Here is a 55,287-nt window from a genome sequence, read left to right on the forward strand (position 1 = left end):
CTTGACCACCGGCTTTGCCTTTGTCGGTCTGTCCTTTTTCATCTTCGTCTACGACAGCGTGCCAGCGCGGATGACCGTCTTTACGATCGCCCAAGTGCTGCCCATGGCGATGGGCCTGAAGCTGTTGCTGACCCCGCACGAAGGGCGCATCAATCCGGGCGCCCGGCTGGCCGGCGTCGTCACCATTATCATCATGACCATTCTCGCGGTTCGGTTGACCGGCGCGGTCACCGGCATGGGGCCCGGCTTCTCCTACATGCATTTCACCCCGGCGCAGTCGGTCGTCATCCTGGTGCTGGTGTTCCTGTCGATGTCGCTGAATTTCGGCTTCCTGCTGATGGCGATGGACCGGCTGCGCAACGAGGTCGCGGATCTGGCGCTGCTCGACGACCTTACCGGCGTCGGCAATCGCCGCTATCTGGTGCAGCGGCTCACGGAAGAATGCGCGCGCTCCGAACGCAGCGGTCAGCCCTTCGCGCTGTTGGTGATCGATCTCGACGGCTTCAAGGGCATCAACGATACCTATGGTCACGCCGCGGGCGACGCCTGCCTGCAGCACTTCACCCTGATGGCGCAAACCCGGCTGCGGCCCGGCGACATGCTGGCACGCACCGGCGGCGACGAATTCTGCATCGTGTTGCCGTCCTCGACGCTGCGCGAGGGCGCGATGATCGCGCGCCGCGTGCTGGAGGTCTGCCGCGCGGACGCCGAACAATGCACCGGCAACGACATTCCGATCGCAGTCTCGATCGGCGTCGCACAATGGACCCGCGAGATGGGCGGCTTCCCCGATCGCCTGATCGCCGCCGCCGACCACGCGCTGTACGACGTCAAGAAGGCCGGCCGCAACGGCTTTGCTGTCTACGATCCGGCGCCGCCGCTGGTGCCCGAGGCCGAAGCGGCAGCGGACGTGGCCCTCCGCAAGCAGGCCTGAGGCGTGCTACTAAAGGTTCGTCACTGGACCTCGGTCATGAATTTTCGGGTCATGAATTTTCGCCTCGTCGCGGCGGCACTGTTCGCTCTCTCGCTTCCTGCTTGCGCCTGCGCGCAATCGCCCGACCTCGCCGCGATCGCGCGTTCGTCGGGCACGCCGGATATTCCCGGCTTGAAGATGGTCTGGCTGGCGCCATGGGGCGATCTCGCAAAGGCCCATCCGTGGCGCAACATCATCGTGCATCAGACCGAGGGGCCGGCGGGCTCCGCGCGCGGCGGCGCGCTGGCGCAGTCGAAGAACCCGACGCGGCGCGGCGTCATGGTCTGGGTCGAAACCGACGGCACGGTGTACTGGGCGGTCGGCGAACATCTCGTTCCGACGCATGGCGACGGCGCCAACCGCAACGACAACAAGTATATCGACAATGGATCGACCTATCGTCAGGTGATCGGCAGCAATTCGGTCGGCGTCGAATTCGCCGGCAATTTTCCTGATGTGACGCGGGGCCCGACGGATGCGCAGATCGCGGCGTGGCGAATCCTGGTAAAGGTGCTGCGCGCGCGTTACGGCATTCCGCTCGACCGCGTCTATGCGCACAACTGGATCGACTTCAAGGACGCGCGCTATTGCGAAGGCTGCGCCCTGGCCAAGATGGCGCGGGATTGGGCCGAGTAGATCGCCGCTGTCATCGTCCGGCTTGACCTTGCGATCCAATATTCCAGAGACCGTAGTTATTGCACGCCGTCTCACGACCGCCGCAGCGTACTGGGTCCCCCGCTTTCGCGGAGGACGACAGCGGAGTCGGTGGAGAACAGCGTCCACAAGACAAAAAGCCGGCGTTGCCGCCGGCTTTCGTTACTTGATACCTCTGCCGCGATTAGTGCGCGGCTTCGAGTTCGGCTTCGGCTTCCTGCCGGGCAATCGTGCCCTTGACGGCCGACTGCACCTTTTCGAAAGCGCGCACCTCGATCTGCCGCACGCGTTCGCGCGAGACCCCGAATTCGGCGGCGAGGTCTTCCAGCGTCATCGGCTCTTCCGCCAGGCGCCGCGCCTCGAAGATGCGGCGTTCGCGCGGGTTGAGCACGCCGATGGCGCCGTTCAACGCCCGACGGCGATGATCGAACTCCTCGTGCTCAGCCATCACGGCTTCCTGGTTGGGCGAGTTGTCGACCAGCCAGTCCTGCCATTCGCCGGCTTCGCCGTCGTCGCGGATCGGCGCGTTGAGCGACGCGTCGCCGCCGAGACGGCGGTTCATGTCGATCACGTCCTGATCCGTCACGCCGAGACGCTTGGCGATCAGCTTTACCTGATCGGGGTGGAGATCACCCTCGTCCAGCGCGGAGATCTTGCTCTTCGCCTTGCGCAGGTTGAAGAAGAGCTTCTTCTGGTTCGCGGTGGTTCCCATTTTCACGAGCGACCACGAACGCAGAATGTACTCTTGAATCGAGGCCTTGATCCACCACATGGCGTAGGTGGCGAGACGAAAACCCTTCTCGGGCTCGAACCGCTTGACCGCCTGCATCAGGCCGACATTGCCCTCTGAGACGACCTCAGAGATCGGCAAGCCGTAGCCGCGATAGCCCATGGCGATCTTGGCCACGAGCCGGAGATGGCTGGTGACAAGGTGATGCGCCGCGTCGCGATCGTCATGCTCGCGCCAGCGTTTGGCGAGCATGTATTCCTGCTGGGGTTCCAGCATCGGAAATTTGCGGATCTCGGCGAGGTATCTAGACAGACCGGATTCTCCATTGAGAACCGGCAAGGTAGCTGTACGGGCCATTTGAGCGCCCTCCAGTGGTTCAGGCCCCCGACAGCGGCGGGCCCGGCAGGTGATCGCTGTGTTAAAGCCAATCACGCTGCGATGTTCCGCGTTGGATATTCAACGCATATGCAACATAGCAAAAAACGAACAAATAGGGAAGGAATGCTGACGTCACGTCCCCGTGTGGCAGCTATAACCAATTGGTATGTCTTAAGTTTCCTGAAAAGCCTGCGTCATAGGGCCGCTTCCAGGGCGCCTTGCAGAAGGATGAGATCCTCCGGCAGGGGCGCCTCCCAATGCAAAAGTTCTCCCGTTCGGGGGTGTTCCAGGGCAAGCAGATAAGCGTGCAGCGCCTGCCGGCCGAGGGCGGCTAGCGCCGCCTGGCCCTCGGGGCCGAGGTGGCGGGCCTTGGTCTTGAAATGCGGGCCATAGACCGCATCGCCCATCAGGGGGTGGCCGACATGGGCGAGATGCACCCGGATCTGATGGGTCCGTCCGGTCTCGAGCTGGCAAGCGAGGAGGGAAGCGACCGGCTTGCCGTCGCGCCCCTGGTAGGCTGCTTGCAATACCCAGTGGGTGACGGCCTCGCGACCGCTTTGGCGCACCGCCATTTTTTCGCGCGCATAGGGGTGCCGGTCGATTGGGGCTGCGACCGTGCCGCGCTGGCGGTTGGGTACGCCCCAGATGAAGGCCATGTAGCCGCGCTGCATCGGACCGGTGCGGCCGTGATCGGCGAATTGCGCGGTCAGCGATTGATGGGCGTGGTCGTTCTTGGCGACCACCATCAGGCCGGTGGTGTCCTTATCTAACCGGTGCACGATGCCCGGCCGCCGTACGCCGCCGATGCCGGAAAGGCTGGCGCCGCAATGCGCGATCAAGGCATTTACCAGCGTGCCGCTCTCGTGGCCGGCGGCCGGATGCACGACCAGCCCCTTCGGCTTGTCGATGACGATGATGTCGTCGTCCTCATAGACGATATCGAGCGCGATATCTTCGCCCAGAGGCTCCGGCGGCGCGGCCTCGGGGACATCGATTGTGATCGTATCGCCAGCCGCGACATGATAAGCGGGGTCGCGGATGGGGGTGCCCTTGGCGGTAACGGAACCGGCCAGGATCAGCGCTTTCAGCCGCGAGCGCGACAGTTCCGGGCGAAGCACCGCGAGCACGCGATCGAGGCGGGGCGATCCCTCGTCGCCGCCGACAATAACCTCCAGCCTTTGCCCGCCGTTCGATAATCCCTGTTCCAAGCTAGAGCCTTGCATGACCGATACCGTTGCGCCCGAACCGACCCCCGAGCAGGCCGCGCTGATCGCGCGTGTCAGGCGGATGATGCTGATCGCGGGCCTGACCTCGGCGCTCGCGGTGGCCGTGGTCCTGATCGCCGTCGGGTACCGCCTTTACCGCGGCGAGGGAAGCCCCACCCCTGGCACGACGGACATCACTGAAACCCTGCCCGGGGGCGCCCGCATCGTCGCGACGGCGGTGGCCGGCGAGCGGCTGGTGCTGACGCTGGATATAAGCGGGGTGATCGAAATCCGCACTTTTGACGCGAAGACCCTGAAACCCGCAGGAAAGCTCAGATTCGTCAGCGAACCCTGAGGCAGGGCGGATCGGGTGTGCACCGGGTCGGCCCGAGGACCCGAAGCAACAGGGTTAACCACCCGTGCGAAGGCTTCAGACTTGCCTTGCCGACCGCACATTTCGAGGCTATTCCCTGAAGCACACGCTCCCTTCGTCTAGCGGTTAGGACGCGGCCCTCTCAAGGCTGAAACAGGGGTTCGATTCCCCTAGGGAGCGCCAGCGGGCTCCGTCGGCGCGACGGGTTAGTTTGGCCCACATGTTCAGGCCTCGAACGGACAACTTTTACTGAGCGTCGTGTGCTCGAACTTCGTCCTCAATCTGAGAAACGAACTCATCTAACTGCGCCTCTTCAAACACCTCAGGGCTGTTGGGCGCTTGGCTCAGTATCTTCTTAGCCACCTCGTAGGCAGCATTCAGGCGGGGATCAGATGGCGCCCCTACGAAGAAATGTGGCTTGAAAGCTTCTGTCTTACCGTCCGCAACGACGGCGGCTAGGTGCCCGAGCCATTCCCGAGCCTTTCCCTTAATACTATCTGCCTCGGCTAGGTCGAAGGAGACCGGTTCATAAACGTGCCACTGTCCGTTTTTCCAAGCGTGCTTGAACGTGACGTCATCCAACGATCCGGTGATTACCTTTTCGTGCAGCTTCGCCGCCAAGTTTCGCTCTTCTAGCTTGGCGAGCACGGGGCGCCATATCTCGTCGTCCGTTCGACGGTGCGACGACTTGTGGTCATACCGAGCGACAAACTGATTGTAGAGACGATCAAAGGTCTCCTGAGTGTTCCCAGTAACGCCGCCCCCAACGGGGGACCACTGTAGCGAACTGTCATCGTGGGGTACCGCTTCTTTGGCGATCGCCAGCACGGAGTCATGCGACTTGAATAGACCCGCCGTGGACTTGCGCTTGGCGATCTTTTGAAAACCACGTCTGACGCTCGACATGGCCGAATTGAACGCGGCGCGGTCCAAATCGGGGAAGACGCCACGAAGGCGCCCCATCGTGTTTCTGGTCTTCGCGATAACCCGACCTTCGGAGGGAACGTACATGACAACGCCGACGTTGATAAACTCAGCCGTCAGCACGTCGTGAACGTAGCGAAGGATCACGAAGCTGTATTGCTGCTTGTCCTTCATGAGAGCACCCTTCGAATTTCCGTTATACACGCGTCGATGTTGTCTCGAGCATCTCGAATGAGCGTCAACGCGGATTCTAGGTCGGCCGTTACGTGAGCCCACTCATATGGAATTGCTGCTCGATACTCGCCCAGCCGATTATCGGCAAGGGCACTCCAACGCTGCCGAATTGGAGCAAAATCCAAAGCAGAACGCTTCAAATCGGCCAGAAAAATATGACTTCCTTTTCTCTCCAACCAGTTAAGCCCTCCCGGCACCCAGGGAGGTCTCCACCCTAGTACAACTCGATGGGCGAAGGCCAGTTCATGGTCGATAATCCGGATATCCTCGCCCCGGACAAGGCAATTTGGGTTAGTGGTACGACGATCCGGGTTTTGGATAATTGCGTCAAAGGCGAACACGGCGGTGGCCGTGTCGTACATCGCCTCCTTGATCCTTGTTTCCGGGGTCCAGGCCGAAAAGCCACCCGTCGTCAGCGTTGAGCCGAAGGCTATGGGGCTACTTGCCGCCACCCGCGCCCGCAAGGACGGGTCCGGGACGATATCACTCCAGCCAGCCGGGATTTCGATGAGCATAGGTTCGGGCACTGGCAAACCGAGGTCGCCGGCCAAACAAGCCCCGACAATCTCCCGCGCCAAATGGATTTCGCGCTGGTCGCAGAAGTCAGAAAACTTGGCAACGACGGAGACAACCGACCCGTCCGGCTTCTCGCAATTGACCATCAGTGGGCATGTACGGCCGGCGCCCATCTGACGCACGTACTCTAGGGCTACTACTCTTCCCAGCATAGAATCCCCCCGACCTGATCTTGCCGATAGCCGCGGGAGGAGTCCATCCAGGATGGATCATTGGTTGTGCGGCTCGCCGGGCGGAGTTCATGCTTGTCGAGAGCCCAAATCCCGGACTGGTTGAGATACAACGAAATCCCCGGTCCCTAGGGAGCGCCAAACCGAAGGGATCTCTCATCCCGACGGCTGAGATGTTTTTGGATGCCTCGTATTGCTCCAGGCTCCCTATTTAGGAAACAATAGTCGAACGATGGCGTCTCTGGTTGCGGCTATTTCTGTTCGGACTAATTGATACTCCTCCGAAATCTGATCTTGGCTTTTATTTGCTAGGAAAAAGAGCTTCGATGATGCGGACTCAACGAGTTTGGCGAGATCGGAATCTGCCTCGATTCCGTTCGATGTAATCCAGCGATCGATAGCTTTGCGCGACAAACCCAAGAGAGGTTCAGCTTTCCAATCTACATAGTTTATAGCGCGCAGGATTGCACGCTGCGCCGCTATTCGATCGTTAAATTCGCTGGTCATGGCTCTTAACTTCCTCCAGAAGGCGCTCCATCCAGGCTTGAATGCGTGGAAGCTCCTTCATCGCCGCGTCTGCTTCTGATTTGTTGATCTGCGGGCCGATTGCCCGCGTGCAAAGGATTCGTGATCGTTCAAGTATTTCGAACGCGGTCTGCGGTATCGAGAGGCTATGGTTACCTATCTTAATGGCCGACCTACGTGAGAAGTCAGCTTGATCAAGTAGGCCCAAAGAGAAGCAAGTTGCGAAATTTCGAATTGCTAGGAAGATCATCGAAAGATCAAAGGTCGTTGTCGTTGTGGTCGTCTCGGCAGATTGTCGAGCCTCCATGAACAGAGCTAAAAATTTCTGACAATCCTGTACGACCCTTTGGTACGGCGCCGGCGCTGCAAGCGATTTCGAGAAGTCGGATTGATCAGATGTGAATAACAGCTTCGACTCAGAAGCGAGATGCCAAGCGAAAGGATCGCCTTCGCGCCATATTTCTCGAATGCGGCGATACGAGTAAATCGAGTAGTCATTCGGATTGAGCCGTTCGTCGTATTGATCGACGATCGCAAGAAGGTCGATGTCCGACGTGCGCGATACGTCGCCACGACACACCGAGCCGAAAGCGTAAATATGCATCGTCAGCGCCGGTTGAAGCGTTTGATGATGATAGACAGAAAAAATCCAACGAGGACAAGGCGTACGACGGTGACAAAGGCTAAGTAGAAGTGCGGATAATCTTCTGGCGCCCAAGTCCCAAAGAAAATCGCGAATGATTTAACTGTGCTGGTCCAGTAACTTCCGATCCTTCCTGGGTCGCCGCTGTGATAGATGGTGTCGTAGGTGGCCATCGCGGCCAAAACGATTGCAACAAATCGAAAGAGGCGCCATACGTTTTCGCCGTTGCCCCAGATAAAGTCTAAGACTCTGAAGAGCAGCCACTCTAAAATGATCGTCAGTCTCGCCCATCCAGCATAGTGTTTTCGGTAATAAGCTTCGTTTGACCATGCGGCTTTCCACAAATGGGTTGCGGTCGCATCCAGTTCCACGTTCATTGCTTTGTTGGCAGAAGCCGCATCGCCGAGTTGTTGAAAGTTAGTGCGTAGTGTTCGCGCGAACCGGAGTTTTAGGTTTTCAAAGCCCGGGCATTCAGTATCCAGAATTGCCGGTTCGACCTGCGTTTTCTCGAAATAGACGTAGTCGAATTTGCACCCGGAGAATTTGCTTCCGGCAAGATTTGTGTTTGTGAATCGGCAGCCGGTAAAATCGCAAGAGTCAAAGTGACAGTCTCTCAGATAACTATGCTCGAAGAACGAATATCTAAAGTTCACCTTTGAACGAGTCTGGTGAACAGATAATTGGTATACTTTCCTTCGTTGACATCGGCGTTAAATTTCTTGTCCACGGAAATGGTCTTCCCGCTTTCAGTCAGCATTTCTTCCATGGGAGTTCCGGCAAACATAATCGGTTAAGCGCAGTAGTTGCAGTTTAGGCGTATGCTCGCCGCTTCCCAAGCTCTTTCTTTGCGTGTTCGCACTACGATTGCACATCATTTCATCCATCGCAGAAACTTCCGCGCTTCACCCAACAACGCCCGTATCCGCCTTCGCTCGGCGATCGCATCTCTGGTGAACAGGCCGTGCGTGCGCGCGTTCTGGTTTGCCTTTGGCTCGCCGGATCCCTGTGCACCGCCGGCGAGCGGCACGCGCCGCCGCAACGGGTTTTGGCGCCACAACGCGGGCTCGCCAGCATCGGGCCGGTATTTCTGATGTGATCGCTCATGCCTGCGCTTCCCGCTTGGCGGCAGCGGAATCGCGCCGTCGTCTGCAGCCCGACGTCTTCGGCGCCCCCGCGGATGCCGGGCTCTTGTCGGCAACGTCACGCAGCATGCGCGCGTGATCGTTGCCGACAATGGCCTTGCCGCCATCCCCGACACGTTCTGCACGGTGATGGCGGGCTCGCCATGGCTCCGGTAGCGGTTGAGCGCCTCGATCTGCGCACGAAACGCGCGGGCGAGCCTGTCCAATGCGCGGGCGGCCCTGTCGTGCTGGGCGAGATCGTCCGCATTCGCGAGGTGTATGACGGCGGCCTAGCTCACCGCTGTTTGCTTCTTGGAGATGTTGCCATTCCAAGGAACACGAGCAATGCCTGATTGAGGCGCAAGACATCCTCATCGTCCAGGCGCCCGACGCGCGTCCCGATCCTGGATTTCGGAACGGTGGTTATCTTGTCCACCATGAGACGGCAAGGCGCGCGTAATCCGTTGCGCTCATTCGGTACGACAGGGAGCCGGAACAGTGGTGCATCGGTCTCGTCCGTCGTGAACGCGCAGATCGTGATGGAAGCGGTTGCGTCGAAACTGTCGTCCTGAACGATGACGACGAGCCTCGCCTCGCCTGCATACCCCTTGCCGCCGGCGACGGTCCAGATGTCGCCGCGCTTCATTCATCTCAATCCACGTCATCGTTGAATGCAGAGACGGAATCGATAAACGCCTGATCGTCGCGGCCATGAGAACTGGCGGCAACGGCAAGCGACTGACGATGCGCAGCCGACCGGAACGCCGGCGCACGTACGTCGGGACCCAAATCTGGATCGGGCGCAGTCCTTGCCTGCGCAGCCTTTCACGATGCCCGTACCTTCACGCGGGAAGGCTCGCCCGGGAAGACCTTGGCTTCGATGCCGACGCCATGACAAATTCCCTGAATGGTTACATGTAACCCATACGTGATTGCGCGGAATCTGCGAAGCCATCTTTTGCGAACCCCAATCACTTCATCTCCTCCAGCAGCTTCCGCGCGTCACCCAACAGCGCCCGTATCTGCCTTCGCTCGGCGATCGCATCCCTGGTGAACAGGCCGTGCTTGCGCGCGTTCTGGTTTGCCTTTGGCGCGCCGGATCCCTGTGCGCCGCCGTGCATGCGGCAGCGCTTCCTGCCGTGCACGGCCGGTGAGCGGCACGCGCCGCCGGAACGGGTTTTGGCGCCACAACGTGGGCTCGCCAGCATCGGGCCGGCCTTTCTGATGTGATCGCTCATGCCTGTGCTTCCCGCTTGGCGTCAGCGGAAGCGGGCCCTCGCCTGGAGCCTGCGGCCTTCGGGGCCTTCCGCGACGCGGAGGCCGGGCTTTTGTCCGATACGATGACACTCGCATGCTGCGTGACGTTGCCGACAATGGCCTTGCCGCCATCCCCGACCGACACGTTCTGCACGGTGATGGCGGGCTCGCCATGGCTGCGGTAGCGGTTGAGCGCCTCGATCTGGGCAGGAAACGTACGGGTGAGCCTGCCCAATGCGCGCGCGGCGCTGTCGTGCCGGGCGAGGTCTTCCGCATTCGCGAGGTGATGGGCACATCGCATCGCCATCACATGAACAGAAACCATCTGCGCCACCAGCATGGCCTCGACAGAATCCCTCGGCTTGATGCTCTTCACCATCGAAATCATGAAAGAGACGTTGACCTCGTCGGGAATCCCGCCGCTCACGCTGGCCCTGACCAATTGCCGGAGGATGCCATCCATCGATTCGCGGTCGGCTGCCCCCAGCGCGTTCGCCATGAGCTGTTCGCCGAGCTCTTGATCTGGATGGTCGATGGAGAATCCGTGCGACAGAAGCTTTATCCGCGGCGCTGCGGCAGCTTTGGTCTGGTCTGTTGTGGCGATCGCTGCTGGCACAGCGAGGTCCGGAGCGGTGTTCATGTCGAGATTCCCTGGCGCGCGCGCTTGCCGCGCGCGCGGTTCGGCCACGCGCAGGCGATCGCTCGCCGCGGCGGTCCGGTGCTTCAATTGTGGGTGAGGACTTTTGGGCTGCAATCGCAACGGACGCGCCCGCTATTGCGGGGCGACGGGCGCATACAAGATTTCGGAATACTGCAAGGATGCCCCTGATTTGCCCGACGCGTCAAGTTGCTTTGTCGAATGCCGGCGGCCGCCTGCTACTTTGCATGGGGTTGTTGTCGATATTTTGGGAGCGCGCCGACGGGTGATGGATTTCGCAAAAGTTCAACCCGTCCTGCGCGCTCCTATTCTCAGTCGTCATTCTCGATCCTATGTATCTATCGACAAGCACCAGCCCGGCGGTAACCGCGACATTGTTCGCGGGGACCAGCGATGCTGGTGAAACCAACGACCAGGGAGTTGATCGATGAGGTCCTTTCTGCTGCTTACGGCCGGTGGTCCATTGCTGGTCCTCACGTCCCACGAAACGCTGCGCGATCCGAAGTTCCTGAGCAGGCTCAAGGCCAAGGGTATCGGCAAGTTTGTCGCCTTCGACGTGCCGCTTGATCTCGCGAAGGCGCGCTATGGCGGACATTTCCACGCGGTCGAGAGCGATTTGCACGAAACAGACGATCTGAGGATACTCGATTTCAATGGCCAGCGGATCTATCAACTGTTTCGTTTCGACGAACTCGGTGCCGCGATATTGCAAGAACAAGCCTGAGGCACGTTTGATCGCGCAAGATATGAATGAGGCGCTAGTCTAGCTCGCGCACACGATCGGCTCATTCCCGCTCCATGATCTCGGCGATCGCCTTGATGCGGCTTCTGGCGTATTTCGGCAGGCCGGCGCTCAACGAATCGCCGCTGTTGAAGGAGCTGTTGCCCATGAGCAGTTGCGCCGGCACGAGGTTTCGCAGCATGGGTGTATTGCTGTATTCCTTTTGCTTGTTCAGTACGTCGTTCCTGACCGCAATCACGATGTAGACCGTCGCGATGGCGGCTTCCCGCTCGGTCGGATGCTGTTGCAGAACCGCAAGCAGCTTGCCGAACTGGATGACCTGGTTGACCCAAAAGATGTTCTGCTCGAGCCCGCTGGCGACTGTGGAGTCGAGCCCGGTCAGGCTCGGCAACTCGGCAAGGTGCGGCTGCGCGACCAGCATGATCTCACTCTGGAACTCGATGAAATCCGGAATCGGCTTTTTGCTCTCCTCGCGCAGCTTGTTGGCAAGCTGAATCCCTGCCGGAATTTTGCCTTCGAACATGTACCGGGACTGCACGCAGATTGCGTTGGCGTCCTCGCACCAGCGGCGATTCGGCGGACGGTTGTGCGCGGCACCCGCGTCCTTGTTGGGAACAGCATCGCTCGCCGTGATCGGCCGGTGCTTGACTGCCGGATCGATCTGCTCGAGGAACGCGACATTCGCATACCGCGACAGATCCAATGCCGCTGCCGGTTTTGGAAGTCGAAACCGCGCCTCCGCCTGGTAGACCGAGAGCTTCAGCTTCGTTTGTTGCTTGAGCGTGGGCTCAACGAAGCTCGGGAAGAGCGAGAGGAAGCGCCGCTGAACCGGGCGTGAGCGGGCCCAATCGTCGAAAGGAATGAGCCCGGTCGAGGAATCGGCGAGCTTGTCGTTGCGTTGGTCGGCGAAGATGACCGTGCGCGGCTTGATCTGTGCGATCGGAACGCTGGCGGCTGCGGGCACGTCCTCCACCTGGAATTCCTGCGCGGCCGCGCTCGTGCAAGTGGCCACGCAGGCGGCGATGAGGACAGCGGCACGGTGGAGGCTCATGTCAATGCTCAATTCAGCCGCCGCCAGAAATAATCGGAATCGACTCGGAGCGGCGGTCGCGGGAGGCGGTCCTCGTCATCGGGATATTCGCGCCAGGAGGGATATCCGCGCGGACCAAGACGCCAGGTTGGGAATGGAAAGGGCAGCCGGTTATCGCCGTAAAGGCGATTGCCGTCGGACCACTGCTGGAATGGCCCGTCGTCTTCGTCAGAACCGCCGCGATAGGCGTAGCTCTCTGCACGCGAGACAATGCGAAATTGCGAATCGTCGATTCTGCCCGCCGGATCCCTCTTGAAGTACTCGGTGAAAGCGCGCCCGGAGCCGGCCGGTACAGGATCGCCGGTATAAGGATCGATCGACAGAGTAGCGAGCTGGCGCATGGCTTCGCGTGAAGGGCCGTTCAACGCCGTTTTGGGAGCGTGCAGCTCCCAGGCTGCCTGCATGATCGGCTCGAACATCGGCAGCGCCACTTTCCCCCCGGTCTGGCCGCGCCCTAGGGTGCGGCGCTCGCCGTCGCTGTTGTCGTAGCCGACCCAGATGGCGACGGTGACGTCATTTGTGAAACCGACGAACCAGGCATCGGCCGAATTATCAGTGGTACCAGTCTTGCCGCCGACATAGGGCGAGAGATGCTTCACCGCGCGCGCGGTTCCGCGCGCGAGCACGCCCTGCAGCATTGATTTCAACTGGTAAAACGATGCGCGGTCGGCGGAGCCGATCCAGTCCACCGCATGCGGATCGTGCCGGTAGATTGGCCGGCCGTCCTGTTCGATCGTTTCGATCGCATGGGGCTTGGGCCGTGCGCCTTCGTTGGCGATCGCCGCATAGAACGCCGCAAGGTCGATGAGCCGCACAGTTTGGGCACCGAGCACGAACGGATAGTAGCGCATGCAGTCCTTGTAGAGCTGCGCTTCCATCGCGAGCTCGCAGACTCGGTCGAGGCCTCGCTCGGCGCTGTCGTCGAGGCCGGTCGCGAGCAGTTGTGCGGTGGCGAGATTCCGGGAGTTTTCCAGCGCTCGCCGCAGTGTAATGGCGCCCGAAGCGCCGCCGTCGTAGTTCTTCGGCGACCAGAAACCGCGCTGGCGCGCGTAGCCCGTCGCGCCGATCGGTGCCAACGTAATGGGTTCGTCCATCACCAGCGTGTTGGGCTGCAATCCCTTCCGAAGGGCGGCGAGGTAGGTCAGCGGCTTCAGGGTCGAGCCGGGTTGCCGCAGGCTCTGGACGACGCGGTTGAGCTGGCTTGCCGGATACGAAAAGCCGCCCGCCATCGCGAGAATGCGGCCGGTTTCGTTCCCGAGTACGAGCGCCGCTCCCTGCACGGTCGGTCGAATCCGCAGATCGGCACGCGCCGCTTGCTTACCCTTGGCTTCGCGCACATGCACATAGACCACATCGTACGGCTTGAGACCGCGCCCGATCGCGGCGCTCCAGGTGTTCAGCGGCAGGATGCTTCCGTCGGTCAGACCGACGTTGATCGCATGGCTGCGCTTGCCACGTGTATTTTCCAGGACGACCGCCGATTGCCAGTGAACGTCATAGAGAGGCAGCCGCGTGTTCTTCAGCGCCACCAGCCAAGCTGGCTCCGTGCTCCTCAGGTCAGCCGCCCTCAGACGGACAGCATCGGAAATGTTCGCCTCGGGTCCCTCAAATTTGTAACGACCGGTGTTCAGCTCGTATCGCGCCAGCCCCTCCTGCAATGTCGCTTCGACTACGCGCTGCAAGGCTGAGTTGACGGTCGAGCGCACCGTGTAGGAGGAATTGGTGAGATTATCGAGGCCTGCGACCGCCTTTGCCTCGCGGGCTATGTGATCGACGAAGTGAAAGCCGAAGTCCCGCCGCGTCGGCCGGTACTCGACGAGCTGCGGTAGTACTGCTTGCGCCGCGGCGGCGTCGATCATGGCGTCGTCCTGCATGCGGCCCAGCACGTAGGCAAGGCGCTCGCGCGCGCGCTCAGGGTGGTGGTCGGGATTGAAGTAGTTCGGTCCCTTGGCGAGCCCGGCGAGTAGCGCGCCCTCGACCGCGGAGAGCGCCTTGGCCGGTTTGCCGAAATAGCTGCGCGCCGCCATCTCGATACCCCACGCTCCGCGACCGAGATAAATCGAGTTGAGATAGAGCTCGAGGATCTCCTCCTTGGTCAGGGCCCGCTCCATCCGCGACGCAACGATCATCTCACGCAATTTTCTTTCGTAAGTGACGTCGTTGCCCACCAGCAGGTTCTTGGCGACCTGCTGCGTAATGGTCGAGCCACCCTGCGGCCGACCCGGCTTCGTGAAGTTGCTGATGAAGGCGCGGACCAGTCCGCGCTCGTCAAGGCCGCTGTGTTGGAAGAAGCGCTTGTCCTCGGCGGCGATGAATGCGTTGCGCACCGCTTCCGGGATATCCGCAAGCTTGACCCAGATGCGGCGATTGTTCGGCGCGTAAATCTCGGCAACGCGCTCGCTCTTGTTATCGAGAATTACGCTCGTGCCGGGAAGCCTGAGCTGTTTAAGCTGCTCGGCGTCGGGCAGATCCCTGGCCGCGCTGTTGTAGAAAGCGATGACCTGACCGAGATCGACCGGAGATCCCTCCACTTTTTCGACTTTGCAGAACTCCCGGTAGGCCACGTGGAGGTCGGCCAGATTCAGTCCTTTGAGCGCCTTGATCTCGCCGCTCAACGCTTCCTTGTCATCCATGGCGGTGGCAATCAGATCGTCCAGGTTGATGTCTTCGATGTCGAAAGCCTTGCGCATGTGAGCGCAGCCGGCACTCAAAAGCTGCGCCACCTCGGAGCGGTCGCGCACCGCATCGAACTCCGTCTTGACCCCATCCGGCCGGGTAGTGACCTGGCTGAAGGCAAGCGCCGTGGCGAAGATCTTGATAAGAATCGAGTCCATGACCTGCCGACGATCGAAAGCACCGCCTCCGTAAGGTCCTTCTTTGTAGGACGGTATTAAACAAGGCTGTTTTGAGGAAAAAGTTCCCGCTAGCTCGCTTTGGCCGCGGTGAGATGCCGGTCATTCAGCGGGAAGACAATGGGGCTCTCTGGTACGCCGGTGCATGGCGATGCGAATGTCGGGATTAGACCTTCGAGCTACCTCGACAGCATCCGGTCGGGCCAAACCCTTGCCGCCGACGGCTTCGCCAACGAAGAGATCATCTACGGCTGAGCGCAGCCGTGCGATGGCGCGCCCGCCGCTTCTCCGGCCATGCGGAACCAACGCTGTGCCCAATGCGTTTTAGAAGCACAGCATTGGCAGTGCACTCATGATTGCCCTTTTCCCGGTCGTGCTTGCCGCGGCGCTGCTCAGCGCCACGATCGCCACGATGCCTGCGGATGCTGCTCCTCGAAAAAAGAAGGCCGCCGTCCCACCTGCAGCTAGCGTCGCTCAGCCGCCCACGGACAGATTTTTGGCTTGCGACGTTCGGGTGCGAGACTATCTTCGCGAAGGCGGAGCCGTGCTACGGGTCACCAAGATCGAAGTGGATGATGCCCGACTGCAGTTGAACATTCATCATGAGTACGGCGAGGCGGGTAAGTCGTCTCGAAAATATCTGCGCGGCGACAGTGAAGAGGAAATGCGCAAAAATCTGCGCGGAATATTGGATGAGTTCGCGGCGGCTGCGAAGGCCGCAGCGGCTGGCCGCGCGTGGTATGTGATCGCTGCTCGCAAGGTCATGCCGGACCTCCGCGACGGTTCGGGCGAGAACACGAGCCCGTGGACGGCCATTGTCCTCGCGGATTTCAACGGAAAATGCAGACCCATCACGTTCTATCAGTCTGTCGACCGAAGCAAGCTCGATCCTGAAGTAAGCAAGAAATTGGATGAGTGAAGTCGTGATCCTCCGCCGCTAAGGTCGTCTGCAGGTCGCGAGATGCGCCGATATTCCGAAAGTAAGCCCATCGGCCGTGAGATAGCGAGCGAAGACTGTTTCCGCCTCTGCCAGGATGCGATCGATCTGCGGCTCTGGCAGCACAATTCCCATGACGGGCAGCCACCCCCTGAGCTCCGCCTCTACGAATTCGCGTATGTTGGGGAAGCGTGCTGTGCCGTTACAGGTCGTGAGATCTACCACGCCGGCTCCGGCGCTCTTGAACAACACGGCGAGCCCCTGCCTGTCACCCAGCACAAACGGTGCGCGAAGCGCGTCACCGGCGGGCTTTCCGGCGACGTGATCCAGCAGGTCCACGAGGGCAGCGAATGCGGGGGCGTGCTCGATGACATCCCAAACTGCGACCGCGCACCTGCCGCCAGGCACCATCACGCGCAGCATCTCCCGGACCGCTTTGTCGCGATCCGAAAAAAACATCAGGCCGAATTGGCACACAACGACATCAAACGAACGGTCAGGAAACGGCAGCGCCTCGGCCGCTCCATCGCGCCAGTCGATGCCGGGCGCGAGGCCTCGCGCCACGGCCAGCATTCCTGCGTTGGGATCGAGTCCGGCGACACGACCTGAGCTTTCGGTCCGCCTTGCCGCCTCGCGCGCCAGAACTCCGGTGCCGCAGGCAATGTCCAGAACGCGATCGCCGCTCTCAATCCTGGCAGCATCTGCCACCATCGGCGCCCATTGCTGAAAGAGTGCCGGAACGAACAGTGCCTCGTAGGCCCTCGCTGCGTCGATCAAGGTTTGCGAAACAGGTGAGGTCATCGTGTCACCTCGCGCAAAAGCAAACTGGTGAAACGCTTCATGGTCGGGCAAGCTGATGCCTTGATCCGGGAGCCTTTTACAACCCGGTATCGGGTTCGCTTGCGACCAAGCTTCGACATCCTCGCGGAAGTTGTTCGACATCCTCGCGGAAGTTGTTCGACATCCTCGCGGAAGTCGAAGGGATCGGCAAGCACGATGGCGTGATCGAGCCTCGGAGGGTTCCGCTCCCGGTCGCCGGCTTTCCCTGTAAGGGCACCGTGGCAGTCGGCTAAGCCGCGCGTCCGGCAGCGATCGCTTTCAACTTTTCGGACGTCAACCTCTCTCCGCCGATCGCCCAGTCGCCGCTGGCAACCTCGTCGATCTTGACCCATGTGACGCCACGCATGTCTCGCCCTCCACGGCGGCTGGACAGGCTGTCGCGCATCTCGATGGGGCTTCGCGCCACATGGTCACGGGAATAGGTGGACGAGCCCGATGCTCATGCCCAGCAGGAGGAGCAGCGACAGCGTGACGGCGGCGGTGACCCTTCCGCCCACGGTCGAGAGCACGCGCACGTCAACGCCAAGGCCAAGCGCAGCCATCGAGAGGACGGTCAGGACAGCCGCCGTCTTCGTCACCGGTGCGACCACAAGATCCGGCACGAGCTGGAGCGAGCGCATTGCCGCGAGTACCAGAAAGCCGATGATAAACCAGGGCACCAGCTTGAATGGGCTGACGGCTGCGACCTTCGTTTGATCGGCGTGGAGCTTGCGGCGGCGCGCCGCAACCAGCGAGAGGGCAACCACGATCGGCCCCAGCATCAGCACGCGCACAAGCTTGACCAGCGTGCCAATTTGCGTGCTGATGATGCCCGCGGGCACGGTCGCCGCCAAAACCTGCGGAACGGCATAGACGGTGAGGCCCGCCAGGATGCCGTATTGTGTCGCCGAAAGGCCCAGCAACGGGATCAGGAGCGGCAAGCCCAGCACCATCAACACGCCGAGAATGGCGGTGAAGGAGATCGACGAGGCGACATCGTCGCTATTGGCTCCGATCACCGGCGCGACGGCGGCGATTGCCGAGTTGCCGCAGATCGAATTGCCGCAGGCGATCAGGATCGACATTTTCGTAGGAAGCCCGAGCATGCGGCTGAGGCCGAAGCTCACCGCGAGCATCACCGCGACGGTGGCGACGATTGCGCCGATCAAGAGATAGCCGGAGGCCGCGATCGCGCCAAAGCTGACGGACGCACCGAGCAGCATGACCGCGACCTCGAGCAGTTGCTTGGCGCTGAAGGCTATGCCGGAACGCCAGCGTTGGGATGGTTGCCAGACGGTGCGAATCGCCATTCCGAGCAGGATCGCGATGACCAGTGCCTCGACGTAAGGATGGACGAAGACGTGCTCTTCGAGGCGTTGCGCGCCCAGCGAAACGGCGGTGATGATGCCGCAAAGCGCGACCCCTGGAATGAGGGCCGTGCCGCGGCCGAGCATGCCGGGTCGTGGCTTTGCGTCGTCAGAACTGCTTTGGGGTGGCGGCACGTATCCTCCTTGGAGAATAATTTATGCGCCGGACTGCGCGGGCTCGCTAGTACATTTTCGGATTGTGCCCATACAGAGAAGTTATATCCTCAACCTGCATTTGCAGGCGTCGGCATGGCCATCGTTCCGGTGGCGACCAACGACGATCAGATCAACTCGCAGTTCAAGGTAATCCTGCCGCGGTCGCGCTCGAACAGATAATTGGATTGAGACGTCGGGGCAACCCAACCCGTACAGCACATGCCGGCAAGATATTAAAGCGAGGCGAGCAAGCCCTGCGCCCACGCGACGGCGCGCTCGAAGCTGAGATCGCCCGGTTCGAAATAGACCGCGCGCGCCAGCACGATGACGCCGACAAGCCCCCAAAACAGGCCGATGCCGGCCGACTTCAGCCATTTGGACGCGCCGACGGGCGCAGTCAAAGGATCGACCGCCGGGACCGGCTCTCCAAAGGGATCGAATGCGGGCTGGCTCATGGTAGCTTCCGTTTCGCTGAAGCTAATGTCGCCAATAGCTGCGCGGAAGCAAGGGTAGAGGAATGCCTTTTGTGGCAGCGGCGTGGAAGCTCGTTTTCCGCTGCAGCCCCGGGTTAGGGTTTTCTTCTACCGCCCTCAGCCCGCGAGAAATCCGCCATCAACGGCGACAACCGTGCCGGTCGCATATTGCGACGCCGGCATGCAGAGAAATGCAACCGCGCCGGCGATGTCCTCCGGCTGTCCCCACCTTTTGAACGCCGTACGATCGGCAATGCGCTGGTAGTGCGCGCGATCGGATCGTCCTGCTGCATTGATCGCCGTCTCGATGTAGCCCGGCGCGACCGCGTTGACGCGGATGCCTTCTTCCGCCCAGGCCAGTGCCAGCGCCTTGGTCAGCATGACGACGCCGCCCTTGCTGGCGCAGTAGGCGGGAATGCGCGGCAGCGCGAGCGTTGCGTTCATCGATGCAATGTTCACGATCGAGCCTTTGGTGCCGGCAAGCGCGGCCCGAAAGGCCATGCAGGTGCGGAACGTGCCGACGAGGTTGACATCGAGCACCTTTGTAAAGGTCTCGATCTCAAATTCCTTGTCGCGCGCCAATATGCCGGCGCAGTTGACCAGCGCATCGACGCGTGCCTGTCGGCCTGCAAACGATGCGACTGCTTCATCATTGGTGATATCCAGGGGAGCCAACTGCAATCCCGGCCGGGGCCGTAGCACGGTGCGCGCGATATCGGCCTCGTCGACGCCGGTGGCGGTTACCGTCGCGCCGAGATCGTAGAACAGATTGGCAATGGCAGCGCCGATGTCGCCCGCGCCGCCAATCACCACGGCGTGGAATCCCGGAGCCAGCGCGAAGGGTGCGTTCATCGGATTGTTCCTTGGGATTGTTCCTAGCTATTTGGATGATCGCGTCGGCGATGCAGTGGACTCCCGGACGATCAGCGAATAGTCGACTTCGTGATGCATGATGGTCTGCTCGCCCGCGAGGTGACGCACGAGATACTCGCCGGCGCGCTGCCAGGTATCTCCGGTCGGTACATGGATGGTCGTGAGGCTGGGGCGCAAATGCCGGCTCCAGTCGAGATCGTCGAATCCAACCACCGACAGATCGTCGGGCACCGAAAATCCGCTGCGTTCGGCCTCCAGCAGCACGCCATAGGCGATAACGTCATTGCCGCAGACCACCGCCGTCGGCCGGTCCTTGAGGCCAAGCAGGTAGCGGGCGGCTTCGCGCGCATCGTCCAGCGTATAGGGCACCTCGACATGCCATTGCGGGGGCATCTTGATGCCGTGTTCGGCCATCGCGCGGCGAAAGCCGGCGACGCGGGCGCTCGCCCGATCGTTGTTGCGCTGGAGTGCGGAGACGATTCCGATTCGCCGATGGCCGAGTTCGATCACATGCAAGGCTGCACGGTGCGCAGCGGCTTCATTGTCGGTGCCGACACAGGGATAGGGCCGGTCGGGACGATAGATGCCGACATTGATGAAGGGCACGGAATAGTCGGCAAGCATCTTGCGCAAGCCGTCGTGATGGCAGTCGCCGCGCAGCACGAGGCCGTCGACGCCGCGGCTGACGAGGTTGCGCGCCTGCTCCAGTTCAGCGTCGAGGTCGTAACCGCTCGTAGTCAGGAACAGCATGTAGCCGACGGAAGAGAGATATTTCTGCAGGGAGGCGATGCCGCGCGCGAACATGGTGTTGTCGATAGTCGGGACGATCGCGCCGAGCGTGCGCGAGCGGCGTGACGCCAGCTCACGTGCCGGCGCGTGCGGAATATAGCCGACCGTCTCGACGGCGCGCGCGATCCGCGCCCGCAGCGGCGCGCTTACCGAGTCAGGGTTGTTGAGGGCGCGGGATACCGAGGCGGTCGACACGCCGGCCTCGGCCGCCACCGCGCGAATTCCCTGCTTTGCGGATCTTTCCATCACCACGTCGATCGATCGAATGTAACGTTACAAGCGCAAGGATGGCGGATGGCCGATGGGAAGTCCATCGGTATTTTCCTTACAAATTGTATTTTGCGCAAACTTGACAGCCAATTTCATCGGCCTAGTATGTAACCGTTTTCAAGAAATTCGGTTGAGCCGGAAAACGAGGGCGTCAGCCCCATCAGGGAGGAGACCAATGAAAGCCAAAGCCTTTGCGGCGCGCCTTGCGCTTGCTCTTGTCGCGGCCGGTAATGCTGCCTCGGTGGCCTGCGCCGCTGATTTCGACTGGAAGAAATTCCAGGGCAAGACCGTTACTTTCCTCGCCAATAACAATCCGGTGGCGCAGGCGCTGCTGGCGCACAAGGCCGACTTCGAGAAGCTCACTGGTATCACGCTGAAGGTCGACGGCTATCAGGAGCAGCAGATGCGCCAGCGCCTGGTGACCGTGATGAACGCACGCAGCGACGAGGTCGACGTGTTCATGTCCTTGCCGTCGCGCGAAGGCCCACAATTTGCTGCTGCCGGCTGGTACGCCGATCTGACGCCCATGACCAAGGGCGCGGTTGCCGGCGACTACGACTATGCAGGCCTCAGCCAGGCGCTATTGAAGGCGGGGACCTTCGACGGCAAACTCACCAGCATGCCGATGAATATCGAAGGGCCGATCCTCTATTATCGGACTGACATTCTGAAGAAATGCGGCGTCGAACCGCCCGCGACCATCAAGGACATCGAGCCGGCGGCGAAGAAGCTGAAGGCGTGCGACGCCAGTATCACGCCATTCGTCTCGCGCGGCCTCAAGCCTGCGATCGCCTATACCTTCAGCAACATGCTGCACAACATCGGCGGCAACTACATCGCCAACGGCAAATCCAACCTCTGCTCGGCCAAGGGCAAGGAAGCCCTCGAGACCTACAGCGGCCTGCTCAGGGATTACGGACCGCCCGGCGTCGTCAATTACAGCTTCCAGCAGATCTCGGCGCTCTATCGCAGCGGCCGCGCGGCGATGTCGTTCGAATCCTCGAACGAACTGCGCACCGTGATGGATGGCGGCGAGCGGCTGAAGGACACTGCGCTTGTGCCGTTCCCGGCCGGCGATGCGGGCCAGGTCCCGACAGCGATCGGCTGGGGTTTGGCCGTCTCCGCCCACAGTAAGCAGCCCGAGGCCGCTTGGTATTTCGTACAATGGGCAACGAGCCCGGAGATTCAAAAGCGCATGGCGCTGCAGGGGATTGCGCCGCCGCGCTCTGCAGTTGCCAACGATCCCGCGTATCGCAAGTGGATTGAGGAAGAGCCGGTGCGCAAGCAGTGGCAGGCCGCCCTCGATGTCCTGGCTGCGAAAGGCTCGTCTGAGGTCGGTTATCCAATTGTTGCCAATCCGGAGTCGCGCGAATTCATTGGTCAGGCCGTGCAGGATCTGATCCTCAAGCAAAAGACCGTCGATCAGGCCTGCGCCGACGCCGACAAGGGGCTCGATGCCCTGATCGCACAGAAATAGCGCATGAGGCGTCGACGGCATTTGCTGCGGTCGACGCCTTTCCGTTCCAGATTTAATCCGGGAAAAATGCAGGCATGTCCAAGGCTGCCGCCACATTTGCTGAAGATCGGCAGAGGTTAGAGCTGGCCGCACTTTCGGCGCCGGCGGTGATCTTCACCGTTGCGATGATTGCATTCCCGGTCGTCTATACGGTCTGGCTCGGGCTGCACAGCTTTTCCTCCACCGGCAAGCAGTCGTTTGTTGGGCTAGCGAACTATTCAAGGCTGCTCGCCGATGCCGAATTCTGGCACGGACTATGGGTGACGATTGCGCTCTATGTCCTCTCGCTGGTGCTGCAACTCGTGCTCGGTGTGTGGCTGGCGCTGGTTCTTTTTCACGCCAAACGCCTTCCGGGCATCGTACGCTCGCTCTTCATCTCCCCATTCATGATGCCGCCGGTGGTCGCCGGCATGATGTGGCTGGTCATCCTCGATCCGTCACTCGGCGCAGCCAACTACATCCTGCAATCCCTAGGGTTGCCGCCGTCGGAGTGGCTGGCATCGCCGGTCTGGGTGATCCCGACGGTTGCGCTTATCGACACCTGGCAATGGACGCCCTATGTCGCGCTGATCGTGCTCGGCGGTCTGCAGTCGCTTCCGCCGAGCGTTTACGAGGCGGCGCAAATCGATGGCGCCTCGGCGTTCAAGACGTTCCAGCGCATCACGTTGCCGCTGCTGTTGCCGACGATCGTCACAGCAACGATCCTGCGCAGCGTCGATCTGCTGCGCTTCTTCGACATCATCTACATCACGACCCAGGGTGGCCCCGGCAATGCGTCGAACACGCTCAACATCTACGGCTTCCGGGTCGGCTTCGAGTTCTTCAACATTGGCTATGCGAGCGCGCTGATGTTGACGTTGACCGCGATCGTGTTCGGCGCGGTGCTGGCATTCAACCGCCTGCGTGGCGCAGTGGCCTGGTGAGGTGAAGCCATGACCGACGCACCGATCACCGATGCCTGGATCCGCCGCCTCAACCTGCTTCAGCTCGTGGTCGCCGGCATCATCGTGCTGACGCCGACGCTCTGGATGGTGCTGTCCTCGCTGAAGCCGTCATTCGAGGTGACCGCCTATCCGCCGACCCTGATATTCGCGCCGACGCTCGAGAACTATGCGCAGCTCACAAAAACGACGCCCTTCCTGAGCTACGCGATCAACAGCCTGATCGTCACCATCGGCTCAACCGCCCTCGGCCTGCTGTTCGGAATTCCCGCGGCGTTTGCCGTATCGTGGACGCGCATTTCATGGCCGGCGATACTGACGCTGGCGGCACGTATGGCGCCCGGAACGCTGTTCCTGCTGCCGTGGTACGTGATGTTCCGCCAGGTCGGCATGATCGGTTCCTACACCGCGCTCATCCTGAGCCATGCCGTCATCACGCTTCCGATCGTCATATGGGTGCTGTTACCGTCGTTCGACGGCATCCCGCGCAGCGTCTTTGAAGCAGCGCAAGTCGATGGCTGCAGCGTCACGCGCATTCTCTGGCGGATTGCGCTGCCGCTGGTGGCCTCCGGCGTCGCGGTGGCATCCATCCTGGCCTTCGTGTTTTCCTGGAACTACTTCCTGTTTGCGCTGGTGCTCTCGAACGGCGACAGCAAGACGCTGATTGCAGCCGCATTCAATTTCATCGGTGAGGGATCGACGCAATGGGGCGCGTTGATGGCCGCCGCGACACTGATCGCGCTGCCGCCGCTGATTCTGGCCGCGCTGGTTCAGCGCTGGCTGGTATCCGGACTGACGCTTGGCGCGGTGAAAGGCTAGGGATTTTGGATGAACGTCGTTCCGCTACCGAATTCGATCATGCAGGCCGCCGTGTTCCACGGCGGCGACCGCATCACCATCGAGCGCATCGCAATGCCGGAGGTGGCGATCGGTGAGGTGCTGGTGCGAGTCTCGCGAACCGCGCTGTGCGGCTCCGATCTGAAGCTCTGGCACAAGGGCGCCGAGTTTACCGCCGGCCATGAGATCTTCGGTGTGGTCGAGCAGCCCGGCCATCCGATGCACGGCAAACGTTGCGCCGTCTACATCCCGCTGCATTGCGACCGCTGTGCGGCCTGCCAACGCGGCGATACGCAGATGTGCCTTGAGATATCGAGCCTGATTGGCTGGAACAGGCCGGGCGGTTATGCCGAATACGTGCCGGTGCCGGAAAATTGCCTGCTGCCGGTACCTGACGACATCGAAGACAGCCTGGCGCCGCTTTTGCTCGACGTGATCGGCACGTCAGGTCATGCCGTGCGTTTCGTCTGCCGTATTGTGCCGCCGCAAGAGGAGGGGCCGGTTCTGGTGATGGGCGCCGGGCCTGTTGGGCTCGGCGTGGTACTGGCGCTCCGCAGTCTCGGCTATCGCGACATTCATGTCGCCGATCCCAATGCGGCGCGCCTCAAGATCGCGCAGTCCTTCGGCGCAAGGGCGCACCCGGTCGGTGATACGTCGAGGCGCTTCGCGCTGATCATGGAATGTTCGGGCGCGCACGCGGCCCGTAATCTCGGCATCGAGCTCGTCTTGCCGCGCGGAGCACTGGTGCTGGTCGGTGAGAACGCCGCGCCCTGGACGATCGAGGAAGGCAAGGTATTCCGGCGCAAGGACTTCTACATGATTCGCACGTTCTACTTCCCGATCAGCGATTTCGAGCCCAACCTGGCCTTGCTGCGCCAGTTCAAGGAGGAATATCGCGTCCTGGTCGACGGCGAATTCGGGCTCTCGGCACTGCCGGAGAATTTTGCGCGATTCGCCCAGGGTGAACTGATCAAGCCCGTGCTGGCGCTGGGCTAGCGGTCATGGCCTCGATCTCGATCCGCAATATCGTCAAACGTTACGGCAGCTTTACCGTCATTCCCGATCTCAATCTCGAGATTGCGGACCACGAGTTTGTCGTCTTCGTCGGCCCGTCCGGATGCGGCAAGTCGACCTTGCTGCGGATCATCGCCGGTCTTGAGCCGATCAGCTCCGGCGAGCTCTATATCGGCGACAATCGTGTTAACGGCGTTCCTGCCGCCCAGCGCGATATCGCCATGGTGTTCCAGGACTACGCGCTCTATCCGCACATGCGCGTCTACGAGAACATGTCCTTTGCGCTCGAGCTGCGCGGTACGCCGAAGGCCGAGATCGATGCGCGGGTCAAGCGCGCTGCGGCCTTGCTGCACATCGAGCCCTATCTCGACCGCAAGCCGAAGGAATTGTCTGGCGGCCAGCGGCAACGTGTGGCGATGGGGCGCGCGATCGTGCGCAATCCAAAGGCCTTTCTATTCGACGAGCCGTTATCCAACCTCGACGCCAAACTGCGCGGGCAGGTGCGCGCCGAAATCAAGGCGCTGTCGCAACAGCTCAAGACCACGATGGTCTTTGTCACGCACGACCAGATCGAAGCCATGACCATGGCTGACCGCATCGTGGTGATGCAGAGTGGCACGGTTCAGCAATATGACACGCCGGAAGCGGTCTATGAGCGACCGTCCAACCAGTTCGTCGCGGGCTTCATTGGTTCGCCGGCGATGAATTTCTTTCCGGTCGAACTACGGGGAGAGCAGATCGTCTTTTCGCAGGATGGCACTGACGTGCCGCTCGACGCGAAGAGCCGCGATCTCTTGCGCAAAGCCGGCCATGGCGTATTCGGAATCCGTCCTGAGCATTTTTCGGTGACGGCAGATGCTGCCGGAGCCGTGGCGGTGACGGTGAGGCTGGTCGAGCCGCTTGGCTCGGACACGCTGATTCATTTCGATCTGGCCGGCGCGTCGGCGATCGCGCGGGTCGATCCCTCGCTGCGGCCGAAGGTCGGCGATCGTCTTAACCTGCGTCCGCAGCCCGGCAGGGCGCATCTGTTCGACGGCAGCAATGGCCAGGTGCTGCGGTGAACGAGCGCGCCAATCCCGCGTCGCGGACGAGGTTGGCCGACATGGCCTCCAAAGCAAAGCGCGCGCGCGTGATCTGCCTCGGCCTCTCGGCGCTTGATCAGATCTGGCGCGTCGACCAAAGATTTTCAGGCGAAAGCGAAAAGATCAGGAGTCTCGACTATTCCACACTGGGCGGCGGCATGGCCGCAAACGCTGCGGTCGCCATCGCGCGCCTCGGCGGCTCCGCTGCTTTCTGGGGCCGTGGCGGCGATGACGCCGCCGGGCATGAGATGCGGTCAGCGCTATCAGCCGAAGGCATTGATGTTGCGAATTTCAAATTGTTTCCCGAAGGCCGCTCGTCGGTTTCTGGCGTGATCGTCGACAAGTCCGGTGAACGGCAGATCGTAAATTTTCGAGGGTCGTATCCCGAGCGAGCCGATTGGCTGCCGCTTGATGCCGTTGCGGGCGCTTCCGCCGTGCTTGCCGATCCGCGCTGGCCGGAGGGAGCTGTTGCGCTGTTCGGCAAGGCGCGCGCATTGGGTATTCCGACCGTCCTCGACGGCGATGTCGCCGAAGCCGCCATATTCGAGCGCCTGCTTCCGCTCACCGATCACGCGGTATTCTCCGAACCCGCACTGGCAGCCTTCATGGGGTCGGCCGACGGCGCGTCGCTGGCCAAAATTGCGCGCTTCAATTGCCGCATCGTCGCGGTCACCCGCGGACACGAAGGGGTGAGTTGGTACGAAAATGGCAGCCTGCAAAAGCAGGCCGCATTCCGCGTCAGGGTCGTGGACACGACGGGTGCGGGCGACGTCTTTCACGGTGCCTACGCCTTTGCGGTCGGTATGGGTCTCGCCGTGCGCGATGCGATGAAGTTCGCTGCCGCCACGGCGGCGTTGAAATGTGAGCATTCGGGCGGACGCGCCGGAATTCCCTCGATCGAAAATTGTCTTGCATTCATGAGGATGAACCAATGAGAACAATTGGAAAGAACCGCGGGCTTGCGCGTCTGGCCGATGCGGATGGGAACTTTCGCATGGTCGCGCTCGACCAGCGGCCGCCGCTGTTTGATGCCATCGCCCAGGCCAAAGGCATCACCAGGGACCAGGTCGAGTATGCCGATGTAACTGCGGCCAAGCGGCTTCTGGTGGAGACGCTGGCGCCACACTGCAGCTCGATGCTGTTTGATCCGAATTTTGCGGTGCCTGCGGCCATCGACCTATTGCCGGCTCGCTGCGGCCTCATCATGACGCTCGAGGAGCACCGCGTCGAGGAAACTCCGGGTGGCCGCAAGTCGCGGGCCATCACCGATTGGAGCGTGGAGAAGATCCGCGCGATCGGCGGCGATGCGGTGAAGGTGCTCGCCTGGTACCGGCCAGATGCAGATCCTGCCGTCAACGAACATCAGAAGCGCTTCGTGCGGTCGGTCGGCGAGGACTGCGCCCATCACGACATCCCTTATGTGCTCGAGCTGCTGGTATACCCCTTCCTCGGGAGCGCCAACCACACCGCCGACTATGTGGAATCGCCGGGCAAGCTGCCGAAGCTTGTCATCGACAGCGTGCAGGAGTTTGCGAAGCCCGAATACGGCGTCGATCTGCTGAAGCTCGAAAGTCCGCTTGCGGCCAACAGCCTGCCGCCCCGCGATGGAAGCGCTGCGTCCAAAGCTGCGCAGAAGGAGTTCGAGGCGATCGGCGACATCTGTCGCCAACGCAACATCCCCTGGGTGCTGCTGTCAGGCGGTGCGGCACCGGAAAAATTCGAGCGCGTGCTGGACTTCGCCTACGCCGCCGGCGCCGGTGGCTTTCTGGCCGGCCGCACGATTTGGCTGGATGCCGTGCGCAGCCATTTCCCTGATCGCGCCGCAGTCGCCGCCAGCCTTCGCAAGGACGGGGTCGGCGTGCTCGAACGGCTCAACACGCTGACCAAGGCCAAGGCAAAGGCCTGGACAGCGCGCTTTCCCGCCTTCAGCGAAATCAGGCAGGAAGGTGATTTCGCGCGAGCGTATTGATTTTCCGAGGCCTGACATGACGTCGCAACCATTCACCGTCCGTAGCGTGCAGGCCTTCTGCTATCGTTACCCATTGTCGACGCCGGTTGTTACCTCCTTCGGCAAGATGCTTGACAGGCCGGCAGTATTCGTTCGTGTGGAAGACGCTGACGGCAATGCCGGCTGGGGCGAGATTTGGTCAAACTTTCCATCGGTCGGAGCCGAACATCGAACGCGACTCGTCAACGAGGTGCTGGCGCCCGCGACATGCGGACGCACGGTCGGCGCCCCCCAGGAAATCTTTGAGGCCCTCTCACAGGGCACCGCCGTGCTGGCGCTGCAATCCGGCGAGCCCGGTCCGTTCGCGCAGGCGATAGCCGGAATTGATCTTGCAATTTGGGATCTGTTCGCGCGGCGGCGGAGGCTGCCACTGTGGCGGTTGCTTGGTGGCAACGGCAAGACGATAAGGGTCTATGCCAGCGGAATTAACCCGACCGGTTCGCGGCAAGTGGCGGAAGCGGCCATCAAGCGTGGGCATCGCGCACTGAAACTGAAGATCGGCTTTGAACTGGCGACGGATCGCGCCAATCTGGCGTCGCTACGCGATCTGGTGGGCGACGGCGTGCTCGCAGCGGATGCCAATCAGGGCTGGTCGTTGGCCCGTGCGCTGGAGATTGCGCCGCATCTGCGCGAGTTCGATCTAGCCTGGCTGGAAGAGCCGATCCGTGCCGATCGGCCGTGGCGGGAATGGCAAGAGTTGCGTGAAAATGTCGGCATCCCGCTGGCGGCCGGAGAGAACATCGCGAGCCGCGCGGGGTTTGAGCAAGCGCTCGGTGACAACGTATTGCGCGTCGTGCAGCCCGACATCGCCAAATGGGGTGGCCTGACCATGTGCGCAGGTGTCGCGCGCGACATCCTGGCGTCGGGAAAGACCTTCTGCCCGCACTATCTCGGCGGCGGAATTGGTCTGCTCGCATCGGCGCATCTGCTTGCCGGGATCGGTGGCGATGGTCTGCTGGAAGTCGATTCAAACGACAATGTGCTGCGCGACCGACTTTGCGGACCGCTCATCGACGTGACGAACGGAACCGTGACTCTGGGCGAAGAGCCGGGATCGGGAATCGAGCCCGATCTGAGCCTGATCGAGCAGTACCGGACCGCTTGATCCGACGGGTGCGCTCCGTTGTCACTATCCTCGGAATGACTTACGCCGGTAACTTCGCTGCCCACTTCTTCGCCCAAACACCAAGAGGAACAAGGAGGGCATAAAGTTCATGTCCGGTCGGTGTAGCGCGATAACCCTCGTGCGAATGCTCGACCAAGCCTGCTTCACGCAGTTCTTTCAGACGCGAATTAAGAACGGTAGGCGAGATCGATTCGCAACGTTCTTGCAGTTCCCGGAATGTACAAGGTCCGCCTTTGCTGAGGTTCCACAGAACGCCCAATGTCCAGCGTCGCCCCAACAGGTCCAGGAGCGCCATGACAGGGACGCCTGTCCGCGAGCCTCGGACAGGTCTCCCGGGTTTTGGTGTCTGGCTCATAGGCATTCTCGCTACTAAATAGGTAGCGTCCCCTCTGTCAAGCGTTAGGGATGTCATTACTCCATCGCGAGTACACAGCATCATTGCGCTCGCCGCAGCACTCTGCGCTTCCTTGTGTTGGCGGTCGGCTCCGCGGCGTTCATCTGCCTGGCCTCTACTCCTGCAACCGCCAGGGCTTTCACCAGCGGCACGTAGCGCCCGACGACGTCTGAGCGGTCGAGCGCTGAGGTGAAATAGGTCATGCCGACAGTAACGAGCACGCGGCGGTTGACGATGACGGGGAGCGCGATCGTGTTCGACGAGCGCGGTTCGACCATCGGGTCGCGTTCGGCAAAACCTTGCTTGCGGATCGTGGCCAGCAAAACCAATGCCCGCTTTCGTTCGGTGGCGAGCTTGTCTTCGGCCTCCTGCGAGCGGGCCAGCATGTCGAGCAGCATCGATCGCTCGCTGACCGGACAGAACGCCAGATAGGCGCGCCCCAGCGCCCGCCCGAGCAGGCTGAGTTGCATGTTGAGCGTACCATGAAAGGGAGAGACCGGGCTGTCGGGAATGGTGCTGAAGCGGACCACGACTGAACTCCGGTCGAGGACGGCGATGGCGATCGGCCAGTGATATTGCCGCGTGAAGGCGAGCGCCCACGGGCGCGCAGCCTCCACCACCAGGTCGCCTCCAAAGTCGCGCCGGCGCTCGCAACCGGCTGCACGGTCGTCCTGAAACCCAGCCAGATCGCGCCGCTCAGCGCGATGCTGTTCGCCGAGATCGTCGACGCCGCCAGCGTGCCGGCGGGCGTCTTCAATCTCGTCAACGGCGACGGTCCCACGGTGGGCGAGGCGATCGCCGTCCATCCCGATCAACATGGTGTCGTTCACCGGATCGACGGCGGCCAACGTCAGAGTGGCCAAGCTTGCGGCGGATACGGTCAAGCGCGTCGCGCAGGAACTGGGCGGCAAGTCCGCCAACATCACCGATGCCGATCTGAAGGCGGCTGTGATCCAGGGCGTTCACGCCTGTTACACGAACGCCGGCCAGAACTGCCAATCTCCCACGCGCATGCTGATTCCGCGCGCGCAGCGGGATGCGGCATTCGAGGCTGCGCGCCAGGCGGTCGACAGTATTCGTCTGGGAGACCCGCTCGACCCTGCATCCACGATGGGACCGCTGGTGAGCCAGGCGCAATTTCAGAAAGTTCAGGATCTTATTCAGTCCGGCGTTGATGAGGGGGCGACGCTGGTGGCGGGCGGAACGGGTCGGCCTGCCGAAATCAACCGCGGCTACTATGTTCGTCCGACCGTCTTCGGTGACGTGACGCCGCAGATGAAGATTGCACGTGAGGAGATCTTCGGCCCGGTGCTGTCGATCATGAGTTATGATAGCGAGGAGGAGGCGATCGAAATCGCCAATGACACGCCGTTCGGCTTGGCGGGCTTCGTGCAGTCCAGGGACGTGGACCGCGCCCGCGCCGTCGCCAACCGCATCCGCGCGGAGCGCGTTTACCTCAACGGTGCTCCGTTCGACCGCAGCCTGCCGTTTGGCGGCTACAAGCCCCTGAGGGATCGAGCCTTTCGTTTGACCGTGGCGTCCATGGCTGGCATCTCACCCAAGCTAGATGGAAATCGACCCGATGCTGGCTCCGCCGCAGACGTAAAGCGTCTGCCCGGTGATGAAGTCGGCATCCGGTGAACTGAAGAAACTGACCGCGCGGGCGACATCGGTGGATTTGCCGAGTCGGCCGAGCGGAATCGACTGTGCCAGCTTCTTGGCGCGTTCGGATTCCGGCGACATCACGCTCTCGAACATCTCGGTATCGCCGATCGGGCCCGGCGCGACGACATTGACGGTGCTTCCGAAGGGAGCAAGCTCAAGTGCCCAGGTCCGCGCCATGCCGATGATGCCCGCCTTGGTGGCCGAATAGACGTGCGCGTGGCGGCGCCGAGCGCGGCGCGGGAGGACGAAAGCACGATGCGGCCGAAGCGGGCTTTCTTCATGTTGGGTAGCGCCGCCTGCGCCAGCGCAATCCCGGCGCCGAAATGGAGTTGCGCCAAGGCGCCGACGTCTTCGTCGTCCACCTCTTCCAGAGGCTTAGGCCGAATAGCGCCGGCATTGTGCACGACATGGTTGATCGCAAAACTCGCGGCGATTTCTGTCGCCACCTGGCGCGTTGCCATCGCATCGAGCAGGTCGACCTCGCGCGAGGAGAGTTTTGGATGGCTCCAGTCCGGCTTGCGCCGCGACAGCGAGATCACGTCATATCCCTCGGCGAGCAGGCCGCGCGCGATCGCAGCGCCAATGCCGGTATTACCGCCGCTCACGATCGCCGTGTGGTGGACCACGTTCATCCTCCCTCACATGAAGAGCTGGATGTTGCCGAAGGCAGCATCGCAATTGATCAGGTCGACACGCCTGAGCTTGATCTTCAGCCTGCCGTTCTCGACGCTGAGATGATGCGTGGCCCAGGCCGCATAGAGTGTCTGCTCGTCCATGCGGGTCTCGATGTGATGCATCGGGGTCCAGGTGACATAGTTGTTGGCGGCAGGATTCCGCGAATCCACCTGCGGCGTCTGCAGCACGTGATGGCAGCGGCTTGTCGGCTTCTGGCTGAACGTCCGCGCGCCCTTGAGCCGTTCGACCCGGATCGAGAGCAAGAGCTTGTCCTCATACATCAGCGAGCAGGTCAGCCGCGGATCGGTTTGATCCCATTCCAGCGGCGTCCAGTAGAAAGCGTCGTCGGCGTAGAGATCGAGCCATTCGTCGAAACGCTGCTGATCGATCAGCCGCGCCTCGCGAACCATGAAATCGATCATTTCCTGATCGGTGGGAACCGCATTTTTCAGTTGAGCCTCAGCGACCATGCTCATGTTACATCCCCATCGTCATGAACTTGGTCCACGCACGGTACTGGTGACGCATCGGCCACTCGCTGGTGCCGTTGACTGCTACGTTGGTCTGCCCGGCTTCGTCGGGGCTGTAGAGACGCTGGAGGTTTACCCATTCATTGCCGTTCGAGTGCAGGCCCTCCTGCGCGCGTTCATACATTTCGAGATCATCATGGCCGACGATCGAGGTCGGCCGGTTGTACATCAGCGTGCGCTCGAGCAGCATGTCGGGCGCATCGACGAGTTGGAACGTCCAGGATTCGACCAGCGTCTTGTTAGCCGCGATCGGCTTGAAGTGCCGCAATAACTGGATCGGCCCCTTGATCATGATGTTGGGGAAATAGACCGTGTTGTGCCGGTTCTCGCCGAGGATCGCCTTGGCGCGTTCTTCGCCATAGGCCGCTTTCATCTTGTCGAAATAGCCGGGCACTGCCGAATAGTCGGAATGGATCGAGTGGTGCACGCCGGTGTGGCCGTGGCCGTTGTCCCAGATCCGGATGCCCATGTTCTCGAAGAATTCGTAGGGGCTCATGAAGGGAGCGATGATCTCGACCGCCATCGGCTTCTTGGTGACGGGCGGCGCTTTCTTCCAGACCTCGACCACCGTCCCGGCGGAGGACTCATGCGCGACCATCGGATGGCAAGTGTCGGTCTGGTTTTCCACGCGCATCTTCCAATTGCAATTGTGCATATAGCGCAGCACGCCGCCGGCGACCTTGAGCTGGCCGGCCGGCGAGCGGTCGATCATGTTATCGAAGCTCGATAGGCTTTCGCCGAAGAACTCCTCGAAATCTAGGCCGCCGTCATTGATCTTGGCGAACACGAAGCCGCGGTAGTTGCGGACATGGCGGACCGGAGCCATGCCGCTCGCCGCATGGCTCTGTTCGAAGCCGGTGTTCTCGTAGCCCTTCTTCAAGGGGATAGCGAGCAGCGAGCCGTCGGTCCCGAAACTCCAGGCATGATAGGGGCAGCGGAAGAATTTTCCGGCATTGCCGCAGGTCTCGGATGTGATGCGCGTGCCCTTATGCGGCAGCGGTTGTGCAGCACCTTTACCGTCCCGTCAGTGTGGCGGACCGATCACCGTTGTCTGGCAGATGCCGCAAATCGCCACGCTTGCAGTCATGCATTGGGTCTTCGCTGGCCTCGATCAGCACGTCGAGGATGGTCTTGTTGGCGGGAATCTCATAGACACGTCCGCTACTCTTGAGTTCGACCTCGAAGGCGACCGGGTCGTACGCGATGCGGACGGCCACTATCGCTTCATCGACCGAATGAAAGGTTCGATCCGCCGGCGCGGCGAGAATGTTTCGTCCTGGGAGGTGGAGCAGGTGCTGCTCAAGCATCAGGCAATCGCTGCCTGCGCGATCTATCCGCTGCCGTCCGAACTCGGCGAGGACGAGGTTGCGGCGGCCGTCCAGCTTGAACCTGGCCAGGCGCTTGATCCTGTCGAGATCATCAGCCACTGCGAGGGCAAGATGGCCTATTTCGCGATTCCGCGTTTTGTCCGCATCGTCACCGAGATGCAGTTGACCGAGAACGGCAAAATACGCAAGGTCGCGCTGCGCGAGGCTGGGAAGACTCCGGACACCTGGGACCGCGATGCCGTCGGATACAAGTTGCGCCCTTAAGGTCAGGCGCGGGCTTGGTCCGTCGCGGCGTTCTTCAGATCGGTTGTCCCGAAGGAACTCCCAATGCGCGTATTGGCTTGCACGATTCTGACGCTCGGAGCGGTCTTGTCGCCCGCGCTCGCATGCGCCCAGACCTATGATCCAAACTACCCGGTTTGCCTGCAGATCTATGCCATCGGCGGCGGCCATATCGACTGCAGCTTTGCTTCGCTGGGGCAGTGCGCCGCGTCCGCGTCGGGCCGCGCGGCCCAATGTTTGAACAATCCGTACTTTGCGCAAGGCGTCAGGAAACCGCCCCGGCAGCGCGGCGTTTACTAAAGGTGGCATCGGATTGCGTTGCAGACTTGACGCCCGATTTTGCCCAAGCCAACGCTTGCACCTATAATCCGGCGAAACCGCCATTCCGTGAGGTCATGTGACTGCCCCCAATCCCGCTGCCGGCAAACCGCTCGATTCCGCCTCACTCGTCAACGTACCGCGGTTGATAACGGCCTATTTTGCATCGAAACCGGATCCGTCCGATCCCACCCAACGCGTTGCGTTCGGCACCTCAGGCCATCGCGGGACATCGTTGAAGAACTCGTTCAATGAAAATCATATCCTGGCAACGACACAGGCGATCTGCGACTATCGCCGCGAGACCGGACTGACTGGTCCGCTATTCATCGGCATCGATACCCATGCGCTGGCCGAGCCGGCGCTGGCGAGCGCGGTAGAGGTGTTTGCCGCCAACGGGGTCGACATCATGATTGACGACGGCGGCGGCTATACGCCGACGCCCGTCATCTCGCATGCAATCCTGACTTACAACAAGGGGCGAACGAGTGGACTTGCCGATGGCGTTGTCATCACGCCCTCGCACAATCCGCCAGACGATGGCGGGTACAAATATAACCCGCCGCATGGCGGCCCGGCCGATACCGACGTAACGGCCAAGGTTGAGAAGGCTGCCAATACCTACATCGAAGCCGACATGAAGGGCGTTGCGCGGATGCCGTATGAGCGCGCCCGCAAGGCACCATCGACGCATCTGCACGACTATATCCGTCCCTATGTCGCCGATCTCGGTAATGCCGTGGATATGGCGCTGATCAAATCATCCGGCGTGAGAATCGGAATCGATCCGCTGGGCGGCGCCGCCGTTCACTACTGGCAGCCGCTGATCGAGCATTACGGGATCAACGCAACTGTCGTAAACGACGCCGTCGACCCGACGTTTCGTTTTATGACGGCGGACTGGGATGGAAAGATCCGGATGGATTGTTCCTCTCCGTTCGCGATGGCAGGTCTGATCCAGATGCGCGACAGATTTGACGTTGCCTTCGCCAACGATACCGACGCCGATCGGCACGGCATCGTGACCCGCACCGGCGGGCTGATGAATCCGAACCATTTTCTCGCGACGGCGATCGCGTACCTGTTCGCGCATCGGCCGCAATGGAGCAGCAAGGCCGCGATCGGCAAGACCATCGTCTCCAGTTCGATCATCGACCGTGTCGCGAAAAAGCTGAACCGAAAGCTGGTCGAAACCCCGGTCGGTTTCAAATGGTTCGTCGAAGGCCTTGGCACGGGCGGCTTCGGATTCGCGGGCGAGGAAAGCGCCGGCGCATCGTTCCTCAAGCGCGATGGCTCGGTCTGGACGACCGACAAGGACGGCATGGTGATGGGGCTGCTCGCCGCCGAAATGCTCGGTCGCACCGGCCGCGATCCGAGCCAGCAGTTTGCGGCCCTGACCGCCGAACTCGGCGTGTCCTTCTATGAGCGGATCGACGTGCCGGCGACGCCCAAACAGAAGAGCGCGCTAAAGGCACTCGGGCCGGAGCAGCTCAACATGCACCAGCTTGCCGGTGAACCGGTCAGCGCGATTCGGACCCGGGCGCCGGGTAACGATCAATCGTTCGGTGGCATCAAGGTGGAGTCCGAGGTGGGATGGTTCGCCGCGCGGCCATCTGGCACCGAAGATGTCTACAAGATCTATGCCGAGAGTTTTCGGGACCAGAAACACCTGAAGACGATTCAGCAGGATGCAAAGCGGGCCATCGCAAAGGCTTTCTGACTGCGGCGCCGTGAGGCGGCTGGGACATATCCCGTACCGCCGCCGAACGGCGGCAGAATATTGCATATTGCGGCCCAAGGCTGCACTAGTTCGGCGCAGCCTGGAACCTGGCAACTGAATTTCAGGTCACCGTTGCGCTTGCGATCACGCTGAAATCACGAGAGCCCGCGCAATGTTAAGCTCGGGAGTTAGCTGCCAGAAAGCCGTACCGAACGGGCGGCCTATGAGCTATCGCGAGGTACCGGGGGATGAAATGAGTGCGGAATCGGTTGTCCACTATCTGAATCGCGTGCCGGAGAGCGATCCGAATGACCAAACCGAATGGCTTGTAACGGCGTTGGGACAGTATACCGGCGCGGAATTGCGCGAGCTGCTCTATGTAGCGGAGGAGCCTGGCTTCTTTGAATTAATGCGCGGGCTGTTTGCGCTGTCGGATGAAAGCCGTGCCGCCCTGCAGCATTTCCTCGAAACCGGTCACCCGTCGGCCATGAAGGCGGCGATCGACCCGAAGGGCCGGTTGACAATCGAGCACGTCACCGAGGAGAAGCGGATAAAATTGCTTCCCAGGATCGCAAATTAGCGCCTGCGTCTTCCTGAGGTTGTGCTAAGGTCCCCCAGCTTTGTTAGCTGGGGAGCCTGCCGATGGCGACGAGGAAGTCTGGCCCGCTCGACGCGATGGTGGGCGCCAGGATTCGCATGTTTCGCGTCGACCGCGGCATCAGCCAAACCATGCTTGCGGAACGCATTGGCGTGACTTTTCAACAGGTGCAGAAATACGAGCGGGGCGCCGACCGGGTTGGCGCCAGCCGATTGGCGCAAATCGCTTCGGTGCTCGGCGTTTCGGTCGGTGAGTTGTTCGAATCTTCCCGGCCCGGATCTTCCGGCTTGAATTCACCGGTTCATTTGCTCGCAGAGCCGGGCGCCTTGCGCGTTCTCAAGGCCTTGCACGAATGATCAGCCTGCGCGTGCGACGTTGCGTCGCCAAGCTGGTTGAAGAGCATCGGCGATCGAACGGCGGGCGAAGGCCACGGTTGCGCGGCTGAGTACTGTCGATCGCGGTGATCGGCGGAGGTTTCCCTCGCGGCGATAGTCTTCCGTAAAAGGCGTGCGGCAACCTGGTGCCGCCCCGTTTCTGCCGCTAGAGCGTTTTTCCAGCGAAAGCCTGCCCTGGACTTGATCCGGGGTGGATACCTGTTCGCGTTAAGAAAATGTGTCATCTAGTCCGATCTCGGCTTCAGCCGGTAGCGCGAATCGCAAACCGCTCCGGCGGCCTGCTGCCGGGAATGAATTCGCCGATCCAGTCACGGCGCGTTGCTTCGATATGCCAGGACATCGCCTCAGCCGAATAGGGGGCCGGATCGGGAATGTCCTTGCGGATCTCCTTGCCGTCGAGCCAGCCGCAGCTATGCGAATAGCGCGTCTTGCAGACGAGATGGACATCGCCGTGATCCTGCAGCAGCACGTATCCGTCGGCGGGAAAAAACGTGCCGGCAAGCTCGATCGCAGCAGGCAACTGGCGCACCAGCAGGAATGTGCTGCTGGCTTGCGTCTCCGATTCGGAAACCAGCACGCCGACCAGGCTGTGGATTGGCGCGATCGCCTGCGGTGCAACCAATGCGAGAGGCTCCGTGATCGGGCCGGCTGTCGCAATCGAAAGATACTCACCCTCCGGCCCCCAACGGCAGGCGATCAGCCACTCACGGCTGCGGCTACGAATCAAGGTCGGCTTGGCGTAATCTGATCGAGCAATATCTGCTGCCATGGCTATGACGAAGGCTTTCGCGAGCATAAGTTTCCTCCAGGGCGAGGGCGGACTGACCTCGCGTCCGGAGTCTGCACGTCAAGTCGTGAGGTCACCGTGAGCGGTACCGATAATTCGATGCAGGAATTGTTCGCGCGCGCTGCATCGTTGCTTCTTGGCAACGATGTGGACGCGGCCGGCGATCACGACGCCAGACTCATCCTTCAGGCGCTGGAATACGCCGAGGAATCCAGCAACGGGATTGATTCGCAGCTCGCCAATCGCGCTCATTTGCTGATCGCTGCTTCCCGATTCGCGCGCGTGTTCGAACTGGGCTCGCCCGATGCGCCCGGCCTGATCAGCTTTGGCGCGCAATTCGATCCAGCGCTTGCCGATCCCTTGCATGAGGAAAGCCCGGTAGTCGGAGTTTCCGGCGTCGGTCTCACGTTGCGGGACGCATTTCAGGGCTGCATCGGCGAGGGCATCGAGTACCTCTCTCAATTGCAGACCGGAACCGACCTGTTGCTCAAACCCGGCGTCGGCGATTGGGCCGGAAAACTCGGTCCGAAGGCGCTGGAGTTGGTCGCGGCCCTTTCGGAACGTCGCATGCAACCGGAGCGAGCGCTTTCCTGGTGTCGCGCAACGCGACTGACCGACGGCGGCGAGGTGTTGCTCCCGGCGGACATCTGCCTGCGTCGGCCGCCAGCGCAACGCGAGTTCGCGCCGCCGTTCCCGCTGAGCATCGGATCGGCCGCCGGTCCGTCACGTTACGCCGCAGCGCTCCATGGCCTCTTGGAGTTGATCGAGCGCGATGCAGCTAGCCTGTGGTGGCGAGGCGGTCAGTTGCCGCGATCGATTCCGCCGCAGCATGAAGCGGGTATCGCGGCGGAAGGTTTGTTGCGGCAACTCCGGCATGGCGCAGCGGCGCCGCGCCGGACATGGCTGCTCGACATTACGACGGATATCGGCGTGCCCTGCGTCGCGGCGGTCTCCTGCCGGGCGGACGGTTCTGGCTTTGCCTTCGGCCTCGCCGCGCGGCCAGCGCTCGAGACCGCGGTCCGCTCCGCGATTCTGGAAATGTGCCAGCTTGAACTGGCCGACGCCGTCGTCGCCACCAAACGCAGCGAGCGCGGCGATGACGCGCTCAACGCACAGGATCGCATCCACCTGCAGCGCGCGGCGATCGATGCCGGTCAGTGCAGACTGCTGCAGCCCGTCGCGGAGTACGCGGCCCATCTGCTCATTCACGCAACTGAAGCGAGTGTCATATTTGGATTGATCGTACAGCGTTTGGAACGAATGGGAATCGAGACGTTCTGCCTCGATCTCACGCGCCAGCGCTTCGCCGTTCCGGTGGTCCGCGTGATTGCCCCGGGCCTGCAACTCGAGCCGTCCGAGATCGTCACGGCCAGGCTGCAGGATGCGATGGCGCGAACCGGCGGCGGCGCAACCTATACCGGGGGTGTTTCTTTGATATAGACTGGCGGGAATTAACCAACCGGTTCCGGAAACCGTTGCATGCCGGTCAGCGCAAACGCCATGACAGCAGACAAGGCCACGGTGGCGCCCGAAAGCGCCCCGCGCCTGTCGGTATCGCTGGTTGGGCGGCTCGGCGTGCGGTTCAACGGCCGGCCTATCGAACTGCGAACCCGCAAGGCCGGCGCGGTTCTGAGTTATCTGGCGTTGTTGGAGTCGAAGCAGGAGAGCCGCGAGCGGCTGGTCGGCCTGCTCTGGAGTCGTTCGGACGAGGAAAAGGCGCGCGCCTCGCTGCGCCAGGTCGTGCGCGAACTGCGGTCGATGCTCGAGGAGGCCGGATATGACGGCTTCGTCGCGGAACGGCTGATGATCGGCCTCGACGTCGGACGAATCGAAGTCGACATCGAAAGCGTTATCCAACTCGCTGAAGGTGGACGCGTTCACCCGCTGCTGCTTAATACGCCGCAGCTTGACGGGCGGTTGCTCGAAGGAATGGACGATCTCGACCCGTCATTCCGGGTTTGGGTGCTGGCCAAGCGGCAGACCATCCACGAACGGCTGATGCGAAATCTCGACGAAGGCTTGACCTCCGCAAGCGTTCCCGCCGACGCCAAAAAGAGGATCGCCGCTGCGATCGTCAATCTCGATCCGACCCATGAATATGCCTGCCGCTATCTGATGCGGGCGCATGCGGAGGAAGGCGATGTCGCCGGCGCGTTGCGCATCTACAAGGCTCTGTGGGATCTTTTGGATCGCGACTACGCCATGGAGCCGTCGTCGGCGACCGAAGAGCTCGTCGCGAACATCAAGCTCGGCATTCTGGAGCGCGCGCCCGCCGATCGGGCCGCATCGGCAGCGAATGACGAATTCGCCGTCAGGATGGTCAGGGGGGCCGCTCTCCAGCCGGTGGACCCGATGTCGCCACCGGCCAATGCGCCTACCAAGACGCGCCTGGTGTTGCGGCCCTTTGCGATGCACGGTGTCGATGAGGATCACAGCCATCTGGTGCAAGGGTTCTCCCAGCATCTCGCGGCCTGTCTTGTGCGCTTCCGGGAATGGAGCGTCGTCGATCGTCCTCCGGCGGCCCTCGTGCTTCCGGCGGGTACGGCTCCGCAATACTGCATCGAGACCACCGCCTATCAGGCGGGTGCCGAAATCAACATCGTGATGGTGCTCCGGGACGATACCAGCGGGATTTACGTCTGGAGCGAAAGCTTCCGGCTCGGCCTCGGCAACTGGTTCGAAACACAGCAGCGTATCATCCGCCGGATCGCCACCTCGCTGAACGTGCAGCTCTCGGCCGAACGGTTGATGCGGTTGGCTGGCGAGCCCGACGTGTCGCTCGATCTGCATGACCGCTGGCTGCGCGGACAGAACCTCATTTCGAAGTTCGATCCCGAAAGCTGGCGGCGGGCAGTCGCCATCTTCCGCGATGCGATCCGCGACAATCCGGGCTTCTCGCCCTGCTACAGCAGCCTCGTGCAGATGAACAACATCGAGCATCTGGTGCATCCCGGGATATTTCGCGATCTCGAGAAGGCCAAGGCCACCCTTGAACTGGCGAAGACCGCCGTTCAACTGGACCCGGTCGATTCCAGGGCGCATCTGTGCTGCGGCTGGTCCTATGTGATGGCGCTTCGGGAAGCCGAAGCTGCGCCGCACATGGCGCTTGCCTGCGAGCTCAATGACAACGACCCGTGGACGTTGCTGTCGAGCGCTCACTATGAGGTCTTTTGCGGATCTATCGAGCAGGCCCGGCTCAGGGCCGATCAAGCGCTGACGCTCTCACCTGCGCCTTCCTATCTTGAATGGGCTTACCACAGCACTGTGCGCTTCTTCTGCGGCGACTATGAGGGAACTATCGAAGCGTGTGATCGCGCGCAAGGCATCAATAAGGTCCTGCCGGCATGGCGGGCCGCCGCACTATTTCAGCTCGGGGAACGCGCGCTGGCGCAGCAGGAAGTTCAGCGCTTTGTGAACGGCCTGCGTTCATTTTGGGTCGGATCTTCTCCTCCGACTGATGAAGCGGCGGCGCGCTGGGTCATGCAAGCACATCCCATCACCGTGAAGGAGCGATGGGAAGCCCTGCGCCAAAGTTTGCGTGGCGGAGGGCTTCCTGTCGACGGCATCGTTCACCTAGCGCGGAGCTAGATCATCAAGCGCAGTAGCTGATGGTGTAGTCGCCGATCCGCTCGGCGTGGACCTTGAACTTTTCAGCTTCCGGAATCATCGGATCCATCCCGTTGAACAGACGCTTGTAGAACGGCGGAAGCGGATAGGTCGCGCCCGGCTTGCTGAGCTTCTCTTCGGAATCCGCGATCGCCACGGCGGGCGGCAAGCGCACCACGATCGTGTCTAGCTCCTGCTCGACGAACTTTACCTTCTTGAACCGATCCGGCACCGTCATGAACACCTGCGCCCTGGCGAGTTGTTCCTTGAATTCCTCGACGGTGGTCGGTATCGGATATTCGTTGTCGTCATCAAGATAGTTCTTGCCCGTCGACCAGGTCTTTACGAGGTTGCCCCAGCGCTCATGGTTGGTCACTTGCATTCTTTCGAGGGCCATAGCTTCTACTCCTCCGGGTTGCGCGAGACGGAACAATTCCGCTCACAGAAATGCGGGCACGGCCTGCCGCAGCTCGGCAATTTCGGTGGTCAACTCCACCAACTGCGCCATGTTTGATATCTCTGGAATGTCCTGAAGCACGTTTGTCAGGTAAAATTCGCGGGCAACGAGATCCAGTTGATCGGCGAGCGAACCGCCGCAGGCCGATTGCGGGTCGCTTGAGAGCGCCCCGAATATCACTTCCGATACGATGATCGAACCGAGCAGTCCGAGTTGCAGGCCCTTCGTCTGTTGCATTGCCTCGAACAGGATGAAGAACGGCAGCGGCGGATCGTTTGAAAGGGTTTCGATGTCGTCATCAGTCAGGGCGCCGTATGCCCGCCCGGCGGACAGCCATTCGCGAAGCTCATTGACGCGGTAGTCGCGATCCTCCAGCAGGCGCGACATCGCGATGAAATTCGGTCCGCGATTCCCAACCGCTGCAATCAGGGAGTCAACAGACCACATGCCCGCCAGCCCGGCGCCGAGCAGGTCCCGATAGAGCAGGCCGACCCGCTCCGTCTCGTCGAACGCCGGAAAGATCTGGTCATTGCCGAGCCCATCGCTGAGATGGGGTCCGATGCGGCGGCTGAAATTCGGCGTCGAACCGTTGATCTCGAAAAAGCGCGACCATTGCACCATCCACGTCTCGTCGAGCGGCATGTTGGCCGGGTCATTTACCGAGCTCTTTTCGAGCGTGTTGTTGAGGTCGTGGAGGGAGAGGTCGTTGATCTGGTACTCGGGTCGCACCATGGCGTGGCCGAAACGGAATGCGCCATGCGAGAACTCCAGCGGTATTTCCCAATTGCCGATCGCGGCTTTCCTTGCGAGATCGGTGCGGTCGATGAACTGCGGGGCCGGACCGCAGTAGCTCGCGTAGATCGCCGGATGAATCACCCGTCGCATCAGGTCGTTGCGGATGATGTTGTGATAGATCGCCGTCAATGCGCCGCGGGCGCACAGGAAGCGCTTGTAGGCGGCGCCGAACTGGCCGTTTGGCCCCGCATTGCCTTCGCGGCGGCGAATGATATCGACGAGCCCATTGTGCAGCAGCGCAAACAGCGCGGTGAGCTGGGACATCACGGCGTGATCGTCATTGCGTGGATCGGCAACCAGCGCTTCGGTGAGGGCAACGCGGACACCCGCAATGCTGCGATCGATGCCCGTCACGTTCTCGGCGGGGGTGCGTGCAATATCGCGAAATGGGCAGCCGCTCGCCGACTGCTTTTCCTTCCAGCGCATTCGCCCGAGCCGCAGCTTGGTGCGCCGGTCGTCGCTCGGTGCGTCCAGCGCATAGATGTGCGGCGATCCGACCGGGCCGCTGCCATACAGCGTCTCCAGCCGAAGCGGCGTGCGGCGGGCGTTTGTGGTGCCTCGGCCAAGCCCGCCCGCCACCGAAAGCGGAATCGCCGAGTGAACCAGATCATGCGCAATGAACTGCAGCAGATAGGTATAGCCCGAGGGGATGGAGGGATTTTCCCAATGTTCCAACGATCGAACCTGATGTGACGGCCATTTTATGGCGGCATCCATTCGCCGTGACAGGCGATGCATCAATCCGCGAAGCTTTGCATGGTGTGACGGCGACTCAAGCGGATCGATACCGAAGGCGCGGAAGCGCTGCGACGGAGCGGGCGTGCCGAAGAAATGACGAAAGCCGGGAGTCGTTGCCGACGAAATAGAGTCGCGCGTATCGAGTTCTGAAGCTCGGAACGAGGAGGCGTCGGCGACCTTCTGCGCAACCATCAGAACTGCTCTCGCTTGATCAATGCGGCGAGATTGGAAAGAAAGTCGTGAAATAATCGTGAGCTAAATCGTTAGAACCTGTGGACATCTGTGGACATCTTTTGGTCATTCTGCGGGCCGCTCACGCCTGTTTCACGATGGGTGACGCCGCGGCATGACCATCACGTAGTAGCGGCTGGCATAGAAGCGCGTGTGAAGCTGATTGACGCAGCATCCTTGGCGCGCCATTTCGGCCAATGCTCGCGGTGATGACTGTGGTATCAGGAGCGGTGTGCGCTGCCGCGATCGATTCAGCATCAAAGCACGCAAGTGAAGGCAAACCCGGCGTGATGTTTGCGAAACGTTGCCTTGGACCGGCATTCCGGATAGCCATGGCATATACTTCCCGCTTGAGGCGCTTCCTTCCATGGCTGACTTCCACGGCGTCTTTCCCTATCTCGTGTCACCGATCGATGCTTCCGGCGAAATTCGTACCGAGGTGCTGCGCCGATTGTGCGACGACCTTATCAAGGCAGGCGTGCATGGGCTGACGCCGCTAGGATCGACTGGTGAGTTCGCCTATCTCAACCAGGCGCAGCGTGTCAGCGTCGTGCAGGCCGCGATCGAAGCCGCGAACGGCCGCCTGCCGGTGATCGCCGGCGTCGCCTCGACATCGACGGCGGATGCGGTGGCGCAGGCGAAGGCGTATCAAAAGCTCGGCGCCGACGGAATTCTTGCGATCATGGAGGCTTACTTCCCGGTCGCCGACGCGCAGGTCGAATCCTATTTCCGGGCCATTGCCGACGCGGTCGACATTCCCGTCGTGATCTACACCAATCCGCAATTCCAGCGCTCCGATCTCACGCTCGACGTGATCGCGCGGCTCGCGACCCATCCGCGCATCGGCTACATCAAGGACGCCTCCACCAATACCGGCCGGCTGCTGTCGATCATGAATCGCTGTGGGAAGGCGATCCGCGTGTTCTCCGCATCCGCCCATATCCCGGCGGCGGTGATGCTGATCGGTGGGGTGGGCTGGATGGCCGGTCCTGCCTGCATCATCCCGCGGCAGAGCGTCGAGCTCTACAATCTCTGCAAGGCGGCGCGCTGGGATGAGGCGATGGCGCTGCAGCGCAAGCTGTGGCGCATCAACGAGGCTTTTGCGCGGTTCAACCTCGCCGCCTGCATCAAGGCCGGACTCGACATCCAGGGTTACGCGGTCGGCGATCCAATCCCGCCGCAAGCGGCGCTGACGGCCGAGCAGCGCAAGGTGGTCGAGGCGGCGCTGCGCGACCTCGGATAAGCGCAGCCCGCGATATCTTGTAGGGTGGGCAAAGGCGCGTAGCGCCGTACCCACCGTCACGCTCACCGTCAGGATTGGTGGGCACGCTTCGCTTTGCCCACCCTTGCAATTTCCGGCGTAGCTTAGATCGCCCGCAGCGCCTCCTTCGGCGTTTCGCGCATCAGCGCTTCGAGGTCGCTCTGCTCCAGGGTTTCCTTCTCCAGCAATTTCTTCGCCGCGCGATCCAGGATCGCGCGGCGCGCCTTCAGGATGCCCTGCGCGCGGTCGAACACCCGATCGACGATCGCGCGAACCTCCTCGTCGACTGCCGCAGCGGTTTCGTCGGCATAATCGCGCTCGCGCATGGGGAAGGGCCGATCGGCGCCGGCCAGGAAATTGCCGGGATCGCGCTCGTAGGCGACGCCGCCGAGTTTTTCGGACATGCCGTAGCGCGTCACCATGCTGCGCGCGATGTCGGTGACGCGGCGAAGATCGTCGGCGGCGCCGGTGGACAGGTGGCTGAACACGATCAACTCCGCCGCCCGGCCGCCGAGCAGCACCGCCATCTTGTTCTCCAGTTCCTCCTTGGTCATCAGGAAGCGATCCTCGATCGGGCGCTGGATGGTATAGCCGAGCGCGCCGACGCCGCGCGGGATGATCGATACCTTGTGCACGGGATCGACACCCGGCAGCGACAGCGCGATCAAGGCGTGCCCCATCTCGTGATAGGCAACGATCTCGCGCTCCTTCGGATTAAGCAACCGGTTTCGCTTCTCCAGCCCGGCGACCATGCGCTCGACCGCGTTGTTGAAATCGGTCATTGCGACGGCAGTGGCGCCGCGCCGTGTCGCCAGCAGCGCGGCTTCGTTGACCAGATTGGCAAGGTCGGCGCCGGTGAAACCGGGCGTCAGTGCAGCGACCGCCTCGGCATCAACGCTGGAGTCGAGCTGCACCTTCTTCATATGAACTTTAAGAATTTCAGTGCGGCCCTTCTTGTCGGGGCGGTCGACCAGCACCTGGCGGTCGAAGCGACCGGCGCGCAGAAGCGCCGGATCGAGGATTTCCGGCCGGTTGGTGGCGGCGAGGATAACGAGACCGGAGCGCGAGTCAAAGCCGTCGAGTTCGACCAGAAGCTGATTGAGCGTTTGCTCCTTCTCGTCGTGGCCGCCCGCAAACGGCCCGATGCCGCGGGCGCGGCCGAGCGCATCGAGTTCGTCGATGAAGATGATGGCAGGCGCTTTCTGATGTGCCTGCTGAAACAGGTCGCGCACCCGCGCCGCGCCGACGCCGACGAACATCTCGACGAATTCCGAACCTGAAATCGAGAAGAACGGCACCTTGGCCTCGCCGGCCACCGCCTTGGCCAGCAGCGTCTTGCCGGTGCCGGGCGGACCGACCAGCAGCACGCCCTTGGGCATGCGCCCTCCGAGCCGTCCGTAGTCGGTCCGATTTTTCAGGAAGTCGACGACCTCGCGCAGTTCGTCCTTGGCTTCGTCGACACCGGCGACATCGGAAAAATTCACGCCGGTATTGGACTCGACATAGATCTTGGCCTTGCTCTTGCCGATCGCCATCAGCCCGCCGCCAAGGCCGCCGCCTTCTGCAGCGCGTCTGGCGATGTACCACCACAGGCCAAAGAACAGCAGCACCGGCATGACCCAAGACAGCAGGTCACGCAGGAAAGTGCTCTCGATCTGGCCGGTGAATTTTACGTTGTATTTCTCGAGCTCCTGCGCGGTCTCCTGATCGACGCGCGTGGTGACGAACTGCTTTTGTCCGCCGGACAGCGGCTCCTTCAAGGTGCCCTGCACGGTGCGGTCGGAGATGCCGACGGTCGCGACCTTTCCCTGCTTCAGCAATTGCTGATATTCGCTGTAGGGAATGATGGCGATCTGGCTCGCCGTGGAAACGAAATATTGGATGATCAAGACAGCAAAGATCGCGGCGATCGCATATCCGATATTGAAGCGCGTCTTGTTGTTCATCTCGCAACTCCGGACGCCTTGTCGCAGGAAGCCGCATCGGGACCTTGCCTGATGGCCATGCCAAGCGCCCGATCAGGACCCGGCGGCGCAATGACGGACAGCGGCTCCAGAACAATTATAATGGCAGGATTTGGTTTCAAGCGCAGGCCGCGCTGCTTGCGCGACAAACCGTCATGCATAAATCACGTCAACCGGTCGATTCTTGCCGTATGATTAAGTCTCTGAAAGTTCAGAAACTTTAGTCCGGCAAGGACGTTTGGTGGGTGATGATGCCCGGCCTGGCCTGCTTACCTTCCGCATCGCGCTTTGCGCGATATCAAGTGAGTGATCGATGAATCGTCGCTTCGCGCTGTCATTAGCCGCCATCGCAGCCGTACTGGTGGCGCTTACCCTCTCCAATATCCGCTACAGCCCGTGGACCAATACAGTCGCCCGCAGCGTCGACCAGCGGGGCCCACTGTCTGACGCCGAGCGCGCAAACATCGAGCTTTTCGAGCGGGTCTCGCCGTCTGTCGTGCAGGTCGCGGCACGATCCGCGATGGCCAATCCCTTCGCCGAAGACGAAAGCCCGGCAACCTCGGGCCCGGCAGCCTCCGGCACCGGCTTTGTCTGGGACAGTAGCGGTCATGTGGTCACCAACAATCACGTCGTGCAGAATGGCCGCGAGGTGGCCGTTCGCTTCGCCTCAGGCGAGGTGGCCCAAGCTTCAATCGTCGGCGTTGCACCGAACTACGACCTGGCGGTGCTGCGGATCAGGAATCCGCGCCAGTTGCCGCCGCCGGTGGCGCTTGGCAGTTCTAACGACCTCAAGGTAGGCCAAATTGCATTTGCGATCGGCAACCCATTCGGACTAGATCAATCGCTGACGAGCGGAATCATCAGCGCGCTCAAGCGGCGGCTGCCGACCAGCAGCGGTCGCGAGATCGCCAACGTGATCCAGACCGACACCGCGATCAATCCCGGCAATTCCGGTGGCCCCCTTTTGGACTCGGCGGGACGATTGATCGGCGTCAACACGGCCATCATCTCGCCCTCCGGCTCCAGCGCCGGCATCGGCTTCGCCATTCCGGCCGATATCGTCAATCGTATCGTGCCCGAACTCATCAAGAATGGTCGGGTGCCGACCCCGGGAATCGGGATCGTAGCCGCCGGCGAAGCCGTTGCGACGCGCATGGGCGTCGAAGGGGTGATCGTCGTGCGTACCGCGCCCGGAAGTCCGGCCGAACGGGCTGGCATCCGCGGCGTCGATTTCAACTCGGGCGCGCTCGGCGACGTGATCGTTCAAGCCGATGGTAAGCCGGTTCACCGGCTCTCCGACCTGACCGACCAGATCGAGCAGGTCGGTGCAGGCAAGAGCGTCCGCATCACACTGAAACGCGGTTCGGAAACGCGCGATGTCAACGTCGATATCGTGGATATCAGCCGCGGCTAATAGTCCCCCTCTGAAGGCAGAATCTTACCCCCGCTGCGGTGCTCGCGCCGCCGCAGCGCTGGCTCTCTAGTTGCAGCGGGCTGAATAGTTGTCTCGCGGCGAAAAGCCGCTAAAACCCCGCTCAATCCGAACAAGCTAAGGACAAACTGATGAACATTCTTCCCGGCAATATGCGTTTCGGTGCGGGCCAGCCGGTCAAGCGTTTGGAAGACCAGAGACTGCTCACCGGGAAGGGGCAGTTCATCGACGACAAGCCCGAGGAGGGCGCGCTGTGGCTCTACGTGCTGCGCTCGCCCCATGCCCACGCCAAAATCGTCTCAATCGATACGACTGATGCCGCCGGGATGCCGGGCGTCCAGGCGATCTATACCGGCACCGAGCTGATCAAGGACGATGTCGGCACCATCCCGACGCTTGCGATCTTCAAGCGGCCCGATGGATCGCCGATGACGGTGCCGCCGCGACGTCTGCTTGCGCATGAAATCGTGCGGTATGCCGGCGAAGCCGTGGCCGCCGTGGTCGCGACGTCGCGCGTGCTGGCGCAGACCGCGGCCGAAGCGATCGTGGTCGATTACGAGGTGTTGCCCTCGGTAGTCGACCCTGTCGAGGCGGTAAAGCCCGGCGCACCCGTCGTATGGCCCGAGGCGCCCGACAACGTCGTGGCTGCCATGAGCTACGGCGACGCCGCCAAGGTCGAGGAAGCCTTTGACAAGGCTGCGCATGTGGTCTCGCTCGACCTGGTCAGCCAGCGGCTGGTGCCCTCCGCCATGGAGCCTCGCTCGACGATTGCCGAGATCGAGAAGAAGACCGGCCGGTTGATCCTGCACGTGCAGTCGCAAACGCCCGGCTCGACCCGGGACCTGCTCGCGGAATCCATTCTGAAGCGGCCGAAGGACAGCGTCCGCGTGCTGGTCGGCGACATCGGCGGCGGCTTCGGCCAGAAGACCAGCCTTTATCCCGAAGACGGCATCGTTGCTTACGCCGCGACCAAGCTGAACAAGAAGATCCGCTGGCGCGGCGACCGCACCGACGAATTCGTCGGCGGCACTCATGGCCGAGATCTTACCTCGACCGGCGAATTCGCGCTCGACGCAAAGGGCCGCGTGCTCGCTTACCGCGTGCGTTCGATCGGAGGCACCGGCGCGTACTCGTCGGGGACCGCGAACATCATTCCGCTGGTGCTCGGGCCCTTCGTGCAGACTGGCGTCTACGATCTGCCGCTGGTGCATTTTGAGGTGAAATCGGTGATGACCCACACCGCACCGGTCGGCGCTTATCGCGGCGCCGGGCGGCCGGAAGCCGTGTTCATCGTCGAGCGGCTAATGGATGCCGCGGCACGGCAGATCGGCATGGACCCGCGCACCATTCGCAAGGTCAACTACATCAAGCCGGCGCAGCTTCCCTACACCAATGCGGTCGGGCAGGTGTACGACTCCGGCGCTTTCGCGCACATGCTGTCGCGCGCCTCCGAGCTTTCGGACTGGGACGGCTTTAACGCGCGCAAGAAGGCGGCGAAGAAGAAGGGCCTGCTCTACGGTCGCGGCCTTACCAGCTATATCGAATGGACCGGCGGGCGCGCGCATACCGAAAAGGTCAGCCTGCACGCGACCGCGGAAGGCCGCATTATCCTGCATTCCGGCACCATGGCGATGGGGCAGGGCCTGCAGACCACTTACACGCAAATGGTGTCCGATACGCTCGGAGTTCCCATGGACAAGATCGACGTCGTGCAGGGCGATACTGATCTCGCCACCGGCTTTGGCAGCGTCGGTTCGCGCTCGTTGTTTGTCGGCGGCACGGCAGTTGCGGTTTCGAGCAACGACATGATCCAGAAGGCGCGCGAGAAGGCCTCGAACGTGCTGGAAACGTCCATCGAGGATATCGAATACCGCGACGGCTGGCTGACGGTGGTCGGCACCGACAAGCGCATCAGCCTGTTCGAGATCGCGAAGAACGAAGATGGCGCGCGGCTCTCCGTCGATTCCGAAGGCGAAGTCGACGGCCCGAGCTGGCCGAACGGCACTCACATTTGCGAAGTCGAGATCGATCCGGAAACCGGCGTCAGCAAGGTAGTGCGTTACACCACGGTCGACGACGTCGGCATTGCCGTCAACCCGATGCTGGTGACCGGCCAGGTGCACGGCGGCGTCGCCCAAGGCATCGGGCAGGCGCTCTATGAGGGCGTCGCCTACAGCGAGGAAGGGCAGCTATTGACCGCGAGTTACCAGGACTACTGCGTGCCGCGCGCCGACGACATTCCGCCGATCGCGGTTGCGCTGGACGATTCCGCGCCGTGTCGCACCAACCCGCTCGGCGCCAAGGGCTGCGGCGAATCCGGCGCCATCGGCGGCCCGCCCTGCGTCACCAACGGCGTGATGGATGCGTTGAGCGAGCTTGGCATCAAGCAGCTCACCACGCCGCTGACGCCGGCGAAGGTCTGGCAGGCGATCCAGGATGCGAAGGCGGCGGTGGCTTAGACGCGTTCTCTCAACCCGTCATTCCGGGGCGCGCCGAAGACGCGAACTACATAGTTCGATGCTTCGCATCGCCCCGGAACGACAGCCTCAAAGCCCCAACACCATCTTCGCGACGATATCGCGCTGGATCTCCGACGAGCCGCCGAAAATCGTATAGGCCCGGCCGTTGAGATATTCCGGCACGACGGGAAGCAACTCCTCGGGGATTCCCGGCGCCTCGTTGAGCCGGTAGAGCGGCCGCATCGGCTCGACATAGAGCCCGTCATTGCCGATCACGTCGACGCCGAGCCGCGTCACCGCCTGGCGGATTTCGCTGACGCGCAGCTTTAAGAGCGACGACACCGCGCCGGGATTTTGCCCGGTCTGCAGCGCCGACAGCACGCGCAGCTCGGTCATCTCGAGCGCGTCGATATCGACCTCGATCTCCGACATCCGCACCGCGATATCGGGATCGCCGATGGCGCGGCCGGTCGCGTCAGATTCGGCAAGCTCCGAAATCGTCTTCAGCGCATCGCGCAGCTTAGCCGAGGCGATGCCGGAGCCGCGCTCGAACTCGAGCAGATATTTGCCGTAAGTCCAGCCCTTGCCCTCCTCGCCGACGCGGTTGGCGACGGGGACGCGCACGTCGTCGAAAAACACCTGGTTGACCTCATGATCGCCGCCGATGGTCAGAATCGGCCGCGTCGTAATGCCCGGGGTCTTCATGTCGATCAGGAGAAAGGAGATGCCGTCCTGCTGCCGCTCGGTCTCGTTGGTGCGCACCAGCGCGAACATCCGGTTGGCGTGGTGGGCGTGCGTGGTCCAGATCTTGGTGCCGTTGATGATGTAGTCGTCGCCGTCGCGCGCGGCTCGGGTCTTCAGCGAGGCGAGGTCGGAGCCGGAGCCCGGCTCGGAATAGCCCTGGCACCAGTAATCCTCGCCCGAGAGAATCCGCGGCAGATAAAAGTTCTTCTGCTCGGGCGAGCCGAAGCCGATGATGACCGGGCCGACCATCTTGACGCCCATCACGTTCACATTGGGCACGCCGGCGCGGGCGCACTCGGACTCAAAAATCCAGCGTTGCGCCGGCGTCCAGTCCGGCCCGCCATATTCCACCGGCCAGCCCGGCGCGCCCCAGCCCTTCTTGTGCAGTGCGCGCTGCCAGGCCATGCCGATATCAGGATCGGAGAACACCGAAGGCGTCAGCGCGGTGGCGCGCTTCATCTCCGGCGTCAGGTTGGCCGCGATGAAGTCGCGCACTTCCTGTTCGAAGGCGCGCTCTTCGGCGCTGAAGGTGAGATCCATGGGTATGTTCCTTTCAGGCCTCAACGGCTCGTCCACCGAGGGCGGCGTGGCGGCGATAATGATGGGCGCTGCCGCCGAACAGCATCTCGAAGGCGAGCAGCCGCTTGAAGTAGGAGCCAATGTCCAGTTCTTCGGTAACGCCCATCGCGCCGTGAAGCTGGACGGATTGTTCGGCGACGAAGCGCGCGCATTTACCGATCTTGGCTTTGGCGCCCGAGGCGGCGCGGCTGCGCGCGACCGGTTCGGCATCGGCCATCAGCGCGGCGCGTAGAGCCATCGAGCGCGCCTCGTCGCATTGCATCGCCATGTCGGCGAGGCGATGACGGATCACCTGGTTGGCAGACAGCGGCCGGCCGAACTGTTTTCGGAATTTGGTGTGTTCCAGCGTCTGGTCGAGCAGGGTCTGCATGATGCCGACGGCTTCGGCACCGAGCGCAGCCACGGCGCGGTCGACCGCGTGCTCGATCGCCGTCAGCGCGTCGCTGCCGTCGCCGAGCAGCGCTTCGGCGGGAAGCTGCACATCCCTGAGCTCGAGGTTGCAGGCCCGGCCGCTACCAAGCCGCGGGAAATCATGTGAGGTGAGGCCGGCCGCGCCTTGCGGCACCATGAACAGACCGATCTTGCCGTCATCAATTCGCGCCGAGACGACGATCTGCGCGGCGGCGCTGCCATCGAGGACGGTTGTCTTCTGTCCGTCGATACGCCAACCGTCAGGTGTTCTCTTCGCTGTCGTAGCCACTTTGACAAGGTCATAGCGCGCCTGGCGTTCGGAATGAGCGAATGCCAGAATCAGTGAACCATCGGCAACTTTCGGCAATAGCGCCTGCTTCTGCATTTCCGTGCCGCACTCCGAGATCAGCGAAGTGCCGATGACGACGGTGGAGAGATAAGGTTCGGAGACAAGGCCACGCCCGAACGCTTCCATCAGGATGCCGATCTCGATCGCGCCGCCACCGAGGCCGCCATGGGCCTCCGGGATCGGCAGCGCCAGCCAGCCGAGATCGGCGAACTGCTTCCAGATATCCATGCTGAAGCCGATCGGATCGTTCGCGATCGTGCGGCGGTGATCGGCGGTGTAAGTCTCGTTGACGAAGCGGTCGGCACTTTCGCGCAGCAATCGCTGCTCGTCGCTCAGGTTGAGGTCCATCTGATTTGCTTTTGCCTTTTCTTAGCTGGCCTGCGCCGGCTTTCGGACGGACGGGTGAAGGCCCGCGGGATCCACGATCATTCCGAATTCCTGAAGATTGTGTGCGTGGCAGAGCTGATGCAGCGCGAATGCTTGCTCGATGGCCGCGGGCTGTCCCATCACATCGACCGAGCGATTGACCGCTTCCTTCGTCAGCTTCAGGGCGAAGGAAGGTTTTGCCGCGATCCTTTCAGCAAGCTTCATCACGAAGGGGGAAAGCTCGTCCCGCGGCACCACGTGGTTGACCATGCCGAGCCGGTGCGCTTCCTGCGCACTCCAGACGTCGGCGGTGAACAGCAATTCCTTGGCCTTGCGCGGGCCCAACTCCCAGGGATGCACGAACCATTCGACGCCGCAGACGCCCATGGTGACCACGGGATCGCAGAACTCGGCATCATCGCTTGCGACGATGAGGTCGCAGGCCCACGCCAGCATCAATCCGCCGGCGATGCATTTGCCATGCACTTCGGCAATCGTCGGCTTTGCGAGATTGCGCCAGCGCCGCGTGATCTGCAGATAGATTTCCTGCTCGCGCGCAAAGCGGCCGTGGGCGTTGGGTTCGGCAAATCCGCCCCAATTTCCAACCGGCGGAAAATCCACGCCGGCAGTATTCTTAGCCCCGGGGCGCAGGTCATGCCCTGACGAAAAATGCGGGCCGTTGCCGGCGAGAACGATGACCTTGACCGCGTCGTCCTGCACCGCCTGATCAAAGGCGGTGTTGAGATCGTAAGTCATCTGCAGGTTCTGCGCGTTGCGGGCCTCGGGCCGGTTCATCACGATCCGCGCGATGCGCGGCTCCGGCCGCTCCACGACGATGGTTTCGAAAGCGGTCAATCGGCCCTCCCTCAATTATTGTTATCGGGCCATGTTGTTATTTCGGCGAATGATAGGCAAGGGCAATCGGGCTGCAAAATGAACCTGAAGCAGGCTCGCGCCTTGCATGCCAGACGCAACCAATCAGATGGGTTGGCGTTGAACTTTCCTTTGGGAGAATTCGATGCGCAGAGTTTGGACTGTACTGGCGGCGCTGGCGACGCTGAGCCTGACCAATTGCGGCTACAACGCCATCCAGACCAATGACGAGCGGGTCAAGTCGGGGTGGTCAGAAGTGGTCAACCAGTACCAGCGCCGGGCCGATCTGGTGCCCAATCTCGTCAATTCCGTAAAAGGCTTTGCGCAGCAGGAGAAAGACGTGCTGCTCGGCGTCACCAATGCCCGTGCCAAGGTCGGCAGCGTTCAGGTCACCCCAGAGGTGCTGAACGATCCCGCTGCGTTCCAGAAATTCCAGTCCGCCCAAAGCGAACTCACGAGCGCGCTGTCGCGGCTACTGGTCGTCACCGAAAATTATCCGCAGCTCAAATCGGATGCGCTGTTTCGCGACCTGATGGCGCAGCTCGAAGGCACCGAGAACCGCATCACGGTGGCGCGCAACCGCTACATCAAGGCGGTGCAGGACTACAACGTCGGCATCCGCACCTTCCCGAACAATCTGACGGCGATGGCGTTCGGCTACAAGGAAAAGCCGGCTTTTGCGGTTGAGAACGAGAAGGCGATCTCGACGGCGCCGAAGGTGGACTTCAACCCGACGCCGGCGCCCGCCAAGTAGCGGCTGAAAAGGCCACTGCGATGAACGCTGCGAGAGCGTCCCTTCTTGCGCTACTGCTGTGCTGGGCTACTGCAGCCTTGGCGCTCGTCGCGGTGCCGCCCTTGAGCGGGCGGGTTGTTGACCAGACCGGTACGCTCGCTGCCGGCGACGTCGCGTCGCTGACGCAGCAGCTTGGGGATCTCGAGGCGCGAAAGGGCAGCCAGATTGCGGTGCTGATCGTGCCGACGACGGACGGTGAGGCAATCGAGCAATTCACGCTCCGC

55 protein-coding genes, 1 tRNA gene and 4 pseudogenes (2 of these 60 cut by a window edge) are annotated in these 55,287 nt (G+C 61.9%); 28 read left to right on the top strand and 32 right to left on the bottom strand.

Going from position 1 to position 55,287, the window contains the following annotated elements:
- Together CQ13_RS35425 and CQ13_RS35430 are read left to right on the top strand one after the other, a co-directional pair.
- Positions 1–934: the 3' portion of a GGDEF domain-containing protein gene (locus tag CQ13_RS35425; RefSeq protein WP_057847396.1), read on the top strand. The gene continues 290 nt to the left of window position 1, outside the view; only the last 934 of its 1,224 coding nucleotides appear in the window; the start codon falls outside the window, past its left edge; it ends in the stop codon at positions 932–934.
- A 51-nt stretch (positions 935–985) separates the two neighbouring features.
- Positions 986–1,609 carry a peptidoglycan recognition protein family protein gene (locus tag CQ13_RS35430; protein ID WP_057847397.1) on the top strand — a complete coding sequence of 208 codons (624 nt, stop codon included), beginning with the start codon at positions 986–988 and terminating at the stop codon, positions 1,607–1,609.
- 202 nt (positions 1,610–1,811) lie between these two features.
- On the opposite strand, the gene rpoH is transcribed toward CQ13_RS35430, so the two are convergent.
- Complete coding sequence (gene rpoH, locus CQ13_RS35435; protein ID WP_057847398.1) at positions 1,812–2,714, bottom strand: RNA polymerase sigma factor RpoH; 903 nt, start codon at positions 2,712–2,714, stop codon at positions 1,812–1,814.
- 215 nt (positions 2,715–2,929) lie between these two features.
- The gene (locus CQ13_RS35440) at positions 2,930–3,958 is read right to left on the bottom strand and encodes an RluA family pseudouridine synthase (RefSeq protein ID WP_057847399.1); all 1,029 of its coding nucleotides are present in this window, start codon (positions 3,956–3,958) and stop codon (positions 2,930–2,932) included.
- Here CQ13_RS35440 and CQ13_RS35445 point away from each other — a divergent pair.
- Both CQ13_RS35445 and CQ13_RS35450 read left to right on the top strand, forming a co-directional pair.
- The gene (locus CQ13_RS35445) at positions 3,957–4,295 is read left to right on the top strand and encodes a hypothetical protein (protein WP_057847400.1); all 339 of its coding nucleotides are present in this window, start codon (positions 3,957–3,959) and stop codon (positions 4,293–4,295) included. The two genes, CQ13_RS35440 and CQ13_RS35445, sit on opposite strands and share 2 nt — an antisense overlap.
- 126 nt (positions 4,296–4,421) lie before the next feature.
- A tRNA-Glu gene (locus CQ13_RS35450) sits at positions 4,422–4,496 on the top strand.
- A 63-nt stretch (positions 4,497–4,559) separates the two neighbouring features.
- Here the strand turns inward: CQ13_RS35450 and CQ13_RS35455 are convergent.
- The 9 genes and pseudogenes from CQ13_RS35455 to CQ13_RS35490 form a co-directional block, all read right to left on the bottom strand.
- Entirely contained in the window at positions 4,560–5,411 is an 852-nt protein-coding gene (locus CQ13_RS35455) for a DUF3037 domain-containing protein (RefSeq protein ID WP_057847401.1), read from the bottom strand.
- Positions 5,408–6,160: a HipA family kinase gene (locus CQ13_RS35460; RefSeq protein ID WP_197427545.1), complete on the bottom strand. Its 753-nt coding sequence runs from the start codon at positions 6,158–6,160 to the stop codon at positions 5,408–5,410. The genes CQ13_RS35455 and CQ13_RS35460 overlap by 4 nt, the downstream gene beginning before the upstream one ends.
- Positions 6,161–6,424: 264 nt before the next feature.
- On the bottom strand, positions 6,425–6,724 hold the full coding sequence (locus CQ13_RS43825) for a hypothetical protein (RefSeq protein WP_156434099.1): 300 nt from the start codon (positions 6,722–6,724) through the stop codon (positions 6,425–6,427).
- Entirely contained in the window at positions 6,708–7,346 is a 639-nt protein-coding gene (locus CQ13_RS35465; protein WP_057847403.1) for a nucleotidyltransferase domain-containing protein, read from the bottom strand. Before CQ13_RS35465 ends, CQ13_RS43825 begins: the two co-directional genes overlap by 17 nt.
- 2 nt (positions 7,347–7,348) lie before the next feature.
- Positions 7,349–8,038: a pentapeptide repeat-containing protein gene (locus CQ13_RS35470; protein ID WP_197427546.1), complete on the bottom strand. Its 690-nt coding sequence runs from the start codon at positions 8,036–8,038 to the stop codon at positions 7,349–7,351.
- 763 nt (positions 8,039–8,801) lie between these two features.
- Positions 8,802–9,152, bottom strand: coding sequence for a type II toxin-antitoxin system PemK/MazF family toxin (locus CQ13_RS35480; protein WP_057847404.1), 351 nt, complete (start codon positions 9,150–9,152; stop codon positions 8,802–8,804).
- A gap of 5 nt (positions 9,153–9,157) precedes the next feature.
- Positions 9,158–9,279: pseudogene (locus tag CQ13_RS42025) on the bottom strand (hypothetical protein).
- Between the two features lie 198 nt (positions 9,280–9,477).
- On the bottom strand, positions 9,478–9,744 hold the full coding sequence (locus CQ13_RS35485) for an HGGxSTG domain-containing protein (protein WP_057847405.1): 267 nt from the start codon (positions 9,742–9,744) through the stop codon (positions 9,478–9,480).
- Positions 9,741–10,403, bottom strand: a complete 663-nt coding sequence (locus tag CQ13_RS35490; RefSeq protein ID WP_057847485.1) for a hypothetical protein — start codon at positions 10,401–10,403, stop codon at positions 9,741–9,743. The genes CQ13_RS35485 and CQ13_RS35490 overlap by 4 nt, the downstream gene beginning before the upstream one ends.
- A 445-nt stretch (positions 10,404–10,848) precedes the next feature.
- On the opposite strand from CQ13_RS35490, the gene CQ13_RS35495 reads away from it, so the two are divergent.
- Complete coding sequence (locus tag CQ13_RS35495) at positions 10,849–11,145, top strand: hypothetical protein (RefSeq protein ID WP_057847406.1); 297 nt, start codon at positions 10,849–10,851, stop codon at positions 11,143–11,145.
- Positions 11,146–11,206: 61 nt separating this feature from the next.
- Here the strand turns inward: CQ13_RS35495 and CQ13_RS35500 are convergent, their stop codons facing one another.
- Both CQ13_RS35500 and CQ13_RS35505 read right to left on the bottom strand, forming a co-directional pair.
- Positions 11,207–12,214 carry a hypothetical protein gene (locus CQ13_RS35500; protein WP_057847486.1) on the bottom strand — a complete coding sequence of 336 codons (1,008 nt, stop codon included), beginning with the start codon at positions 12,212–12,214 and terminating at the stop codon, positions 11,207–11,209.
- Between the two features lie 8 nt (positions 12,215–12,222).
- On the bottom strand, positions 12,223–15,087 hold the full coding sequence (locus tag CQ13_RS35505) for a penicillin-binding protein 1A (protein WP_057847407.1): 2,865 nt from the start codon (positions 15,085–15,087) through the stop codon (positions 12,223–12,225).
- 138 nt (positions 15,088–15,225) lie between these two features.
- Here CQ13_RS35505 and CQ13_RS46635 point away from each other — a divergent pair, with 138 nt between their 5' ends.
- Complete coding sequence (locus CQ13_RS46635; RefSeq protein ID WP_283807562.1) at positions 15,226–15,360, top strand: hypothetical protein; 135 nt, start codon at positions 15,226–15,228, stop codon at positions 15,358–15,360.
- Positions 15,361–15,457: 97 nt separating this feature from the next.
- Entirely contained in the window at positions 15,458–16,024 is a 567-nt protein-coding gene (locus tag CQ13_RS35510; RefSeq protein ID WP_057847408.1) for a hypothetical protein, read from the top strand.
- Between the two features lie 18 nt (positions 16,025–16,042).
- On the opposite strand, the gene CQ13_RS35515 is transcribed toward CQ13_RS35510, so the two are convergent.
- From CQ13_RS35515 to CQ13_RS35535, 6 genes are all read right to left on the bottom strand, one after another.
- Positions 16,043–16,843, bottom strand: a complete 801-nt coding sequence (locus CQ13_RS35515) for a methyltransferase domain-containing protein (RefSeq protein WP_063800227.1) — start codon at positions 16,841–16,843, stop codon at positions 16,043–16,045.
- Between the two features lie 268 nt (positions 16,844–17,111).
- Positions 17,112–17,228: a tautomerase family protein gene (locus tag CQ13_RS47420; protein WP_430649733.1), complete on the bottom strand. Its 117-nt coding sequence runs from the start codon at positions 17,226–17,228 to the stop codon at positions 17,112–17,114.
- A gap of 64 nt (positions 17,229–17,292) precedes the next feature.
- On the bottom strand, positions 17,293–18,315 hold the full coding sequence (locus CQ13_RS35520) for a YeiH family protein (RefSeq protein WP_057847410.1): 1,023 nt from the start codon (positions 18,313–18,315) through the stop codon (positions 17,293–17,295).
- A 302-nt stretch (positions 18,316–18,617) separates the two neighbouring features.
- Positions 18,618–18,839 carry a hypothetical protein gene (locus CQ13_RS35525; protein ID WP_057847411.1) on the bottom strand — a complete coding sequence of 74 codons (222 nt, stop codon included), beginning with the start codon at positions 18,837–18,839 and terminating at the stop codon, positions 18,618–18,620.
- 135 nt (positions 18,840–18,974) lie between these two features.
- Positions 18,975–19,709 (bottom strand): SDR family NAD(P)-dependent oxidoreductase, encoded by a 735-nt coding sequence (locus CQ13_RS35530; RefSeq protein WP_057847412.1) that lies wholly within the window; start codon positions 19,707–19,709, stop codon positions 18,975–18,977.
- A 27-nt stretch (positions 19,710–19,736) separates the two neighbouring features.
- On the bottom strand, positions 19,737–20,765 hold the full coding sequence (locus CQ13_RS35535) for a LacI family DNA-binding transcriptional regulator (protein WP_057847413.1): 1,029 nt from the start codon (positions 20,763–20,765) through the stop codon (positions 19,737–19,739).
- A 199-nt stretch (positions 20,766–20,964) separates the two neighbouring features.
- On the opposite strand from CQ13_RS35535, the gene CQ13_RS35540 reads away from it, so the two are divergent.
- The 8 genes from CQ13_RS35540 (at position 20,965) to CQ13_RS35575 (ending at position 29,292) form a co-directional block, all read left to right on the top strand.
- Complete coding sequence (locus tag CQ13_RS35540; RefSeq protein ID WP_057847414.1) at positions 20,965–22,266, top strand: ABC transporter substrate-binding protein; 1,302 nt, start codon at positions 20,965–20,967, stop codon at positions 22,264–22,266.
- Positions 22,267–22,340: 74 nt separating this feature from the next.
- Positions 22,341–23,228, top strand: coding sequence for a carbohydrate ABC transporter permease (locus CQ13_RS35545; RefSeq protein WP_057847415.1), 888 nt, complete (start codon positions 22,341–22,343; stop codon positions 23,226–23,228).
- Between the two features lie 9 nt (positions 23,229–23,237).
- On the top strand, positions 23,238–24,065 hold the full coding sequence (locus tag CQ13_RS35550; protein ID WP_028351095.1) for a carbohydrate ABC transporter permease: 828 nt from the start codon (positions 23,238–23,240) through the stop codon (positions 24,063–24,065).
- Positions 24,066–24,074: 9 nt separating this feature from the next.
- Complete coding sequence (locus CQ13_RS35555) at positions 24,075–25,079, top strand: alcohol dehydrogenase catalytic domain-containing protein (protein ID WP_057847416.1); 1,005 nt, start codon at positions 24,075–24,077, stop codon at positions 25,077–25,079.
- A gap of 5 nt (positions 25,080–25,084) precedes the next feature.
- Positions 25,085–26,158 carry an ABC transporter ATP-binding protein gene (locus CQ13_RS35560; protein ID WP_057847417.1) on the top strand — a complete coding sequence of 358 codons (1,074 nt, stop codon included), beginning with the start codon at positions 25,085–25,087 and terminating at the stop codon, positions 26,156–26,158.
- A gap of 41 nt (positions 26,159–26,199) precedes the next feature.
- Positions 26,200–27,114 (top strand): sugar kinase, encoded by a 915-nt coding sequence (locus CQ13_RS35565; protein ID WP_156434100.1) that lies wholly within the window; start codon positions 26,200–26,202, stop codon positions 27,112–27,114.
- A complete protein-coding gene (locus CQ13_RS35570; protein WP_057847419.1) occupies positions 27,111–28,148 on the top strand; it encodes a tagatose 1,6-diphosphate aldolase in 1,038 nt (345 codons plus the stop codon). Before CQ13_RS35565 ends, CQ13_RS35570 begins: the two co-directional genes overlap by 4 nt.
- Positions 28,149–28,164: 16 nt before the next feature.
- Complete coding sequence (locus CQ13_RS35575) at positions 28,165–29,292, top strand: mandelate racemase/muconate lactonizing enzyme family protein (RefSeq protein ID WP_057847420.1); 1,128 nt, start codon at positions 28,165–28,167, stop codon at positions 29,290–29,292.
- Between the two features lie 40 nt (positions 29,293–29,332).
- Here CQ13_RS35575 and CQ13_RS42030 read toward each other — a convergent pair whose 3' ends face one another.
- Positions 29,333–29,608 (bottom strand): winged helix-turn-helix transcriptional regulator, encoded by a 276-nt coding sequence (locus CQ13_RS42030; RefSeq protein WP_347337081.1) that lies wholly within the window; start codon positions 29,606–29,608, stop codon positions 29,333–29,335.
- 140 nt (positions 29,609–29,748) lie between these two features.
- Positions 29,749–30,327 carry a hypothetical protein gene (locus CQ13_RS42035; protein WP_156434101.1) on the bottom strand — a complete coding sequence of 193 codons (579 nt, stop codon included), beginning with the start codon at positions 30,325–30,327 and terminating at the stop codon, positions 29,749–29,751.
- Here CQ13_RS42035 and CQ13_RS35585 point away from each other — a divergent pair.
- A pseudogene (locus tag CQ13_RS35585) lies at positions 30,325–31,210 on the top strand (aldehyde dehydrogenase family protein); the annotation flags it as partial. The gene CQ13_RS42035 and the pseudogene CQ13_RS35585 sit on opposite strands and share 3 nt — an antisense overlap.
- Before the next feature lie 60 nt (positions 31,211–31,270).
- Here CQ13_RS35585 and CQ13_RS35590 read toward each other — a convergent pair.
- The 4 genes and pseudogenes from CQ13_RS35590 to CQ13_RS46135 all read right to left on the bottom strand — a co-directional run bounded on the left by CQ13_RS35590 (position 31,271) and on the right by CQ13_RS46135 (position 33,794).
- Positions 31,271–32,004: pseudogene (locus CQ13_RS35590) on the bottom strand (SDR family NAD(P)-dependent oxidoreductase).
- 6 nt (positions 32,005–32,010) lie between these two features.
- Positions 32,011–32,523 (bottom strand): aromatic-ring-hydroxylating dioxygenase subunit beta, encoded by a 513-nt coding sequence (locus tag CQ13_RS35595; RefSeq protein ID WP_245309544.1) that lies wholly within the window; start codon positions 32,521–32,523, stop codon positions 32,011–32,013.
- Position 32,524: 1 nt separating this feature from the next.
- Positions 32,525–33,612: pseudogene (locus tag CQ13_RS35600) on the bottom strand (aromatic ring-hydroxylating dioxygenase subunit alpha); the annotation flags it as partial.
- On the bottom strand, positions 33,591–33,794 hold the full coding sequence (locus CQ13_RS46135; protein WP_057847423.1) for a hypothetical protein: 204 nt from the start codon (positions 33,792–33,794) through the stop codon (positions 33,591–33,593). The pseudogene CQ13_RS35600 and the gene CQ13_RS46135, both read right to left, overlap by 22 nt.
- Before the next feature lie 18 nt (positions 33,795–33,812).
- Between CQ13_RS46135 and CQ13_RS42040 the strand changes: the two genes are divergently transcribed.
- The 5 genes from CQ13_RS42040 (at position 33,813) to CQ13_RS35630 (ending at position 37,179) form a co-directional block, all read left to right on the top strand.
- A complete protein-coding gene (locus CQ13_RS42040) occupies positions 33,813–34,169 on the top strand; it encodes an AMP-binding enzyme (RefSeq protein ID WP_057847424.1) in 357 nt (118 codons plus the stop codon).
- A gap of 63 nt (positions 34,170–34,232) precedes the next feature.
- Complete coding sequence (locus tag CQ13_RS35615; RefSeq protein WP_057847425.1) at positions 34,233–34,487, top strand: DUF3551 domain-containing protein; 255 nt, start codon at positions 34,233–34,235, stop codon at positions 34,485–34,487.
- A 97-nt stretch (positions 34,488–34,584) separates the two neighbouring features.
- A complete protein-coding gene (gene pgm / locus CQ13_RS35620) occupies positions 34,585–36,225 on the top strand; it encodes a phosphoglucomutase (alpha-D-glucose-1,6-bisphosphate-dependent) (protein WP_057847426.1) in 1,641 nt (546 codons plus the stop codon).
- Positions 36,226–36,448: 223 nt separating this feature from the next.
- Complete coding sequence (locus CQ13_RS35625) at positions 36,449–36,805, top strand: hypothetical protein (protein WP_156434102.1); 357 nt, start codon at positions 36,449–36,451, stop codon at positions 36,803–36,805.
- Positions 36,806–36,867: 62 nt separating this feature from the next.
- Positions 36,868–37,179: a helix-turn-helix domain-containing protein gene (locus CQ13_RS35630; protein WP_063800222.1), complete on the top strand. Its 312-nt coding sequence runs from the start codon at positions 36,868–36,870 to the stop codon at positions 37,177–37,179.
- A gap of 280 nt (positions 37,180–37,459) precedes the next feature.
- Here the strand turns inward: CQ13_RS35630 and CQ13_RS35635 are convergent, their stop codons facing one another.
- On the bottom strand, positions 37,460–38,014 hold the full coding sequence (locus CQ13_RS35635; RefSeq protein WP_057847428.1) for a hypothetical protein: 555 nt from the start codon (positions 38,012–38,014) through the stop codon (positions 37,460–37,462).
- 69 nt (positions 38,015–38,083) lie between these two features.
- On the opposite strand from CQ13_RS35635, the gene CQ13_RS35640 reads away from it, so the two are divergent.
- A complete protein-coding gene (locus CQ13_RS35640; protein WP_156434103.1) occupies positions 38,084–39,445 on the top strand; it encodes a YcaO-like family protein in 1,362 nt (453 codons plus the stop codon).
- A gap of 39 nt (positions 39,446–39,484) precedes the next feature.
- Entirely contained in the window at positions 39,485–41,593 is a 2,109-nt protein-coding gene (locus tag CQ13_RS35645; protein ID WP_057847430.1) for a BTAD domain-containing putative transcriptional regulator, read from the top strand.
- Positions 41,594–41,597: 4 nt separating this feature from the next.
- On the opposite strand, the gene CQ13_RS35650 is transcribed toward CQ13_RS35645, so the two are convergent.
- On the bottom strand, positions 41,598–42,008 hold the full coding sequence (locus CQ13_RS35650; protein WP_057847431.1) for a hypothetical protein: 411 nt from the start codon (positions 42,006–42,008) through the stop codon (positions 41,598–41,600).
- A gap of 42 nt (positions 42,009–42,050) precedes the next feature.
- Complete coding sequence (locus tag CQ13_RS35655) at positions 42,051–43,793, bottom strand: peroxidase family protein (protein ID WP_057847432.1); 1,743 nt, start codon at positions 43,791–43,793, stop codon at positions 42,051–42,053.
- Positions 43,794–44,199: 406 nt separating this feature from the next.
- Here CQ13_RS35655 and CQ13_RS35660 point away from each other — a divergent pair, with 406 nt between their 5' ends.
- Positions 44,200–45,075 (top strand): dihydrodipicolinate synthase family protein, encoded by an 876-nt coding sequence (locus CQ13_RS35660; protein WP_057847433.1) that lies wholly within the window; start codon positions 44,200–44,202, stop codon positions 45,073–45,075.
- 122 nt (positions 45,076–45,197) lie between these two features.
- On the opposite strand, the gene ftsH is transcribed toward CQ13_RS35660, so the two are convergent.
- A complete protein-coding gene (gene ftsH / locus CQ13_RS35665; protein ID WP_057847434.1) occupies positions 45,198–47,039 on the bottom strand; it encodes an ATP-dependent zinc metalloprotease FtsH in 1,842 nt (613 codons plus the stop codon).
- 331 nt (positions 47,040–47,370) lie between these two features.
- Between ftsH and CQ13_RS35675 the strand changes: the two genes are divergently transcribed.
- Both CQ13_RS35675 and CQ13_RS35680 read left to right on the top strand, forming a co-directional pair.
- Positions 47,371–48,471 (top strand): S1C family serine protease, encoded by a 1,101-nt coding sequence (locus CQ13_RS35675; RefSeq protein ID WP_057847436.1) that lies wholly within the window; start codon positions 47,371–47,373, stop codon positions 48,469–48,471.
- A 149-nt stretch (positions 48,472–48,620) separates the two neighbouring features.
- Positions 48,621–50,948 (top strand): xanthine dehydrogenase family protein molybdopterin-binding subunit, encoded by a 2,328-nt coding sequence (locus CQ13_RS35680; RefSeq protein WP_057847437.1) that lies wholly within the window; start codon positions 48,621–48,623, stop codon positions 50,946–50,948.
- Between the two features lie 87 nt (positions 50,949–51,035).
- On the opposite strand, the gene CQ13_RS35685 is transcribed toward CQ13_RS35680, so the two are convergent.
- From CQ13_RS35685 to CQ13_RS35695, 3 genes are read right to left on the bottom strand one after another with little or no spacing between them, the layout of a single operon-like run.
- Positions 51,036–52,232: an acyl-CoA dehydrogenase family protein gene (locus CQ13_RS35685; RefSeq protein WP_057847438.1), complete on the bottom strand. Its 1,197-nt coding sequence runs from the start codon at positions 52,230–52,232 to the stop codon at positions 51,036–51,038.
- Positions 52,233–52,245: 13 nt separating this feature from the next.
- Positions 52,246–53,379, bottom strand: coding sequence for an acyl-CoA dehydrogenase family protein (locus tag CQ13_RS35690; RefSeq protein ID WP_057847439.1), 1,134 nt, complete (start codon positions 53,377–53,379; stop codon positions 52,246–52,248).
- Positions 53,380–53,400: 21 nt separating this feature from the next.
- Entirely contained in the window at positions 53,401–54,252 is an 852-nt protein-coding gene (locus tag CQ13_RS35695) for an enoyl-CoA hydratase (RefSeq protein ID WP_057847440.1), read from the bottom strand.
- A 163-nt stretch (positions 54,253–54,415) separates the two neighbouring features.
- On the opposite strand from CQ13_RS35695, the gene CQ13_RS35700 reads away from it, so the two are divergent.
- Positions 54,416–55,024 carry a LemA family protein gene (locus CQ13_RS35700; protein WP_057847441.1) on the top strand — a complete coding sequence of 203 codons (609 nt, stop codon included), beginning with the start codon at positions 54,416–54,418 and terminating at the stop codon, positions 55,022–55,024.
- A 20-nt stretch (positions 55,025–55,044) separates the two neighbouring features.
- A protein-coding gene (locus CQ13_RS35705; protein ID WP_057847442.1) for a TPM domain-containing protein crosses the window boundary here: on the top strand, positions 55,045–55,287 show its start. 648 nt of this gene lie beyond the right edge of the window; only the first 243 of its 891 coding nucleotides appear in the window; it begins with the start codon at positions 55,045–55,047; its stop codon lies beyond the right edge, outside the window.

Origin of the sequence: Bradyrhizobium retamae (assembly GCF_001440415.1) — a bacterium.
In the GTDB taxonomy this organism is placed as follows: Bacteria; Pseudomonadota; Alphaproteobacteria; order Rhizobiales; family Xanthobacteraceae; genus Bradyrhizobium; species Bradyrhizobium retamae.

Bases quoted from the DNA above. Each gene is read 5' to 3' on its own strand.
- CQ13_RS35465 (WP_057847403.1), bottom strand. From the start codon at position 7,346: ATGCATATTTACGCTTTCGGCTCGGTGTGTCGTGGCGACGTATCGCGC.
- CQ13_RS35455 (WP_057847401.1), bottom strand. From the start codon at position 5,411: ATGAAGGACAAGCAGCAATACAGCTTCGTGATCCTTCGCTACGTTCAC.
- CQ13_RS35635 (WP_057847428.1), bottom strand. From the start codon at position 38,014: ATGCTCGCGAAAGCCTTCGTCATAGCCATGGCAGCAGATATTGCTCGA.
- CQ13_RS35560 (WP_057847417.1), top strand. From the start codon at position 25,085: ATGGCCTCGATCTCGATCCGCAATATCGTCAAACGTTACGGCAGCTTT.
- CQ13_RS35630 (WP_063800222.1), top strand. From the start codon at position 36,868: ATGGCGACGAGGAAGTCTGGCCCGCTCGACGCGATGGTGGGCGCCAGG.
- CQ13_RS35595 (WP_245309544.1), bottom strand. From the start codon at position 32,523: ATGAGCATGGTCGCTGAGGCTCAACTGAAAAATGCGGTTCCCACCGAT.
- CQ13_RS35615 (WP_057847425.1), top strand. From the start codon at position 34,233: ATGCGCGTATTGGCTTGCACGATTCTGACGCTCGGAGCGGTCTTGTCG.
- CQ13_RS42030 (WP_347337081.1), bottom strand. From the start codon at position 29,608: ATGGCGCTCCTGGACCTGTTGGGGCGACGCTGGACATTGGGCGTTCTG.
- CQ13_RS35625 (WP_156434102.1), top strand. From the start codon at position 36,449: ATGAGCTATCGCGAGGTACCGGGGGATGAAATGAGTGCGGAATCGGTT.
- CQ13_RS35495 (WP_057847406.1), top strand. From the start codon at position 10,849: ATGAGGTCCTTTCTGCTGCTTACGGCCGGTGGTCCATTGCTGGTCCTC.
- CQ13_RS35645 (WP_057847430.1), top strand. From the start codon at position 39,485: ATGCCGGTCAGCGCAAACGCCATGACAGCAGACAAGGCCACGGTGGCG.
- ftsH (WP_057847434.1), bottom strand. From the start codon at position 47,039: ATGAACAACAAGACGCGCTTCAATATCGGATATGCGATCGCCGCGATC.
- CQ13_RS35575 (WP_057847420.1), top strand. From the start codon at position 28,165: ATGACGTCGCAACCATTCACCGTCCGTAGCGTGCAGGCCTTCTGCTAT.
- CQ13_RS43825 (WP_156434099.1), bottom strand. From the start codon at position 6,724: ATGACCAGCGAATTTAACGATCGAATAGCGGCGCAGCGTGCAATCCTG.
- CQ13_RS35505 (WP_057847407.1), bottom strand. From the start codon at position 15,087: ATGGACTCGATTCTTATCAAGATCTTCGCCACGGCGCTTGCCTTCAGC.
- CQ13_RS35500 (WP_057847486.1), bottom strand. From the start codon at position 12,214: ATGAGCCTCCACCGTGCCGCTGTCCTCATCGCCGCCTGCGTGGCCACT.
- CQ13_RS35555 (WP_057847416.1), top strand. From the start codon at position 24,075: ATGAACGTCGTTCCGCTACCGAATTCGATCATGCAGGCCGCCGTGTTC.
- CQ13_RS35655 (WP_057847432.1), bottom strand. From the start codon at position 43,793: ATGGTTGCGCAGAAGGTCGCCGACGCCTCCTCGTTCCGAGCTTCAGAA.
- CQ13_RS35675 (WP_057847436.1), top strand. From the start codon at position 47,371: ATGAATCGTCGCTTCGCGCTGTCATTAGCCGCCATCGCAGCCGTACTG.
- CQ13_RS35545 (WP_057847415.1), top strand. From the start codon at position 22,341: ATGTCCAAGGCTGCCGCCACATTTGCTGAAGATCGGCAGAGGTTAGAG.
- CQ13_RS35480 (WP_057847404.1), bottom strand. From the start codon at position 9,152: ATGAAGCGCGGCGACATCTGGACCGTCGCCGGCGGCAAGGGGTATGCA.
- CQ13_RS35515 (WP_063800227.1), bottom strand. From the start codon at position 16,843: ATGACCTCACCTGTTTCGCAAACCTTGATCGACGCAGCGAGGGCCTAC.
- CQ13_RS35530 (WP_057847412.1), bottom strand. From the start codon at position 19,709: ATGAACGCACCCTTCGCGCTGGCTCCGGGATTCCACGCCGTGGTGATT.
- CQ13_RS35525 (WP_057847411.1), bottom strand. From the start codon at position 18,839: ATGAGCCAGCCCGCATTCGATCCCTTTGGAGAGCCGGTCCCGGCGGTC.
- CQ13_RS35685 (WP_057847438.1), bottom strand. From the start codon at position 52,232: ATGGATCTCACCTTCAGCGCCGAAGAGCGCGCCTTCGAACAGGAAGTG.
- CQ13_RS35460 (WP_197427545.1), bottom strand. From the start codon at position 6,160: ATGGGCGCCGGCCGTACATGCCCACTGATGGTCAATTGCGAGAAGCCG.
- CQ13_RS35680 (WP_057847437.1), top strand. From the start codon at position 48,621: ATGAACATTCTTCCCGGCAATATGCGTTTCGGTGCGGGCCAGCCGGTC.
- CQ13_RS42040 (WP_057847424.1), top strand. From the start codon at position 33,813: ATGAAAGGTTCGATCCGCCGGCGCGGCGAGAATGTTTCGTCCTGGGAG.
- CQ13_RS35535 (WP_057847413.1), bottom strand. From the start codon at position 20,765: ATGGAAAGATCCGCAAAGCAGGGAATTCGCGCGGTGGCGGCCGAGGCC.
- CQ13_RS47420 (WP_430649733.1), bottom strand. From the start codon at position 17,228: ATGCGTGGCGTCACATGGGTCAAGATCGACGAGGTTGCCAGCGGCGAC.
- CQ13_RS35550 (WP_028351095.1), top strand. From the start codon at position 23,238: ATGACCGACGCACCGATCACCGATGCCTGGATCCGCCGCCTCAACCTG.
- CQ13_RS35445 (WP_057847400.1), top strand. From the start codon at position 3,957: ATGACCGATACCGTTGCGCCCGAACCGACCCCCGAGCAGGCCGCGCTG.
- CQ13_RS35570 (WP_057847419.1), top strand. From the start codon at position 27,111: ATGAGAACAATTGGAAAGAACCGCGGGCTTGCGCGTCTGGCCGATGCG.
- CQ13_RS35540 (WP_057847414.1), top strand. From the start codon at position 20,965: ATGAAAGCCAAAGCCTTTGCGGCGCGCCTTGCGCTTGCTCTTGTCGCG.
- CQ13_RS35565 (WP_156434100.1), top strand. From the start codon at position 26,200: ATGGCCTCCAAAGCAAAGCGCGCGCGCGTGATCTGCCTCGGCCTCTCG.
- CQ13_RS35660 (WP_057847433.1), top strand. From the start codon at position 44,200: ATGGCTGACTTCCACGGCGTCTTTCCCTATCTCGTGTCACCGATCGAT.
- CQ13_RS35440 (WP_057847399.1), bottom strand. From the start codon at position 3,958: ATGCAAGGCTCTAGCTTGGAACAGGGATTATCGAACGGCGGGCAAAGG.
- CQ13_RS35650 (WP_057847431.1), bottom strand. From the start codon at position 42,008: ATGGCCCTCGAAAGAATGCAAGTGACCAACCATGAGCGCTGGGGCAAC.
- CQ13_RS35700 (WP_057847441.1), top strand. From the start codon at position 54,416: ATGCGCAGAGTTTGGACTGTACTGGCGGCGCTGGCGACGCTGAGCCTG.
- rpoH (WP_057847398.1), bottom strand. From the start codon at position 2,714: ATGGCCCGTACAGCTACCTTGCCGGTTCTCAATGGAGAATCCGGTCTG.
- CQ13_RS35490 (WP_057847485.1), bottom strand. From the start codon at position 10,403: ATGAACACCGCTCCGGACCTCGCTGTGCCAGCAGCGATCGCCACAACA.
- CQ13_RS35485 (WP_057847405.1), bottom strand. From the start codon at position 9,744: ATGAGCGATCACATCAGAAAGGCCGGCCCGATGCTGGCGAGCCCACGT.
- CQ13_RS35510 (WP_057847408.1), top strand. From the start codon at position 15,458: ATGATTGCCCTTTTCCCGGTCGTGCTTGCCGCGGCGCTGCTCAGCGCC.
- CQ13_RS46635 (WP_283807562.1), top strand. From the start codon at position 15,226: ATGGGGCTCTCTGGTACGCCGGTGCATGGCGATGCGAATGTCGGGATT.
- CQ13_RS35430 (WP_057847397.1), top strand. From the start codon at position 986: ATGAATTTTCGCCTCGTCGCGGCGGCACTGTTCGCTCTCTCGCTTCCT.
- CQ13_RS35690 (WP_057847439.1), bottom strand. From the start codon at position 53,379: ATGGACCTCAACCTGAGCGACGAGCAGCGATTGCTGCGCGAAAGTGCC.
- CQ13_RS35520 (WP_057847410.1), bottom strand. From the start codon at position 18,315: ATGCTCGGCCGCGGCACGGCCCTCATTCCAGGGGTCGCGCTTTGCGGC.